The organism is Rhodoplanes sp. SY1, assembly GCF_046000175.1.
Taxonomy (GTDB): Bacteria; Pseudomonadota; Alphaproteobacteria; order Rhizobiales; family Xanthobacteraceae; genus Rhodoplanes.
On sequence record NZ_JBEOMB010000043.1, the window covers coordinates 1 to 46,768 of the forward strand.

The 46,768-nt window shown below is 70.5% G+C and carries 45 protein-coding genes; 28 read left to right on the top strand and 17 right to left on the bottom strand.

The window, feature by feature from the left end; genetic code table 11:
* Window positions 1-108: 108 nt before the first annotated feature.
* Window positions 109-882: an SDR family NAD(P)-dependent oxidoreductase gene (locus ABTU92_RS12155; RefSeq protein WP_408090917.1), complete on the top strand. Its 774-nt coding sequence runs from the start codon at window positions 109-111 to the stop codon at window positions 880-882.
* Between the two features lie 132 nt (window positions 883-1,014).
* Here the strand turns inward: ABTU92_RS12155 and ABTU92_RS12160 are convergent, their stop codons facing one another.
* From ABTU92_RS12160 to maiA, 3 genes are all read right to left on the bottom strand, one after another.
* Entirely contained in the window at window positions 1,015-1,974 is a 960-nt protein-coding gene (locus ABTU92_RS12160; protein ID WP_408090919.1) for a C-terminal binding protein, read from the bottom strand.
* 61 nt (window positions 1,975-2,035) lie between these two features.
* Entirely contained in the window at window positions 2,036-3,019 is a 984-nt protein-coding gene (locus tag ABTU92_RS12165) for a 2-hydroxyacid dehydrogenase (RefSeq protein WP_408090921.1), read from the bottom strand.
* Window positions 3,020-3,254: 235 nt separating this feature from the next.
* A complete protein-coding gene (gene maiA / locus ABTU92_RS12170) occupies window positions 3,255-3,911 on the bottom strand; it encodes a maleylacetoacetate isomerase (protein WP_408090923.1) in 657 nt (218 codons plus the stop codon).
* Between the two features lie 243 nt (window positions 3,912-4,154).
* Here maiA and ABTU92_RS12175 point away from each other — a divergent pair, with 243 nt between their 5' ends.
* The 4 genes from ABTU92_RS12175 (at window position 4,155) to ABTU92_RS12190 (ending at window position 9,390) form a co-directional block, all read left to right on the top strand.
* Complete coding sequence (locus tag ABTU92_RS12175; RefSeq protein WP_408090925.1) at window positions 4,155-5,147, top strand: NAD(P)-dependent oxidoreductase; 993 nt, start codon at window positions 4,155-4,157, stop codon at window positions 5,145-5,147.
* Window positions 5,148-5,461: 314 nt separating this feature from the next.
* Window positions 5,462-7,348, top strand: coding sequence for a CocE/NonD family hydrolase (locus ABTU92_RS12180; protein ID WP_408090927.1), 1,887 nt, complete (start codon window positions 5,462-5,464; stop codon window positions 7,346-7,348).
* Window positions 7,349-7,630: 282 nt separating this feature from the next.
* The gene (locus tag ABTU92_RS12185; RefSeq protein WP_408090929.1) at window positions 7,631-8,068 is read left to right on the top strand and encodes an FKBP-type peptidyl-prolyl cis-trans isomerase; all 438 of its coding nucleotides are present in this window, start codon (window positions 7,631-7,633) and stop codon (window positions 8,066-8,068) included.
* A 257-nt stretch (window positions 8,069-8,325) separates the two neighbouring features.
* Window positions 8,326-9,390: an amidohydrolase family protein gene (locus ABTU92_RS12190; RefSeq protein ID WP_408090931.1), complete on the top strand. Its 1,065-nt coding sequence runs from the start codon at window positions 8,326-8,328 to the stop codon at window positions 9,388-9,390.
* 296 nt (window positions 9,391-9,686) lie between these two features.
* On the opposite strand, the gene ABTU92_RS12195 is transcribed toward ABTU92_RS12190, so the two are convergent.
* Entirely contained in the window at window positions 9,687-10,919 is a 1,233-nt protein-coding gene (locus ABTU92_RS12195) for an FAD-dependent monooxygenase (protein WP_408090933.1), read from the bottom strand.
* Between the two features lie 53 nt (window positions 10,920-10,972).
* On the opposite strand from ABTU92_RS12195, the gene ABTU92_RS12200 reads away from it, so the two are divergent.
* From ABTU92_RS12200 to ABTU92_RS12220, 5 genes are all read left to right on the top strand, one after another.
* Complete coding sequence (locus ABTU92_RS12200; protein WP_408090935.1) at window positions 10,973-11,425, top strand: hypothetical protein; 453 nt, start codon at window positions 10,973-10,975, stop codon at window positions 11,423-11,425.
* 269 nt (window positions 11,426-11,694) lie between these two features.
* Window positions 11,695-12,567 (top strand): branched-chain amino acid ABC transporter permease, encoded by an 873-nt coding sequence (locus tag ABTU92_RS12205; RefSeq protein ID WP_408090937.1) that lies wholly within the window; start codon window positions 11,695-11,697, stop codon window positions 12,565-12,567.
* A 36-nt stretch (window positions 12,568-12,603) separates the two neighbouring features.
* Window positions 12,604-13,563, top strand: a complete 960-nt coding sequence (locus tag ABTU92_RS12210; RefSeq protein ID WP_408090939.1) for a branched-chain amino acid ABC transporter permease — start codon at window positions 12,604-12,606, stop codon at window positions 13,561-13,563.
* Window positions 13,560-14,297 carry an ABC transporter ATP-binding protein gene (locus ABTU92_RS12215; RefSeq protein ID WP_408090941.1) on the top strand — a complete coding sequence of 246 codons (738 nt, stop codon included), beginning with the start codon at window positions 13,560-13,562 and terminating at the stop codon, window positions 14,295-14,297. The genes ABTU92_RS12210 and ABTU92_RS12215 overlap by 4 nt, the downstream gene beginning before the upstream one ends.
* Complete coding sequence (locus ABTU92_RS12220; RefSeq protein WP_408090943.1) at window positions 14,287-15,018, top strand: ABC transporter ATP-binding protein; 732 nt, start codon at window positions 14,287-14,289, stop codon at window positions 15,016-15,018. The genes ABTU92_RS12215 and ABTU92_RS12220 overlap by 11 nt, the downstream gene beginning before the upstream one ends.
* 142 nt (window positions 15,019-15,160) lie before the next feature.
* On the opposite strand, the gene ABTU92_RS12225 is transcribed toward ABTU92_RS12220, so the two are convergent.
* A complete protein-coding gene (locus ABTU92_RS12225) occupies window positions 15,161-16,504 on the bottom strand; it encodes an Nramp family divalent metal transporter (RefSeq protein WP_408090945.1) in 1,344 nt (447 codons plus the stop codon).
* A gap of 322 nt (window positions 16,505-16,826) precedes the next feature.
* On the opposite strand from ABTU92_RS12225, the gene mntR reads away from it, so the two are divergent.
* The 8 genes from mntR to ABTU92_RS12265 all read left to right on the top strand — a co-directional run bounded on the left by mntR (window position 16,827) and on the right by ABTU92_RS12265 (window position 24,630).
* Window positions 16,827-17,282 (top strand): manganese-binding transcriptional regulator MntR, encoded by a 456-nt coding sequence (mntR, locus tag ABTU92_RS12230; protein ID WP_408091005.1) that lies wholly within the window; start codon window positions 16,827-16,829, stop codon window positions 17,280-17,282.
* A 379-nt stretch (window positions 17,283-17,661) separates the two neighbouring features.
* On the top strand, window positions 17,662-18,681 hold the full coding sequence (locus ABTU92_RS12235) for a Bug family tripartite tricarboxylate transporter substrate binding protein (RefSeq protein WP_408090947.1): 1,020 nt from the start codon (window positions 17,662-17,664) through the stop codon (window positions 18,679-18,681).
* Between the two features lie 253 nt (window positions 18,682-18,934).
* Entirely contained in the window at window positions 18,935-19,381 is a 447-nt protein-coding gene (locus ABTU92_RS12240) for a tripartite tricarboxylate transporter TctB family protein (protein ID WP_408090949.1), read from the top strand.
* A 61-nt stretch (window positions 19,382-19,442) separates the two neighbouring features.
* Window positions 19,443-20,972: a tripartite tricarboxylate transporter permease gene (locus ABTU92_RS12245; RefSeq protein ID WP_408090951.1), complete on the top strand. Its 1,530-nt coding sequence runs from the start codon at window positions 19,443-19,445 to the stop codon at window positions 20,970-20,972.
* Between the two features lie 112 nt (window positions 20,973-21,084).
* Complete coding sequence (locus ABTU92_RS12250) at window positions 21,085-21,468, top strand: hypothetical protein (RefSeq protein WP_408090953.1); 384 nt, start codon at window positions 21,085-21,087, stop codon at window positions 21,466-21,468.
* 187 nt (window positions 21,469-21,655) lie between these two features.
* Window positions 21,656-22,021 (top strand): phosphoribosyl-ATP diphosphatase, encoded by a 366-nt coding sequence (hisE, locus tag ABTU92_RS12255; protein ID WP_408090955.1) that lies wholly within the window; start codon window positions 21,656-21,658, stop codon window positions 22,019-22,021.
* A gap of 240 nt (window positions 22,022-22,261) precedes the next feature.
* On the top strand, window positions 22,262-23,422 hold the full coding sequence (gene lptF, locus ABTU92_RS12260; RefSeq protein ID WP_408090957.1) for an LPS export ABC transporter permease LptF: 1,161 nt from the start codon (window positions 22,262-22,264) through the stop codon (window positions 23,420-23,422).
* On the top strand, window positions 23,419-24,630 hold the full coding sequence (locus ABTU92_RS12265) for a glycosyltransferase family 4 protein (protein WP_408090959.1): 1,212 nt from the start codon (window positions 23,419-23,421) through the stop codon (window positions 24,628-24,630). Before lptF ends, ABTU92_RS12265 begins: the two co-directional genes overlap by 4 nt.
* Here the strand turns inward: ABTU92_RS12265 and ABTU92_RS12270 are convergent.
* On the bottom strand, window positions 24,614-25,663 hold the full coding sequence (locus ABTU92_RS12270; RefSeq protein ID WP_408090961.1) for a glycosyltransferase: 1,050 nt from the start codon (window positions 25,661-25,663) through the stop codon (window positions 24,614-24,616). The two genes, ABTU92_RS12265 and ABTU92_RS12270, sit on opposite strands and share 17 nt — an antisense overlap.
* Window positions 25,664-25,833: 170 nt before the next feature.
* Between ABTU92_RS12270 and ABTU92_RS12275 the strand changes: the two genes are divergently transcribed.
* The 4 genes from ABTU92_RS12275 (at window position 25,834) to ABTU92_RS12290 (ending at window position 30,704) form a co-directional block, all read left to right on the top strand.
* Window positions 25,834-26,739 carry a hypothetical protein gene (locus ABTU92_RS12275; RefSeq protein ID WP_408090963.1) on the top strand — a complete coding sequence of 302 codons (906 nt, stop codon included), beginning with the start codon at window positions 25,834-25,836 and terminating at the stop codon, window positions 26,737-26,739.
* A gap of 13 nt (window positions 26,740-26,752) precedes the next feature.
* Window positions 26,753-27,937, top strand: coding sequence for a glycosyltransferase (locus ABTU92_RS12280; protein ID WP_408090965.1), 1,185 nt, complete (start codon window positions 26,753-26,755; stop codon window positions 27,935-27,937).
* Between the two features lie 77 nt (window positions 27,938-28,014).
* The gene (locus ABTU92_RS12285; protein WP_408090967.1) at window positions 28,015-29,871 is read left to right on the top strand and encodes an ABC transporter ATP-binding protein; all 1,857 of its coding nucleotides are present in this window, start codon (window positions 28,015-28,017) and stop codon (window positions 29,869-29,871) included.
* Entirely contained in the window at window positions 29,868-30,704 is an 837-nt protein-coding gene (locus tag ABTU92_RS12290; protein ID WP_408090969.1) for an enoyl-CoA hydratase/isomerase family protein, read from the top strand. Before ABTU92_RS12285 ends, ABTU92_RS12290 begins: the two co-directional genes overlap by 4 nt.
* Here ABTU92_RS12290 and ABTU92_RS12295 read toward each other — a convergent pair whose 3' ends face one another.
* Both ABTU92_RS12295 and ABTU92_RS12300 read right to left on the bottom strand, forming a co-directional pair.
* Entirely contained in the window at window positions 30,705-31,376 is a 672-nt protein-coding gene (locus ABTU92_RS12295; RefSeq protein ID WP_408090971.1) for a TetR/AcrR family transcriptional regulator, read from the bottom strand. It abuts the gene before it with no gap.
* On the bottom strand, window positions 31,322-31,954 hold the full coding sequence (locus ABTU92_RS12300; protein ID WP_408090973.1) for a hypothetical protein: 633 nt from the start codon (window positions 31,952-31,954) through the stop codon (window positions 31,322-31,324). Before ABTU92_RS12300 ends, ABTU92_RS12295 begins: the two co-directional genes overlap by 55 nt.
* 187 nt (window positions 31,955-32,141) lie before the next feature.
* On the opposite strand from ABTU92_RS12300, the gene ABTU92_RS12305 reads away from it, so the two are divergent.
* The 3 genes from ABTU92_RS12305 to ABTU92_RS12315 are packed head-to-tail and all read left to right on the top strand — an operon-like array spanning window position 32,142 to window position 33,866.
* On the top strand, window positions 32,142-33,248 hold the full coding sequence (locus tag ABTU92_RS12305) for a RuBisCO large subunit C-terminal-like domain-containing protein (RefSeq protein ID WP_408090975.1): 1,107 nt from the start codon (window positions 32,142-32,144) through the stop codon (window positions 33,246-33,248).
* Complete coding sequence (locus ABTU92_RS12310; protein ID WP_408090977.1) at window positions 33,245-33,367, top strand: hypothetical protein; 123 nt, start codon at window positions 33,245-33,247, stop codon at window positions 33,365-33,367. The genes ABTU92_RS12305 and ABTU92_RS12310 overlap by 4 nt, the downstream gene beginning before the upstream one ends.
* A gap of 25 nt (window positions 33,368-33,392) precedes the next feature.
* Entirely contained in the window at window positions 33,393-33,866 is a 474-nt protein-coding gene (locus ABTU92_RS12315; protein WP_408090979.1) for a cupin domain-containing protein, read from the top strand.
* Window positions 33,867-34,190: 324 nt separating this feature from the next.
* Here the strand turns inward: ABTU92_RS12315 and ABTU92_RS12320 are convergent, their stop codons facing one another.
* From ABTU92_RS12320 to ABTU92_RS12340, 5 genes are all read right to left on the bottom strand, one after another.
* Window positions 34,191-35,168, bottom strand: a complete 978-nt coding sequence (locus tag ABTU92_RS12320; RefSeq protein ID WP_408090981.1) for a Bug family tripartite tricarboxylate transporter substrate binding protein — start codon at window positions 35,166-35,168, stop codon at window positions 34,191-34,193.
* Between the two features lie 207 nt (window positions 35,169-35,375).
* Window positions 35,376-35,867, bottom strand: coding sequence for a GlcG/HbpS family heme-binding protein (locus tag ABTU92_RS12325; RefSeq protein WP_408090983.1), 492 nt, complete (start codon window positions 35,865-35,867; stop codon window positions 35,376-35,378).
* A 65-nt stretch (window positions 35,868-35,932) separates the two neighbouring features.
* Window positions 35,933-37,282, bottom strand: a complete 1,350-nt coding sequence (locus ABTU92_RS12330) for an NAD(P)H-dependent oxidoreductase (RefSeq protein ID WP_408090985.1) — start codon at window positions 37,280-37,282, stop codon at window positions 35,933-35,935.
* 265 nt (window positions 37,283-37,547) lie between these two features.
* Entirely contained in the window at window positions 37,548-38,513 is a 966-nt protein-coding gene (locus ABTU92_RS12335; RefSeq protein WP_408090987.1) for an ABC transporter substrate-binding protein, read from the bottom strand.
* A gap of 317 nt (window positions 38,514-38,830) precedes the next feature.
* The gene (locus ABTU92_RS12340) at window positions 38,831-39,412 is read right to left on the bottom strand and encodes a YqaA family protein (protein WP_408090989.1); all 582 of its coding nucleotides are present in this window, start codon (window positions 39,410-39,412) and stop codon (window positions 38,831-38,833) included.
* 180 nt (window positions 39,413-39,592) lie between these two features.
* Between ABTU92_RS12340 and ABTU92_RS12345 the strand changes: the two genes are divergently transcribed.
* From ABTU92_RS12345 to ABTU92_RS12355, 3 genes are all read left to right on the top strand, one after another.
* Entirely contained in the window at window positions 39,593-40,294 is a 702-nt protein-coding gene (locus tag ABTU92_RS12345) for a DNA-3-methyladenine glycosylase family protein (RefSeq protein WP_408090991.1), read from the top strand.
* 2 nt (window positions 40,295-40,296) lie between these two features.
* Window positions 40,297-40,977 carry an alpha/beta hydrolase gene (locus ABTU92_RS12350; RefSeq protein ID WP_408090993.1) on the top strand — a complete coding sequence of 227 codons (681 nt, stop codon included), beginning with the start codon at window positions 40,297-40,299 and terminating at the stop codon, window positions 40,975-40,977.
* Window positions 40,978-41,187: 210 nt separating this feature from the next.
* A complete protein-coding gene (locus ABTU92_RS12355; RefSeq protein ID WP_408090995.1) occupies window positions 41,188-41,745 on the top strand; it encodes an HNH endonuclease in 558 nt (185 codons plus the stop codon).
* Window positions 41,746-41,829: 84 nt separating this feature from the next.
* Here ABTU92_RS12355 and ABTU92_RS12360 read toward each other — a convergent pair whose 3' ends face one another.
* The 4 genes from ABTU92_RS12360 to ABTU92_RS12375 all read right to left on the bottom strand — a co-directional run bounded on the left by ABTU92_RS12360 (window position 41,830) and on the right by ABTU92_RS12375 (window position 46,587).
* Window positions 41,830-43,341, bottom strand: a complete 1,512-nt coding sequence (locus tag ABTU92_RS12360) for a tripartite tricarboxylate transporter permease (RefSeq protein ID WP_408090997.1) — start codon at window positions 43,339-43,341, stop codon at window positions 41,830-41,832.
* Between the two features lie 7 nt (window positions 43,342-43,348).
* Window positions 43,349-43,792 (bottom strand): tripartite tricarboxylate transporter TctB family protein, encoded by a 444-nt coding sequence (locus ABTU92_RS12365; protein ID WP_408090999.1) that lies wholly within the window; start codon window positions 43,790-43,792, stop codon window positions 43,349-43,351.
* Between the two features lie 124 nt (window positions 43,793-43,916).
* The gene (locus ABTU92_RS12370) at window positions 43,917-44,888 is read right to left on the bottom strand and encodes a tripartite tricarboxylate transporter substrate binding protein (protein ID WP_408091001.1); all 972 of its coding nucleotides are present in this window, start codon (window positions 44,886-44,888) and stop codon (window positions 43,917-43,919) included.
* Window positions 44,889-45,420: 532 nt separating this feature from the next.
* Window positions 45,421-46,587 (bottom strand): alpha-hydroxy acid oxidase, encoded by a 1,167-nt coding sequence (locus ABTU92_RS12375; protein WP_408091003.1) that lies wholly within the window; start codon window positions 46,585-46,587, stop codon window positions 45,421-45,423.
* Between the last annotated feature and the right edge of the window lie 181 nt (window positions 46,588-46,768).

The following is a 46,768-nucleotide window of genomic DNA, read 5'->3' on the forward strand; positions in this document are numbered from 1 at the left end:
CCGTATCCACGAGACGCCCCCTCACCCGGCATTCGCGCCGGGGCCGCGAATGCCGACCTCTCCCCGCGCGGCGGGGAGAGGTGAGACAGGCTCCGGGCAGGACATTCCATGACTCAGATCGAACTCGCCTCCTCCCCCTCGTTCCGTGTCGACGGCAAGCGGGCGCTGGTCACAGGCGGCGGGCGCGGCATCGGGCTCGCCGCCGCCTCGGTGCTGGCCGAGGCCGGCGCGCAGGTGACGCTCGCGGCGCGCAGCGGAGCCGAGATCGAGGCCGCCGCCGCGGCGATCCGGGCGCGCGGCCATGCGGCCGAGGCGCTCGTGCTCGACGTGACGGATCTCGACGCCGTCGAAGCGACGCTTGCGGCGCGTCCGCCGTTCGAGATCCTGATCAACAATGCCGGCATGAACCGCCCGGCCCTGCTCCCGGACGTCACGATCGCCGACTTCGACGCGATCTTCGGCCTCAACGTGCGGGCCGCCTTCTTCATGGCGCGCGCCGTCGGCCTGCGGTTGATGGCGGAAAAGCGCCCCGGCTCCATCGTCAACATCTCGTCGCAGATGGGCCATGTCGGCGCGGCGCGCCGCACCGTCTACTGCGCCTCGAAGCACGCCATGGAGGGCTTCACCAAGGCGATGGCGATCGAGCTCGCGCCCCACAACGTGCGGGTCAACTCGATCGGCCCGACGTTCCTGGAGACGCCGATGACCAAGCCGTTCTTCGAGAACAAGGCGTTCCGCGACGAGGTGACCGCCAAAATCAAGCTCGGCCGCATCGGCCGGCTCGACGAGGTGACGGGCGCGATCCTCTATCTCGCCTCCGACGCCTCGTCGCTGATGACCGGCGCCGCCCTGGTGCTCGACGGCGGCTGGACGGCGGATTGAGCGGCATCCCGACGCCGTCATGCCCGCGCTCGTCGCGGGCATCCACGTCTTACACGGCGACAGGGTCGAAAGACGTGGATGGCCGGGACGAGCCCGGCCATGACGACGTGACAGGGTTTCGCCGCGCGGAGCCTACATCTTCACTGGATACACGGGCTTCTCGCCCGACAGCACGCGGGCGACGTCGCTCGCGCACTTCGTCTCCAGCTCGAGCAGCGCCTCGACCGAGTAGAAGCCGGTGTGCGGCGTCAGCACCACGTTGGGCCGGCCGATCAGGGCCGAGTCCTTCGGCAGCGGCTCGACCGTCACGACATCGAGGCCGGCGGCCGCGACCTTGCCGGAGTCGAGGGCGCGGACCAACGCCGCCTCGTCGATCAGCGGCCCGCGCGCCGTGTTCACGATCATCACGCCCGGCTTCATCTTGGCGAAGGCCTCGTCGTTCACGAGGCCACGGGTCGACGGCAGCAGCGGCGCATGCACCGAGATCAGATCCGAGCGGGCGTAGAGGTCGTCGAGCGACACGCTCTCGACGCCGGCCTTGTCGAACACGTCCTGCGGCAGATACGGGTCCGACGCGATCACCTTGAACCCGAACGCCTGCGCTTTCGGCGCGAGATTGCGCGGGATGCCGCCGAAACCGATCAGGCCGAGCGTCATCGTGTTGAAGCGGCGCAGCGGCACCACGACCGGCATCTTCCACTCGCCGCCGTGGACCGAGCGGTCGGCCAGCGGGATCTTTCGCGCGATGGCGAGCAGCAGGGCCATCGCGTGGTCGGAGACCTCGTGCAGGCAATAGTCCGGCACATAGGTGACGACGATGCCGAGCTCCTTGGCGGCCGGGATATCGATGTTGTCGACGCCGAGGCCGAAGCGGCCGATCACCTTGAGCTTCTTGCACTCGCGCAGGAGCTCGCCCGGCAGCTTGGCGTAGGTGACGAGAATGCCGTCGGCGTCGCGCGCCTCGGCGAGGATGTCCTCGGCCGACGGGCTCTTCGCCTGGACCACCAGGGGGTCGAGCCGGGCGAGCGCCTCCTTGGCGGGATCCAGCGAGGGGAACGGGCTGTCGGTGACGACGATCTTGAACTTGCTCATGGGTCGCTCCGGTGGAGGTCGCTCCGATGGATCGCTCGGGCGTGGCGGCGGGCGGACCCGATCAGGTCGTCGGCCCGGCGAAATCGAACAGGTTCGGCGGGGTCGCGCCGGTTGCGAGCGCGACGGCGTTCTCCGCGACGATGCGGGCCATGGCGGCGCGCAGGTCCGCGACCGCGCTGCCGAGATGCGGGGTCAGCACGACGTTGCCCATCGCGAGCAGTTCGGCCGGCACGTGCGGCTCGTGCTCGAACACGTCGAGCCCGGCGCCCGCGATGGTTCCGTTCTGCAGCGCCGCGACGAGGGCCGGCTCGTCGACGATCGGACCGCGCGACGTGTTGACGAAATAGGCGGTCGGCTTCATCAGCGCGAACTCGCGCGCGCCGATCGAGTGATAGGTGTCGTCGCGCAGCGGCGAATGCACCGAGACGATGTCGGACTCTTTCAGGAGATCGTCGATCGAGGCGTAGGTGAGGCCCCACTCGCGCTCCTCGGCCTCCGGCTTGCGGCGCGGCGTGGAATAGAGAACGCGCATGTCGAAGCCGTTGCAGCGCTTCGCCACCAGCCGGCCGATGCGGCCGCCGCCGCCGATCAGGCCGATGGTCTTGCCGGTGACGCCGAGGCCGGCCAGATAGTTCGACTGCCCGCCCGGATAGATCCCGGCGCGCACCAGCCGGTCGCCCTCCAGCACGCGCCGCGCGCAGGCGAGGATCAGCGCCATCGCCATGTCGGCCGTCGCCTCGCTCACCATCGGCGGGATGTTGGTGAGCGGGATGCCGCGGCGCTCCATCGCCTTGATGTCGATGAGCTGCGGATGGATGCCCATCCAGGCGATGCCCTTGAGGTTCGGGTTCGCCGCGATCACGTCGGCGTCGACCGTGTCGTGCATCAGGCAGACCAGCACGTCGGCGCGCTTGACGCCCTCGATCATCGTCGCCTTGGCGATGGGCGCCGTCGCGTCGGGGTGAACCTCGACGTCGGCGACCGTGCGCATCATGTCGACGGCATCTTGCGCGATCGGTTGGGTGACGAAAATCCTGGGGCGCATGCGGGCATCCGTGGCGGCAGGACGAGGATCGCGGCGCGATCCGGAGGGACGATCGTGAACGCGCGGCCGAGGAGCGGATCGGCCGCGATGTTCCGGGATCGGGCCACGAGTCTAGACAGCCGAGTCCGGCGGCAGAAGCCACGTTCCGGCATACGCTCCCCGTCGGAAACGCAACGCCGGCCGAACGTCCGGTCCGGGCGATCGGTCGGTTCGCATGAAAAGACGCATGTTGGACCTAGACCGTCGCCGGCGCGCCCGGCTGCTTCAGCGGGTGTGCAGATGCGAAGGCGTCGATCGCACTGCACGCTTCGGCGATCCGCCGCACCGTCGGATAGGGCGCGGTGTCGACGCCGAAGAAGCCGGCCCCGGCGACCTGGCTGACCAGGCAGATGTCGGCCAGCGACACCGTGTCGCCGTGGCAGAATCGGCCCGTCTCGGGCTCCGTCGAGAGACGCCGCTCCAGCGCGGCGAGCGCGGTGGCGATCCAGTGCCGGCACCAGGCGGCGCGCGCCGGCTCCGCCACGCCGAGCGTGTGCTCGAGATACTCGCGCACCCGCGGCACCATCAGCGGATGCGAATCCGCCGCGACCATCAGGGCGAGGCTGCGGACCCGGGCCCGCCCGCGCGGATCGGCGGGCAGCAACGGCGGCTCGGGCCGCGTCTCGTCGAGATACTCGATGATCGCGAGCGACTGGACGAGCGGCGGCCCTTCGCCGTCCACCAGGGTCGGCAGCGCATGCATGGGATTCACGGCATCATAGGCCTCGCCGTGCTGGTCGCCCGTCGTCAGGTCGACGATCACGATCTCGTCCGGCACCACGCCCTTGAGGGCCAGCGCGATCCGCACCCGATAGGTCGCGAGCGACCGCCAGAAGGAATAGAGTCTCGTCACGGGGGCTCTCCCTGAAGCAGGCGTCGCGGCGATGCCGGTCCGGGCGGCACGGATCGGGCGCCCCGGCTTTTTTATACAGAGTATCGACAGCTGCCCGGCGCCCTGTGCGCCGGGCAGGATAGGCGATCGTCGCACGCATGGACAGGTCCCTTGAAACGCGCCGTCCCGACCGGCTAGCGTCACGGGAAGACAAAACGAGATCCGGCGACGACGCTGTCGACGCCCGGCACGGGGGAGAGAACCATGGCGGCGCGGTCCAAGGCCACGCGATCGAAGGGCACGCGATCGAAGGGCGCACGATCCAAGGGCGCGGTCGGCATCATCGGGCTCGGCATCATGGGCGGGGCGTTCGCGAAGAATCTCGTCCAGGCGGGCTTTCGCGTGACCGGCTACGATATCGATCCGGCGCGCCGACGGGCGATGGCGCGAGCCGGCGTGACGATCGCCCCCGACATCGCCGCCGCCGCGGCCGCGGCGCCCTTCCTGATCACCAGCCTGCCGAGCGCCAAGGCGCTGCGCGCCGTGGTCGATCAGGTCGCCGCGGCGAAGCTCGAGCCGAAGATCATCGCGGAGGCGTCGACCTTCACGCTGGAGGACAAGATTGCCGCCGAGGCGGCGCTGAAGAAGGCCGGCCACACGCTGCTCGACACGCCGATGAGCGGCACCGGCGCACAGGCCGCGGTCAAGGATCTGGTCGTGCTCGCCTCCGGCGAGAGCAAGGCGATCAAGGCGATGCGGCCCGTGCTGGAGGGCTTTTCGCGCGTCGTCTACGACCTCGGCGTGTTCGGCAACGGCAGCCGCATGAAGTACATCGCCAACCTCTTGGTGGCGGTCCACAACGTCGCCAGCGCCGAGGCGATGGTGCTCGGCATGAAGGCCGGCCTCGACCCGAAGCAGGTGGTCGAGGTGATCAGCGCCGGCGCCGGCACGTCGCGCATGTTCGAGATGCGTGCGCCCTTGATGGTGGCCGACAGATACGAGCCGCCCACGATGAAGATCGAGGTGTGGCGCAAGGACATGGACGTGATCGGCGCGTTCGCCGAGGATCTCGGCGTGCCGACACCGACCTTCAGCGCCACCGGCCCCGTCTACGCCGCCGCCCGCTCGATGGGCCTCGGCCTGCAGGACACCGGCGCGGTGTGCACGGTCCTGGAGCGCATGGCCGGCGTGACGCGCCGCAAGGGCGCGGCGAAGGGACCGCGGAAGACGGGCGGAGGATCACGGCGCAAGCCGTGACGAGCGCGCCTGCCACTTGCGAAGGCGCTCGATCCGTCGCTCGTCCCCGCGCACACGGGGACCCAGGGGCGACACGGCGCGAGGCCCTGGATCCCCGCTTGCAACGGGATGAGCGGAGCGAACGGCGAGGGTCGACCCGAGCCGAGATCACGGCCTCATGGTTCGAGACGCGATCCTTCGGATCGCTCCTCACCATGAGGGGAGAAACGGAGAAGAGACACTCTCAAGATCGAGACGACCTCGCAATCGAGACGCCCGTCGACGGACCTCGTCTCAGAAAGCGTCCGCGACCAGACAAATCAGGGAGAGACGCCATGGACACGACGACCGGCACATCCGCGACCGGAACACCCGCGACGGGCGCGACGATCGTTCCGCGCTCCGAGACGCGCGACGGGATGCGGATCGACTGGAACGTGCCGATCACCATGGACGACGGCGTGGTGCTGCGCGCCGACATCTTCGGCCCGACGACGCCGGGCCGCTACCCGGTGATCATGAGCTACGGGCCGTATGCGAAGGGCCTCGCCTTCCAGGAGGGCTATCCGAGCGCCTGGAACCGGATGGCCGAGAAGCATCCGGACGTCACGGCCGGCTCGTCGAACCTCTATCAAAGCTGGGAGGTCGTCGACCCGGAGAAGTGGGTGCCGCACGACTATGTGTGCGTGCGCGTCGATTCGCGCGGCTGCGGCTGCTCGGAGGGCGTCGTCGATCCGTGGTCGCCGCGCGAGGCGAAGGACTTCCACGACTGCATCGAATGGGCCGCGGCGCAACCGTGGTCGAACGGCAAGATCGGCCTTTCCGGCATCTCCTACTACGCCACCAACCAGTGGCAGGTCGCCGGCCTGCAGCCGCCGCATCTCGCCGCCATCTGCACCTGGGAGGGCTTCGCCGACTTCTACCGCGACCTCTGCTATCACGGCGGCATCCTCTGCACCTTCGCCAAGAACTGGTACGACATGCAGGTGAAGACCGTGCAGTACGGGCTCGGTCCGCGCGGCGCGAGGAGCCGCGTCACCGGCGAGCCGGTGTGCGGCGTCGCGCAGCTGAGCGACGCCGAGCTCGCCCGCAACCGCCGCGACTTCGGCGGCGACATCGCCGACCATCCACTCGACGACGACTGGCACAAGGCCCGCTCCGCCGCCTGGGACAAGGTGACGGTGCCGCTGCTCTCGGCCGCCAACTGGGGCGGCCAGCCGCTGCATCCGCGCGGCAATTTCGAGGGCTTCATGCGCGCGGCGTCCGAGAACAAGTGGCTCGAGGTGCACGGCATCGAGCACTGGACGCATTTCTACACCGACTACGGCCGCGAGCTTCAACTGAAGTTCTTCGATCACTTCCTGCACGGCAAGAACAACGGCTGGCGCGAGCAGCCGCGCGTCTTCCTGCAGGTGCGGCACGTCGACAGGTTCGTGCCGCGCGGCGAATCCGAATGGCCGCTCGCCCGCACGCGGTGGACGAAGCTGCATCTCGATCCCGCCGCCCTGACGCTCGGCCGCGAGCCCGCCGGTCGTGAATCGAAGGTGAGCTTCGACGCGCTCGGCGACGGCGTCACGTTCCTGTCCGCGCCGTTCCCGCAGGAGGCCGAGATCACCGGGCCGATGGCGGCGCGGCTGTCCGTCTCCTCGTCCACGACGGACGCCGACCTGTTCCTGGTCGTGCGCGTGTTCTCGCCGGACATGAAGGAGGTCACGTTCCAGGGCGCCATCGATCCGCACGCGCCGGTGGCGCAGGGCTGGCTGCGCGCCTCGCACCGCAAGCTCGACCGAAAGCTCTCCACGCCGTGGCGCCCCTATCACACCCACGACGAGGAGCAGCCGCTGTCGCCCGGCGAGGCCGTGACCCTCGACATCGAGATCTGGCCGACCTCGATCGTGGTGCCGGCCGGTCATCGGCTCGCCCTCACGGTGCGCGGCAAGGACTACGTGTATCCGGGCGGCAGCGGCGGCAGGCTGTCCAACTTCAAGAACGAGCTCACCGGCTGCGGGCCGTTCCTGCACGACGACCCGGACGACCGCCCGGCCGACGTGTTCGGCGGCACGACGACGCTGCACATCGGCGGCGGCAAGGAGGCGTGGGTGCTGGTGCCGTTCATCCCGTCGGCGACCGGAGACACCACGACGGCCGAGCCCGCCGTGTCCGGCGTCGCGAGCCCGGTCGCGGGCGTCCGCCCCCGCGACGCCGGCGTGAAGCCGCGCTGACACATACAGCCGCGGCGACGCTGGCCCTCTCCCCGCCGTGCGGGGAGAGGGTGGCTCGCCGTCCTGCGGCGAGACGGGTGAGGGGGCCTCTCCCGGAAGACGAGACTCGCGGCGACGCCCCCTCACCCGGACGTCGCGCGCGAGCGCGCAACGTCCGACCTCTCCCCGCCAGCGGGGAGAGGTGTCAGGTGCTCGCTCCTCCCGCCGCCTCCATTCCCACTCACGCGCTTCCGGTGTAGCGTGCGCGCGCACGCCGCACCGTCGCGGCGGGGAGGTTTGGTCATGTCGCGTATCCGCATCGGTCTCGTCCTCGGGACCGGTCTTCTGCTCGCCGCCTGCGCCAGCGGCTTCGACAGCCCGTCGCCCGAGACCACCGCCGCACCGGCCGGCGCGCCCGCGGCCGGGCTCGAGATCCAGGACCTGAAAGTCGGCACCGGCGCCGAGGCGCGGGCCGGCCGGCGCGTGCGGGTGAACTACACCGGCAAGCTGACCAACGGGACGACCTTCGACACCTCGGTCGGACGTGCGCCCTTCACGTTCGCGCTCGGATCCGGCCAGGTGATCAAGGGCTGGGACCAGGGCGTCGCCGGCATGAAGGTCGGCGGCAAGCGCAAGCTCGTCATTCCGCCCGAGCTCGGCTACGGCCCGGAGGGGGCGCCGCCGAAGATCCCGCCGAACGCCACGCTCGTCTTCGAGGTCGATCTCTTGGGCGTCGAGTAGACGGCGACGCGCCCGCGGTCCCGCGCCGACCGCGATACGCCGATTGTGGCGCGTGACATTGCCTTCTATACAGAGTGCGGGCCGTCGCGCCGCCTGACCTGCCGCAACGGCGGGGGCGCGGCGCGAGACGGCTCCGGCAGGCGGTTCGGCGAGCCCGGTCCTCACGGGTCATCCTCCGCATCGGGCAGCTTCCGCCCCGCCCTGTCTGGTTTCGATCCCACCCGAGACGCAGCCAGCACGGAAGAAGGAAACGCCGCATGGCGAAAGACTGGAACCGCTACGGTCCCACCGCCGCGCGCCCGCAGGGCCGGCCCGGCCGCGAGGTTCGGCCGCAGAGCATCACGATCGACATCCACTCGCACGTGGCGGTGCCGCGCGCCATGGAGCTCGCCAGGCCGCATCTCGACTGGTCGACCATCCCGCTCGCGCATTTTTCGACGCCCGAGACCAAGGCGCTCAACCAGAAGCAGGACGCCGAGCGCGCCCCCCAGATGACCGGCGTGACCGAGCGGCTCGTCGATCTCGACGCGATGGGGCTCGACCTCCAGGTGATCATGTGCCCGCCGCCGCAATGCTACTACACAGTGCCGCTCGACATCGCCGTGCCGGCGTCCCGGATGGTCAACGAGGGGCTCTCCGAATACGCGGCCAGGAACCCGGATCGTTATCTGGTGTTCGGCACCGTACCGCTGTCCGACGGCGAGGAGGCCGCGAAGGAGCTCGAGCATTGCATGGGCAAGCTCGGGCACAAGGGCGTGCAGATCCTCACCAACGTCGCGGGCAAGGAACTGTCCGACCCCGCCTTCGCGCCGTTCTGGAAGAAGGCGGAGGAGCTCGGCGCCGTGGTGCTGCTGCATCCCAACGGCTTCACCGAGGGCGATCGCCTCACCCGCTTCTACTTCAACAACGTCATCGGCAACCCGCTCGAGACGACGATGGCGCTGCACTACCTGATCTTCGACGGCGTGCTCGAGCGGCACCCGAACCTGAAGATCGTCGCCGTGCACGGCGGCGGGTACCTCGCCGCCTATTCGGGCCGCATCGACCACGCCTGGGGCGCACGCGCCGACACCCACGGCACGCTGCCCAACCCGCCGACCAGCTATCTGAAGAAGATCTATGTCGACTCGGTCGTCTTCACACCGCATCAGCTGCGCGCGCTGGTCGAGGTGTTCGGGCCGGACCACGTGATCCTCGGCACCGACTACCCTTACGACATGGCCGAGTACGAGCCGGTCGAGCACATCGTCTCGGCCGGCCTCGACGAGGCGACGGTGGCGAAGATCTGCGGCGGCACGTCGAAGCGGCTGCTGGGGATCTGATCAGGTTGGCGTGGCGGATGCCACCTCACGGACACCGGTTCATCCACTCCCTGAGGGCTGGCTCGGGCCAGATCTCACGACGCAGGGGTCGGGCGCACCGGGCCGGAGGTGCTGGCATCCACTGACGATACGGCGATTGCGGCTGGGCTCCCTCTCCCCGGCGGGGAGAGGGCCGGGGTGAGGGGGTGCCGACGCTGATTGCTCTTATCGAGAGGGCGGCGCCCTCGCACCCGGACTTCGCACCTTCGGTGCGAACCCCGACCTCTCCCCACTGGGGAGAGGTGAAAGGCAACTCCTCACGCTTCGTGCAAGAAGTCCAGCACGGCGGTCTCTTCCATCACGGCGCGCGGAATTCCGTGGCGGCGCGAGCGAGCCTGCTCCTCGGCCGACTGGCTCGCCTGCAGATAGGCGCCGAGATGGCGGGCACGCTCGACGATGCGGCGGTTGACCGGCAGCCGCTCCGCCTCGAAGGCGCGGATCGCCGCCGGCACGTCGTCGGCCTCGGCCACCGCGTCGACCAGGGCGGCCGCGTCGTCGGCCGCCTTGGCGACGCCCGCCGCGACATGCGGCCGCGCCACGCAGGCCGCGTCGCCGACGATCGCGATCCGGCCGAAGGCGAGCCGCTTCGCCTCGAGATCGTAGATCGGCTGCAGGATCGGCTCCTCCATCAGCGCCGCGAGGTCGGCGAGCTGCGGCGCGAGCAGGCGGCGGGCGTCGGCCATCAGGTCGGCGATGGCGGCGCGGCGGATCAGCGGCGGCGGGATCGAGATCGCATGCGTCGTGCCGGTCTCGTCGGTGAGCAGATCGCGCAACCTCCCCGTCTCGTCGGCAGGGCGGTACCAGACGATGTTGTAGCGGCGGTGACCGACGCGCAGATCGTCGTCCGGTCCGGCCACTGGATACCCCAGAAACTGCTCGCCCGGCGGCAGGCAGAACGTCATCCTCTCGAACAGCGCGGCGTGGGCGGCCGGGGCGAAATCGCCCTCGGCGATCAGGCTGCGCCAGGCGACGTAGCCGGCATATTGCGGACCGACCGAAGCGTCGCAGGCGTGTCGCACCGTGGACCGAATGCCGTCGGCGCCGACCAGCAGATCGGCCTGCGCGCTGCCGCCATCGGCGAAGCGCGCCACGACGCCGCCGTCCGACTGCTCGATCCCGACGAGGCCGCGCCCGCCGTGGTAATGCGCGGCCGGGAAGGCGTCGCGCAGGAGCCGCCACAGCCGCTCCCAGGCGGTCAGCGTCTGCCGGCATTCCATGCGGTCGGAGACGGTGCCGTCGTGCTCCAGGATCTGGCGGGTCGTGATCTCGACCCCGAGCGACCTCGTGTCGAGCCCGAGCGCCCGCAAGCGCGCGATGAGATCGCCCTGCGCGACGATGCCGGCGCCGCGGCCCGACAGCGCGGTGGCGACCCGTTCGTAGACGTCGACGTCCCAGCCGCGCCGGCCCAGCAACAGGCCGACGAGCAGCCCGCTCATCGAGCCGCCGATCACGATCGCGCGTCGCGCCCGTCCGTTCGCTGGTCCGCCCACTTTCTCCTCCCGGCATCGTTGTTATATCGTGTGCATCATCCGGAGGACCCCCGATGAATGCAATGACCATGCTGGACAAGACCGCCGCCGCCGTCGACACCTCCGCCTGGCCGGCGGCGATCCGCCAGGAGTTCGAGCGCGAGGCGAAGGCGCCGAACGGCTGCGTCGGCCACACGCTCGTGTCGGAGACCGACAAGGTGCGGGTGTGGATGATCCGCCTCGCGCCCGGCGAGCGCATCGGCTTCCATCGCCACGTTCTCGACTATTTCTGGACCGCCGTGACGGCGAGCCGCGGCCGCCAGCATCTGATGGACGGCACCACGGTGGAGTACACCTACCAGCCGGGCGAGACGCGGCACGAGACCTACGGGCCGGGCGAGTTCAAGGTGCACGACCTCGAGAACATCGGCGACGGCGAGATGGTGTTCCTGACCGTCGAGACGCTGCAGAGCAGCAATCCGCCGCTGCCCATCCCGGCGAGCGCACGGCAGCAGGCGGCAGCATAGCCACGCGAGGTCGGCTGCCCACCTCTGCCCACTCTGCATGAAAAGTCTCTAGCCAAGCGGCACGCCGTCCTGCACACTGACGGCCAACTGAACGAGCTCCGGCGCACGAACGCCGGAGCCGGAGAGGAACCGTCGGGGAGAGAAGCGCCCGGTGCCGTCGCGGCGCCGCGTGATTCGTTTCGTCTCGACATCGCATCGTCGCCACGGTCACGGCGCCCGCGCGCCGTGCGCCGTTTCACGTCGCCGCGCCGGAGCCGTCGGACCCCGCAATGCTCGAGCTCGACCTGGTGCTCAACGCCCTGATCGCCGGCCTGCTGCTCGGTGGCTTCTATGCCGCCGTGACGGTCGGCATCTCGATCTCGTTCGGCATTCTCGACATCGTCAACATCGCCCATCCGGCCTTCATCATTCTCGGCTCCTATGTCGCCTACATGGCCAACACGGCCTTCGGCCTCGATCCGATCGTCGTCGGGGTGCTGGCGCTGCCGCTGTTCTATGCGCTCGGCGCCGCGATCTATCAGGTCTATTTCCTCTCCTTCGAGAAGCGCGGCCAGGACTCGCTGCGCGGCCTCGCGTTCTTCTTCGGGCTCCTGTTCATCACCGAGGTGGCGCTCATCCTCGGCTTCGGGGTCGACTACCGCTACGTCAACGCCGCCTATGTCGACCGCTCGCTCGACCTCGGCCTCGTCCAGATCCCGTTGCGCATGCTGGTCCCCTGCCTCGTCTCGCTGTTGATGCTCGCCGTGCTGCAGCTCCTGTTGACCCGCACCTTCATCGGCCGCGCCGTGATGGCGGTGGCACAGGATCAGCTCGCCCTGCAGCTGATGGGCGCCGATCCGACCCGGATCCGCCGCGTCGCCTTCGCGGTGTCGATCGCCACCTGCGCGCTCGCGGGCGCCTTTCTGATCGTCATCCAGCCGATCGAGCCGTCGATCGGGCGCGAGTATATCGGGCGGGTGTTCGCCATCTGCGTGCTCGGCGGGCTCGGCAGCCTGCCCGGCACGCTGATCGGCGCCATGCTGCTCGGCGTCGTCGAGAGCCTGACCGCGACCTTCTACGGGCCGTCCTGGGCCCCGGCGGTCGCCTTCGGGCTCCTCCTGATCACCCTCGCCGTGCGTCCCGCCGGCCTGTTCGGACGGTGAGCATGGCGTTCCACGTTTCACGCTGCGGTTCCTGCCTTGCGTAACTCCGTCTTCGTCCTGATCAGCATCGCGGTCGCGGCGGCGCTCTACGGCGTCGCCCTCGCCTTGCGCAGCGACTATCTGATGTTCGCCGGCTACACGGTGCTGCAGTTCGTCGTGCTCGCCACCGCCTGGAACATTCTCGGCGGCTACACGGGCTACGTGAACTTCGGCTCGGCCGCGTTCTTCGCGGTCGGCGCCTACACGTCGGTGTTCTTCCACAAGGCGTTGCCGCTGCCGGTGCCGGTACTGATCGTCGTCGCCGCGGTGCTGTGCGGGCTGCTCGGCCTCGCCATGGGCTGGCTGACGCTGCGGCTGCGCGGCGCCTTCTTCTCGATCGCGACGCTCGCGCTCGCGGTCGTGCTGCAGACCGTCGTGGTCAACTGGCATTATGTGGGCGGCTCGCGCGGCGCCTACATCATCAAGCCGGCGGCCGGGCCGATCCCGGGGCTGAGCTACATCGACTATCTGGTGCTGGTGATGCTGGCGCTCGCCGTGCTGGCGATCGCCACGGCACGGGCGATCGAGCGGTCACGCCTCGGCCTCGGCTTCGCCGCGATCCGCGACGACGAGCTGGCCGCGGAGGCGAACGGCGTGCCGACGCTGCGCCTCAAGCTGATCGCCACCACCATCTCGGGCGCCTTCATGGGCATGGCCGGCGCGCCGTTTCCTTATTACATCGGCTATGTCGAGCCCGCCTCGGCCTTCGGATTGCCCTACGCCGTCAACGCCATCGCCATGCCGATGATCGGCGGCACGACGACCTGGGTGGGACCGCTGATCGGCGCCGTGCTGCTCGGCTCGCTGCAGCAGATCGCCACCGTGACGATCTCCTCGGCCGTCAACCTGCTGATCGTCGGCCTTCTGCTGGTCGGCTTCGTGATCGTCGCGCCGAACGGCATCGTCGGGCTGTGGCGGCGCGTCTTCGGCCGCGACCGCAAGGGGGCCGCGCCATGACGACGCCGCTGCTCCAGGTCGACGGCGTCGGCAAGCGGTTCGGCGGCTTCATCGCGCTCGACGGTGTCGATCTGACGATCCCGGCAGGCGAGCGGGTCGGCCTGATCGGCCCGAACGGCTCCGGCAAGAGCACGCTGGTGAACTGCCTGTCCGGCACGCTGGTGCACGAGACCGGCACGGTCTGCTTCGAGGGCCGCGATCTCGCCGGCCTCGGCCCGCATCAGCGCACGCGACGCGGGATCGCCCGCTCGTTCCAGCTCCCGCGCCCGTTCGCGAGCCTCACCATCGCCGAGAACATCAGGGTGCCGCTGGTCTGGGCCGCCGAGAGCCGCCGCGGGCGGCGACTCTCCGAGCCCGAGATCGCCGACCGTATCGCCGAGGTGCTGGGTCAGATGGGACTCGCCGATCGTGCCCGCCACATGCCGCGCGATCTCACCCAGGTCGACATGCGCAAGCTCGAGCTCGCCCGTGCGCTCGCCGCCGAGCCGCGCCTGCTGATCGCCGACGAGGCGATGGCGGGTCTGTCGAACTCCGAGGTGGACGAGATCGTCGCGCTGCTGATCCGGCTGAACGAGGCCGGCATCACGGTGGTGCTGATCGAGCACATCATGCGCGCCGTGATGCAGTTCTCGCAGCGCCTGGTCGTGCTGGTGTCGGGCAGGAAGATCGCCGACGGCGCGCCCGCCGAGGTGGTGCGCCATCCCGAGGTCGAGAGGGCGTATCTTGGCCAGTAGCATCAGGATCGAGGGGATCGACGCCGGCTACGGCGCCGTGCGGGTGCTGGAGGACGTCTCGCTCGACGTGAACCCCGGCGAGACCGTGGTGCTGCTCGGCACCAACGGCAACGGCAAGAGCACCGTGATCAAGTGCATCATGGGCCTGCTGCGGCCGACCAAGGGGCGGATCAGCGTGACGATCGACGGCGTCACGCACGATCTCGGCGGGATGTCGACGGTCGAGATCGTCGATCTCGGCATCGCGCTGGTGCCGGAGGGGCGGCGGCTGTTCCCTCGCCTTTCGGTCGAGGAGAACCTGCTGCTCGGCGCCTTCCGGCCTACGGCGCGCAGCGCCATGAAGGACAATCTCGCCTTCTGCTACGAGGCGTTTCCGCGGCTCGCCGAGCGCCGCCGCCAGCTCGCCGGCTCGATGTCGGGCGGCGAGCAGCAGATGCTGGCGCTCGGCCGCGCCCTCATGCTGGCGCCGAAGCTCCTGCTGGTCGACGAGCCCTCGGTGGGGCTCGCGCCCGTGCTGGTCGCCCGCACCATCGACAAGATCCAGGAGCTGAAGGAGCGCTGGGGCCTCACCGTGCTGATGGCCGAGCAGAACTTCACCCAGGCGCTGCGCATCGCCGACCGCGGCTACGTCATCGTCCACGGCCACATCGCCTTCGAGGGCCGCTCGGCCGCCGAGCTCGCCGACAACGAGCTGATCAGGAAGTTCTATCTGGGGATGTAATCCGCTCTCCTCGTCATGGCCGGGCTCGTCCCGGCCATCCACGGGGTCCGACAGTCACCAAGACGTGGATGCCCGCGACGAGCGCGGGCATGACGAAGTCCGGGAGAGCCTTTGCCTGCCGCTGACGCGGCCGAGCGCGACCTCACCCCGCCGACCAGCCGTCCAGGAGCCCGAAGGTCTGGGCGAGCAGCACCACGTTGAGGATCGACACCACGACGGCGCCCAGTACGGCGACGGCCTGGAGGAGCGGGCCGTTGGCGTAGCCGCCCATGATCGACTTGCGGCCCGTGAACCAGACGAGCGCGATCATCGGCACCGGCAGCGCGAGGCTGAGCACCACCTGGCTCATCACCAGCGCATTGGTGGCGTCGACGCCGAGCCACACCACCACGAAGGCCGGGATCATGGTGACGAGGCGGCGCACCAGGAGCGGGATGTTGAAGCCGACGAAGCCCTGCATGATGAGCTGGCCCGCCATGGTGCCGACCACCGACGACGAGACGCCCGAGGCGATCAGCGAGACCAGGAACACGGCGGCGGCGCCGGCCCCCAGCAGCGGGGTGAGCGTCTTGTAAGCCGTCTCGATCTCGCCGACGTCGCTGTAACCGAGATGGAAGGCGGCCGAGGCCATCATCACCATGGCCATGTTGACGAGCCCGGCGATGGCGAGCGCGATCACCACCTCGCGGTTCGACCAGCGCAACAAGGCGCGGCGCTCGCGCTCGTCGCGGGCCGGAGCGCGGGCCTGGGTCAGGCCGGAATGCAGGTAGATGGCGTGCGGCATCACGGTGGCGCCGATGATGCCGACCGCGATGGTCAGCGCCTCGGCGGACGGGATGCTCGGCGTCACCAGGCCGGCGAGCGCGCCCGTCCACGAGATCGGCGCGATGAAGACCTCGACCAGATAACAGAGCCCGATGATCGCCACCATGGCGCCGATGATCAGCTCCATGGCGCGGAAGCCGCCGCGCTCGAACAGCAGGATCCCGTAGGTGATCACCGCCGTGATCGCCATGCCGGCGAGGAGCGGGATGCCGAAGAGGAGCGAGAAGCCGATGGCGCCGCCGAGGAACTCGGCCAGGTCGGTCGCCATGGCGGCGATCTCCCCCGTCACCCACATGCCCCACACCACCGGTTTCGGCAGGTGGTCGCGGGAGATCTCGGCGAGGTTCCGGTTGGTGACGATGCCGAGCTTGGCCGAGAGGCCCTGGAACACCATCGCGACCAGGTTGGCGAGCAGCACCACCCACAGCAGCGTGTAGCCGTACTTGGCGCCGGCCTGGATGTTGGTGGCGAAGTTGCCCGGGTCCATGTACGCGATCGACGAGATCACGGCCGGCCCGGCGAACAAAAGGAACGTGAAGCGACCGTGCCGCCGCCCGGCCAGCGCGTCGCGGATCGCCTCGGTGGTGCGGTCCGAGCCCTGCTCGACCGTCCTGCCCCCCGCCTTCCGCTGGGTGTCGATTGCGTGACTATCGGTCGCCATGCCGGGCCGCGTCTTCATCGCGGTACTATAGCTGTTGCTATAAATCGGGTGTGTTGCTATTTCGTCAAGGGTCCCATCCCGTCGACGAGGGCGCGGATGGTTGGAATCGCCGCGCGTCCGGGCGGCCGGCCCCGGATGGCCCGGCCGGACGACATCGAGACGACATCGAGACGACGGCGCGATGACCACGAGACGACGCCCCTCCCCGGAACGGCCGACCGGCCCGACGACGGCGCCACGGCCGGCGGGCCGGGGAACGGCGTCCGGCGCACGGACGACGGAGAAAAAGCCGACGGAGAAACGACCGACGGGGACGCGCCCCATCGGCACGCGCCCGGCGGCGTCCGCACCACCGGACGCCGCCGCCGAGGGTTTTCGCCAGGCCCGCGACGCCCGCCGCGCCGAGCTGGCCGAGGACTATGTCGAGCTGATCGCCGAGCTGATCGGCACCGGCGGCGAGGCCCGCCAGGTCGACATCGCGGCGCGTCTCGGTGTCGCCCAGCCGACCGTCGCCAAGATGCTGAAGCGGCTCGCCGAGGAGGGCCTCGTCCAGCAGCGCCCCTATCGCGGCGTGTTCCTCACCGCGGCCGGTGAGGCGATGGCGGCGCGCGCCCGCACCCGCCACCACGTCGTCGAGACCTTCCTGTGCGCGCTCGGCGTCAGCCCCGCGGCGGCGCGGCGCGACAGCGAGGGCATCGAGCACCACGTCTCCGACGAGACGCTCGCCGCCATGGCCCGCTTCACCGCACGGGCCGCCAAGGTGCGCGGCAAGGGGTGAGCCCCTCTCGCGGTTTCTGCGCGCAAGTGCAATGACGCGCCTCGAGCTCGGCTCGTCCCCGCGAAGGCGGGACCCACGGCCGCAGGCGGTGCGGCTCTGGATGCCCGCCTGCGCGGGCATGAGCGGAGCATGCCGCGTCGCCGGTGAAAGTCGTCGGGTGAATTCCGCCAAGTCGTCCACGGGCCATGCACTTCGCATGCAAACCATGCGATGTCGCCGCTGCGCGTGTTGACCGCGCGGCCGTGGCCGCTACCATGACGGGACGATCGCCGCGACGCCGCCTCGATGCTGCACCGCGACGACCGGACGGCACCAAGCCGGGCTCGACACCGAGCCGGAGATGAAAACGGCGATCAACGCCGGTTCAGGGAGGAACGTCATGAGCGACACCGGTCACATCGACCGGCGGGGCGTGATGCTCGGCGCCGCCGCTTCTGCCACTGCAATGGGCCTCGGCGCGGGGCTGGGCTCGGGTCTCGGCCCGGCGCTGGCCGACACCTATCCCACCCGCGCCGTCACGGTGATCAACCCGTTCCCACCCGGCGGCGCCGCCGACGTGGTGGCACGGCCGTTCGCCGCCGTGGTCGAGACCGTCACCAAGCAGCCGATGGTGATCGAGACCAAGGCGGGCGCGGCCGGCGCGGTCGGCGCCCAGTTCGCCGCCGCCGCGAAGCCGGACGGCTACACGCTCTTGATGCACATCGTCTCGATCTCCGGCTTCGCCGAGGTCGACCGGCTGTTCGGCCGCAAGCCGAAATTCACCCGCGACGACTTCGTGCCCGTCGCCAGGCTGATCGCCGACCCTTGCGTGCTCGTCGTCAACGATCAGCAGCCCTACAAGACCCTGCAGGAGTTCATGGCCGACGCGAAGGCGCGGCCGAACGCGCTGATCTTCTCGTCGTCGGGGCTCTACGGCGCGCTGCATCTGCCGATGGCGCTGTTCCTCAAGGCCGCCGGCCTGCAGGTGCGCCATCTGCCGACCGCCGGGGGCGGTCCCGCCGTCACGGCGCTGATCGGCAACAATGCGCAGGCGCTGGTGTCGTCGATCGCCGCGGCGAGCGGCCAGATGAAGGCCGGCAAGGTGCGCCCGCTCGCGTGCTTCGGCGCGACGCGCGCGGCCTCGCTGCCCGACGTGCCGACCATGAAGGAGCTCGGCTTCGACATCGAGTATTACCTCTGGGTCGGGCTGTTCGCGCCGAAGGGCACGCCCGAGCCGGTGGTGACGCGGTTGCGCGAGATCACCCGCGAGGCGGTCGCCACCGACGCCTTCAAGCAGGCGATGAAGAACATCGGCCAGGACGTCGCCTATCAGGACCAGCCGGAGTTCAAGGCGTTCTGGGACGCCGACGCGCGCCGCATCGAGGACGCGGTGCGCACCATCGGCAAGGTGGAGGGATGAGCGCACCTGGACTGATGACCGCCCGGTCGCCATGGCCGATCGACCGGCACGACGCCGGCGCTCCTTCTCCCCGCGTGCGGGGAGAAGGGTGGGATGAGGGGGCGCTTCTCCGATGCAGAGGGTCTCGGACTCGCGGCGACGCCCCCTCACCCGACAGTCGCGCCGTCGGCGCGACCGTCGACCTCTCCCCGCGCGCGGGGAGAGGTGAAGCAAGCGTCGCGCCCAGGCGCATCTTCATCCACGGAGCACCGCGATGAAACTCCGCCGCGACACCGTCGCCGGCGCCGCGTTCGTCGCGCTCGCCCTGCTCCTGTGGTGGCTCAGCGACGACCTGCCGGTCGGCTCGCTCGCCATGCCGGGCGCCGGCATGATGCCGATGATCGCCATCGGCCTCGTGGCGCTGTTCGGTGCCGTGCTGCTGGTCCGCGGCGCGAGCACGCCTCCGATCACGGCGGCGCACTGGAGCGACGCCGACCACGCGGTGCGCGTGATCGTCTTCGCCGCACTCGCCACCGCGCTCTACACCCGGCTCGGCGTCCTGATCACGATGTCGCTCCTGCTGTTCGGTCTCGTGGCGCTGGTCGAGCGGCGCGGCATCCTTCGGGCGGCCGTGTTCGCGGTCGGAGTCACGGTGACGCTGTGGGCGGTGTTCGGCATGCTCCTGAAGTCTCCGCTCCCCACTGGCTCGATCTGGAGCTGAGACCCGACGCGACACGAGACACACAGCAAGACGCCACTCCGGCGCCGGCACGGGACTTCACGTGGACGCAACCTTCGACAGCCTGCTGATCGGCTTCTCGGTCGCCCTGCAGCCGGACGTGCTGCTCTACGCCTTTCTCGGCTGCCTGGTCGGCACGCTGGTCGGCATGCTGCCCGGCATCGGGCCGCTCGCCGGCATCTCGATCCTGCTGCCGGTGACGTTCGGGCTCGACGCCACCAAGGCGATCGTGATGCTGGCCGGCATCTATTACGGCTCGCAATACGGCGGCTCGACCACCTCGATCCTGATGCGCATCCCGGGCGAGGCCGCCTCGGTGATGACCTGCATCGACGGCTACGCGATGACGCAGCGCGGACGCGGCGGCGCGGCGCTGTGCATCGCCGCGGTCGGCTCGTTCGTGGCCGGCACGTTCGGCGTGATCATGCTGACGCTGGTCGCGCCGCCGCTCGGCGCCTTCGCGCTGCGCTTCGGCCCGCCCGAGTACACGGTGCTCCTCGTGCTCGGCCTCGTCTTCCTCGCCTACATGTCGGCGACCTCGCTGGTGCGCACGCTCTTGATGGCGAGCGTCGGGCTGATGCTCGGCATGGTCGGCATCGACGTGATGACCGGGCATTTCCGCTGGGCCTTCGACATCCCGGAGCTCGGCGACGGCATCGGCATCGTGCCCGTGGCGGTCGGCCTGTTCGGGCTCGGCGAGATTCTCTCGACCCCGAGCCGCAACGTCACCACGGCCGTGGTGGCACCGAAGCTCGCCGAGCTGATGCCGACCCGCGCCGAATGGCGCGAGGCGGCGGCGCCGATCGGCCGGGGCAGCGTGCTCGGCTTCCTGGTCGGGATCATTCCGGGCTCCGCCCACATCATCTCGAGCTTCCTCTCCTACGCGCTGGAGCGGCGGCTCTCGAAGACCCCGGAGCAGTTCGGCAAAGGCGCCGTCGCCGGCGTCGCCGGGCCGGAGTCGGCCAACAACGCCGCCTCGACGGGCGCCTTCGTGCCGATGCTGGCGCTCGGCCTGCCGACCGGCCCGGTGACGGCCGTGCTGATGGCGGCGCTGCTGATCCACGGCGTGCCGCCGGGGCCGCAGCTCGTCAGCGAGCACCCGAACGTGTTCTGGGGCTTCGTCGCCTCGATGTATGTCGGCAACCTGATGCTGCTCGCCCTCAACCTGCCGCTGGTCGGCCTGTTCGTCAGCGTTCTGCGCATCCCCTACGCCTATCTCTATCCGCTGATCGTGATGTTCTGCATCGTCGGCGTCTACGAGGTGAACCACTCGGTCGTCGACGTGTGGATCATGCTGGCGATGGGCGTGCTCGGCTACGTGCTGCGCAAGTTCGACTTCGACCCGGCGCCGCTGGTGCTCGGCCTCGTCATCGCGCCGATCCTGGAGATGAGCCTGCGCCAGTCGCTGGTCATGTCGAACGGGCACTGGAGCATCTTCGTCGAGCGGCCGATCGCCGCCGTGCTCCTGGCGCTCGTCGCCGGCCTGCTCGTTCTGTCGGCGGCCTCGCTGTTGCGCCGACGGCGCGACTGGCGTGCCCGCCTCGCCGCCGAGGAGGCCGGCGACACCGCCTGACGCGGCGTCCGGCCTTGCCGCCGCAGCATGACGGGCGCGGAACGAAGCACCGGCTCGCGCGTTGATTCATCCCGCCGGAGCGCGGCGGAGCGGAGCAGTGCAGAGGTTCCCCATGCGCAAGTCATCCACCATGGCCGTCGCCGTGGTCGCGGCCGCCGCGATCGTGATCGGCGGCTTCGGCCCGACGCCGGCCGTCGCGGCCTCCGCCGGCAAGGCCGGCCCCGATCTCACCAATGGCACGGTCGAGGCCGGCGCCCAGCGTCGCTATCACCGGGGCGGCCGCTCGTATCGCGGCGTTCCGCCCGGGGTTCCCTATGCGGTCGGCGCCGCCGCTGCGACCATCATCGGCATCGCGGCCGCCAACGCCGCGGCCCGGCGCAGCTATTACTACGCGCCCTACGGCTATTACGGCGGACCGCCGCCGGCTTACGGCTATTACGGCCCCGGTTACGCGCCCTACGGCTACGCGCCCTACGGTTACTACGACCGCTGGTGAGGCGCCGCCGGGCCGGTGGCGGGACGGCGGGCACGGCCGACCCGAGATCGGCCGGCACCGCCGGTCAGAGCCGAGACGGCCGGCACGCCCGGCCAGACGCGAAACGGCGTCGCCCGGCGACGCCGTTTTTTGTGTGCGATGCGATGGAGACGGTTTCCGGACGGCTGCAGTCCGCTATCGTTTTCGCATGGCTGATTCGATCGATCGGTTATTTCGCGCCGTCCTGGCCGCCAAGGATGCCAAGCCGTCGAGCTCGCGGACGGCGCGGCTCGTCCATTCCGGGCGCGCCAAGATCGCCAAGAAGGTGGCCGAGGAGGCCGCCGAGGTGATCATCGAGGCGATGGACAACCACCACGACAACGTCGTGCGGGAAAGCGCCGACCTCGTCTACAACCTCGCCGTGCTGTGGGCGGCCGTCGGCGTCAAGCCGGCCGAGGTGTGGAAGGAGATGCAGCGGCGCGAGCAGCTCTACGGCATCGCCGAGAAGCTGTCCAAGCGGCCTGCGAAAGTGCGCCGCAAGCGTCCGGCCGCGGCGCTGCGCAAGCGCGGCTGAGCGGCGCCCGGCGCGTCACGGGGCATCGCCCGGCGGTTCTGCACCGCCGGCCGGCCGGACGGTCCGGCGCACGCCTGGGGACGGCCCCCACCCGCCGCGAAGCGCCGCCCCCTGGCGGCGCAGCCACCGGGCGCCGGGGCGCGACCTCGGTCCGGCGTGCCAAGCGCCACGACATCGCCTATAACGCAGGGTCTATGACGGAGCCGGCCGCCGCACGCCGGGCCCCCGGGACGAGCGCCGATGGATTCGCTGGACAAATACGTCTTCAAGACCGGCTTCAGCATGTTCCTGCTGGTCCTGTTCAGCCTGACCGGGGTGATCTGGGTGACCCAGATCCTGCGCCAGATCGACCTGATCACGGGCCAGGGCCAGACGGTGCTGACCTTCATCGGCATCACCAGCATGATCATCCCGACCCTGATGCTCATCCTGGCGCCGATCGCCATGCTGATCTCGGTCGTCTACACGCTGACGAAGCTGAACGGCGATTCCGAGCTCGTCGTGATGAGCGCCGCCGGAGTGTCGCCGCGGCGGTTGTTCCGGCCCTTCGCCATGCTGGCCGCCGTGGTCTCGATCCTGGTGATGATCATCGCGGTCTTCCTGTCGCCGTTCCTGCAACGCGAGATGAACGACCGGCTCGCCAAGGTGCGGGCCGACGTGGTCGCCAACATCGTGCGGCCCGGCACCTTCACGTCGATCGAGCGCGGCCTGACCTTCCACATCCGCGAGAAGAAGACCGACAGCCAGTTCGGCGGCATCCTGATCGACGACTTCCGCGATCCGAAGGAGCGCGCGACCATCCTGGCCGATCAGGGCAACATCGTTCAGACCGGACGCGGCACCTATCTGGTGATGACCGACGGCTGGGTGCAGCGTCGCCGCGCGTCCGACCGCGACCCCACCATGGTCAAGTTCGAGCGCTACGCCTTCGACCTGTCGCCCTACACGGTGGCGAACCGGGTCTCCTACGGCCTGCGCGAGCGCTATCTGTGGGAGCTCCTGTTCCCCGATCCCGACGACAAGCTGCTCAAGACCTCGCCCAACCAGTTCCGGGTCGAGCTCAACGACCGCCTCGTCGCGCCCCTCTATCCGATCGCCTTCGTGGTGCTCGCCTACATGCTGATGTGCACGCCGCGCTCGACCCGCCAGGGCCGCGTCGGCTCGACCGCCATGGTGATCGTCGGCGTGTTCGCGCTGCGCATCCTCGGCTTCGCCTGCATGGCGATCGGCCAGAGCTCGCCGATCGCCCTCTATCTGCTCTATCCGGTGCTGCTGGGCGCCATCGGGCTCGGCCTGTTCGCCATCTACACGGGCCGCGGGCTCGAGCGCGACGTCACGCTCGATCTCGCCATGCTGCGCAGTCGCCTGCTCGCCCGGCTGCCGCGTCCGGCCTGGCGGTGAGCCTCGACCTCGCCCACCGCGCCGGCGGCGGCCAGGCGCTCGTCGCGGCGGAGCGCACGCGGCTGCGCATCGCGCTCGCCGTGGTCAAGCTCTTTCCCGGCGGCGGCCTGCAGCGCGACTGCCTCGCCATCGCCCGCGCCCTGCGGGAGCGTGGCGCCGGCGTCACCATCCTGACGGCGGAGCGGGCGGCCGGAACTTTCGCCGACGATCTCCCGGTCGAGATCCTGAAGGCGCCGGGGCGGACCAATCACGGCATCCAGGCGGCCTTCGCGACCGCGGTCGCCGCGGCGGCGCCGCGCTTCGAGGCGGTGGTCGGCTTCAACAAGATGCCGGGGCTCGACCTCCTCTACTGCGCCGACCCGTCGATCGCGGCCCGGATCCGCCGCCTGTCCTGGCGCGCGCTGCTGCCGCGCTACCGCACGTTCCGGCGCCTGGAGGCCGGCGCCTTCGCGCCGGGCGCGGCGACCCGCCTGCTGCTGCTCGCCCGCCCGCAGGCGGCGGCCTATCGGGCCGCCTGGGGCACCGAGCCGGAGCGCATCACGGTGCTGCCGCCGACCGGCGCACCGGCGCGCCGGCAGCCGGGGCTGCGCCGGGACGGCACCCGCGAGCGGATGCGCGCGGCGCTCGGCCTCGGGCAAGGGAGCGACGACGAGATGGTCTGGCTCGCCGTCGCCGTGCAGCCGGCGATCAAGGGGCTCGACCGCACCGTCGCGGCGCTCGCGGCCCGGCCGGAGGCGCGCCTCCTGGTCGCCGGCCTCGCCGCCCGCGACAAGGCGGCGCGCGGCACCGTCCGGCTCGCCGCCAAGCTCGGGGTCGCGGACCGCATCCGCTGGCTCGGCCATCGCGAGGACGTGCCGGCCGTCATGGCGGCGGCCGACGTCCTGGTGCATCCGGCCCGGCTCGACACCACCGGCACCGTGATCCTGGAGGCGGTCATCAACGGCCTGCCCGCGGTCGCCTCCGGGGTCTGCGGTTATGCCGAGCACGTCGCGCTCGCCGAAGCGGGCCTCGTCCTGCCCGAGCCGTTCGCCGAGGCCGACCTCGCGGCCGCGCTGGCGACGGCGGCGGATCCGGGCCGGCGCGCCGTCTGGTCGGCGAACGGCGCCGCCTATGGCGAGACACCCGAGCTCTATGCGGGGCTGCAGTCGGCGACCGACGCGATCCTCGCGGTCGCCACCGAGCGGGCGGCGCTCAGACGCGGCCGGTGAGCGCGCCGACCGCGAGCGCGATCCCGCGGGCGGGGTGCAGCCGCAGCATCCGCCACACCAGCCCGAGCCGGCCCGGGATGCCGAAGCCGGGTCGTTTCGCCAGCGCCAGCAAGGCCTTCTGGGCGAGCTTGCGCTCCCGATGCGACAGCGGCGTCGGCGGCGCGAGCAGCGGGCCGAGATCGACCGGCCCGAGCGCCGGGGCGGCGGCGGGATCGGCCAGCGCCAGCACCCGGTAGAGCCGGACATCCTCGGCGAAGGCCCCTGCCGCGGCGGCCGGGTCGGCGAGATCGGGCGGGCCGGCGAGCGCATCGGCCGGATCCGGCAAGCCGGCCCGCCGGGCAGCGGCGGCGCGCTGCGCCAGCCGCACCGAGAAGCACTGCCGGACCTCCTTGCGGCTGGTGACGTTGCCGCCGTGCCAGCGGTAGCGGATCAGCGGTTCCGGCAGGTTACCGACCTCCGCCACCTCGGCGACGCGCAACCACAGGTCGTAGTCCTCGGCCGCCTCGAAGGCGGCCCGATAGCCGCCGAGCCGGCGCACCAGGTCGGTGCGCAGGATCAGCGAGGAGTGGATGAACGGGTTGGTCCGCTGGAGCAGCGCGACCAGCGCCGCCGGATCGGTCTCCGGCGTCAGCCGGCCGATCGGGCGGCCGTCGGCGTCGATCGTCTCGGCCCAGCTTCCGAGCAGTCCCAGGGCCGGCCGCGCCGTCATCGCGGAGAGTTGACGGGACAACCGGCTCGGCATCGCGACGTCGTCAGCGTCGAGCCGGGCCAGATACGCGCCCCGCGCCGCCTCGACACCCGTGTTCAGCGCCGCGACCAGCCCCCGTCCGCCGGTCGCGAACAGCCGCACCCGCGGGTCGCGCGCCGCCGCGGCGGCCAGAACCGCCGGCGTGTCGTCGATCGAGCCGTCGTCGATGGCGACGAGCTCGAGGTCGTTCATGTCCTGCTGGAGAACACTGTCGACCGCCTCGCGCAGGAACGGCCCGCCGTCGCGCACCGGCAGAACCACCGAAACCGTCACCCCAGCCGTCATCGACACCGTCGCCCGAAACCGTCGCCCGAAACCGTCGCCCTCTTGGCGGGTTACCATAGTCGCCCCGGGTCGCGGCGGCGACCCTGCCGCCGCCCGGCCGGCGCGCCTGCGGACCGCCTCGGGGCAAACCCGAGACTGGCGCAAACGGACCCGATTCCGTATGAGGAAGCATGCCGCGGGCGATGTCCGACTATAGCTGGCACGAGTGGCTCCGGTTGCGGCCCCTCGTGCAGTCCCTCAAGACGGCGCGTTACCGCGCCGTCGACACCGCCTATCGCCGCAAGCCTCCCGCGGCCGGCGACCTCGCCGCGGTCGGGCACGCGATCGCCGGCCGCAACGCCCTGGTGACGATCGCCTTCGCCGACGTCAACGCCGCCCGCTGGCAGATCGCCCTGATCCGCCACTACGTGCCGGACGTCGTCCACGTCATCGTCGACAACTCGCCCGACGACGCGACGGCGGAGCGCATCCGGCACGTCGCCCGGGCCGAGGGCGCGCACTACCTGCAGCTGCCGCGCAACCCGTGGACCGGCAAGGCGCCGAGCCGCTCGCATGGCCTCGCCCTCAACTGGACCTGGCACAACCTGATTCGCCCGGCCGTCCCGGCCGCCTTCGGCTTCATCGACGACGACCTGTTCCCGACCGGGCGGGACGATCCGTTCGCGCCGCTCGCCCGCCAGGACTGCTACGGCCAGGTGCGCCGCATCGGCAGCCGCTGGTTCCTGTGGGCCGGCTTCTGCATGTTCCGGTTCGACAAGGTCGCCGACCTGCCGCTCGACTTCGGCCAGGACTGGTTCGTCGGCCTCGACACCGGCGGGGGCAACTGGGAGCCGCTGTACAGCCGCCTCGACCTCTCCACCCTGGAGGAGGCCGAGACCCGCTTCGTGCCGTTCCGCCCCGGGCTCGCCGTGGAGGACGGCCCGCTGCAATGGGTCGGCCCGTGGCTGCACGAGGTCGGCCTGATGGGCCGGCCCGAGCTCGCCGAGGAGAAGCGCAACACGGTCGAGAGCCTCATCGCGCCGCATCTCGCGGCCGCCATGCGGCCCTTCGTCGAGAAGGAGCCGGCGTCGTCCTGACGCCCGCCGCCGCATGTCCGACATCACCCTGTCGAGCCCGATGGCGCCGGCCACGACCGCGCCGCGCGATCCGGAGCACGGTCCGCAGCACGGTCCCGAGATCACGGCCCGGCCGCCCCGTGTCGACGCGCCGCGCATCGTCGAGATCGGCCCGACCGGCTACATGCACGCGGCGTTTCCGCAGACCACCACGTTCTTCTCCACCTGGCCGGACGAGACCCGGACCGATCCGGCGCAGGGCCGCCACGTTCCGACCTTCGGCACGCTGCCCGACCTCGCGGCCCGCCTCGCCGACCCCGACCTCGACCTCGTCGTCGTGCACGCGCCGGCCAGCGCGCCGTGGAGCCTGCGGGCGCTCGGGCGCACCCTGTTCCGCCGCAGCGTGCTGCACGGCGCGCTGCCGCTCGCCCGCGCGCTCGCGCCGCAGCTCGTCCGCCGGCGTGTCGCGGCGCCGCTCGCCGTGCTCGACTTCGACGATCCCGCCGTGATCGATCGTGGCAACGCCTTCCTGCTCGACCGCGCCGTCGCCTATTTCAAGCGCGAGCTGCCGGCCGATCACTGGCAGGCCTTCACCGGCACGCTGCACTGGCGGGTTCCGACGCCGCGCTTCCGCCGCGTGGCGAAGAACCGCCGCCGCATGGAGACGCTCGTGCCGCTGTCCCTCGGCGTGCCGCTCGAGGTCTTCGCGCGCCCCCTGCCCGAGGTCGTGCCGGAGGCGGAGAAGACCGCCGACATCTTCTGGGCCGGCCGGGTGAAGGACTCCTCCACGGTGCGCGAGACCGGGCTCGGCGAGCTGCTCGCGCTCCGTGATCACGGCATCGTCGTCGACGTGCCGGACGCACCGCTGCCGCTCGACGCCTATCTGGCCCGGATGGCCCGCGCCCGCCTGGTGTGGACGCCGGAGGGCTACGGCTGGCAGTGCTTCCGCCTCTACGAATCGGCGCTGTGCGGCTCGGTGCCGCTCGCCAACCAGCCGTCGATCGCGCGTCACGCCCCGCTCCTCCAAGGCGAGCACGCGCTCTACTACGACGTCGAGCCGGGCGGCCTCGCCCGCGCCGTGCGGGCGGCGCTCGCCGATCGCGCCGGGCTCGCCCGCATCGCCGCGGCGGGTCGCGCCCACGTCCTCGCCCACCACACTCCGCCGGCGATCGCCCGCCACGTCGTCGCCACCGCGCTGCGCCTCGCCGCGGCGCGGTGAGGGCGCCGGTTGGACGCCCGGACAGCGATCGACTACAGTCCCGCCGGCCGCCGCTCCGGCCCTTCAGCGAGTTCTCGATGAGCAAGTTTATCAATGTCTTAGCGGGCCTGTTCCGGGTCCGGGGCAACGCCGATCCGGCCGGCACCGTGGCGGTCGTGAGGCGGCTCCTGTCCGAGTATGGGCGCGGCCATGCGAAGAGCTACGCGCTCGCCTTCGCCTTCATGGGCGTCGGGGCGGCGGCGACCGCGGCGACCGCCTATCTGATCGGCTCGGCCGTCAACCAGGTCTACGTCGACAAGAGCTTCAGCGGCGTCGCGGCGGTGTCGATCGCCGCGATCGTGATCTTCGTCTGCAAGGGTTTCGCGACCTACGGCCAGGCCGTGACGCTGGCGCGCATCTCCAACCGCATCATCGCCGTCAACCAGAAGCGGATGTTCGACCGCCTGGTGCAGCAGAGCCTCGGCTTCTTCTCCGACAAGCACTCCTCGGAGTTCGTCGCCCGCATCAATTTCGGGGCCGCCTCGGCCTCGGCCGTGCTCAACAGCCTGATCACGGCGGCCGGCCGCGACCTCCTCACGCTGATCGGCCTGATCTTCGTGATGGTCTACCAGCAGCCGCTGCTGTCGATCGTCGGCCTGCTGATCATGCCGCCGGCCGTCCTGGTGCTGCGCAAGCTGATCAAGCGGGTGCGGCAGATCACGCTCGCCCAGTTCGGCGGCACCGTGATGATCCTCCAGGCCCTGCAGGAGACCGTGCAGGGCTTCAAGATCGTCAAGGCGTTCAACCTCGAAAGCGTCATGCAGGAGCGGGTTCACCGCCACGTCGACACGATCGAGCAGGCCTCCAACAAGCTCGCGCGCGTGCAGAACCGCTCGACGCCGCTGATGGAGTCGCTGGGCGGCATGGCGATCGCGTCGGTGCTGCTGATCGGCGGCTACAGCGTGCTCGTGCTCGACGCGACGCCGGGCGGCTTCATCTCGTTCATCACCGCGTTCCTGCTCGCCTACGAGCCGGCCAAGCGGATCGCGCGGCTCAACATCGAGCTGCAGTCGAACCTGGTCGGCGTGCGCATCCTGTTCGAGCTGCTCGACCTGCCGGTGCCGCCGGCCGACACCCGCACGACCGCCCTGAACGTCACCGAGGGCGCGGTGCGCTTCGAGAATGTCGACTTCGCCTACCGGCCGGGCGAGCCGGTGCTGAAAAACGTGTCGTTCGAGGCGGCGCCGCATCGCATCTCCGCCTTCGTCGGCGCCTCGGGCAGCGGCAAGTCGACGATCTTCAACCTGCTGCTCGGGCTCTACACACCGCAGTCGGGCCGCATCCTGATCGATGGGCAGGACATCGCCACGGTGTCGTCGACGTCGCTGCGCCGGGCTTTTGCCTATGTGGGCCAGGACGTCTATCTGTTCCACGGCACGATCCGCGAGAACATCGCGCTCGGGCGCATCGGCGCGTCCGAGGACGAGATCGTGGCGGCCGCCAAGGCGGCCTACGCGCACGACTTCATCACGGCGTTTCCGGACGGCTACGACACCAAGGTCGGCGAGCAGGGCGCGCAGCTCTCCGGCGGACAGCGCGCCCGCATCGCGATCGCCCGCGCCCTCCTGCGCGACGCCCCGATCGTGCTGCTCGACGAGCCGACGGCGGCGCTCGACTCGGAGGCCGAGGCCTTCGTGCAGGCCGCGATGGGCGAGCTGATCAAGGGCCGCACCACGCTGGTGATCGCGCACCGGCTCTACACCATCGCGCATGCCGACCGCATCCACGTGGTCGAGCAGGGCGAGATCGCCGAGACCGGCCGCCACGAGGAGCTCCTGAGGAAGGGCCAGCGCTACGCCACCTTCTATCAGCTCCGCCTGTCCGAGCCCGGCGCCGACACGCCCATCGACGCCGATGCGCCCGTCGCGGACGAATCGGTGCGGGCGGCCGTATGAGGCTGCCGTCCGACGACGCCGTCGCCAGGCACGACAGCGGCCATGTCCTGGCGACCCGCGACGCGCGCGGCGTCGCGACCCTGACGCTCGACCGACCCGACAAGGGCAACGCCTATGACGGCGACATGCTCGAGCGGCTGTTCGCACTGATCGGCGCCGTCTCCGAGAATCCGGCGGTGCGCTGCGTGGTGCTGCGCGGCAATGGGAAGCACTTCGGCGTCGGCGGCGACGTCGTCGGCGATCCCGACGCGCATTCCGGCCGCCCGGACGGGACGGGCGTGCCGATGCCGTCCGTCTGCCTCGCCCTCGACGCCTGCCCGAAACCGACCATCGCGCTGGTGCATGGCGCCTGCATGGGTGGCGCCTTCGCCCTCGCCGCCTGCTGCGACGTGCTGATCGCCGCGGAGGACGCGCGCTTCGCCGTGCCGGAGCTGCGGCTCGGGTTTCCGGTCGCGCCCTATGTGCCGCTGTTCGAGCGGGCGCTCGGCCCGCGGGCGCTGCGGCGTCTGCTGATCACGGGCGAGGCGATCGGCGCCGAGGAGGCGCTGCGGCTCGGCGTCGCCCACCGGCTGTGCACGACGGCGGACATGGAGGCCACGCTCGACGAGACGATCGCGGCGGTGCTGCTGTCGGCGCCACGGGCGACCGCCGAGGCGAAGGAGGATCTCCGCGCCCTGCGTGGACTCGCGCCGACCCCGGAGCTGATGGCGTCGCTCGCCGAAAAGTTTCGCCGCGGCTTTCTCGCCCCCGAAGGTGTCGAGGGCCGCGCCGCCTTCGCGGCGCGCCGGCGTCCATCCTGGGCGCCGCCGGAGCCGCCGACGCGGCGGAGCTGATCAGTCCAGCCGGCGCGGCCGGCCGGCGAGGCCGGTGAGCGCCAGGTGGGTCAGCCGGTCCGCGAGCCGCTCGACCATGGCGTTGTCGTAGCGCAGCCCGAACGGCGCGGAGCGGAACACGTCGCGATTGCGCACGAACGGCATCGCCTGGTTCATCAGCCAGGCGGTGGCGACCGCCACCTCCTCGTTGGAGGCGTCCGGCGGCAACAGCTTTCGCGCGATGCTCGCCGCGCTGGCGACGGCCGGGGCCCGGCCGGAGGCGAGGAACTGCTTGTAGGGCCGCGACGGCTGCATGTCCTCCCAGGCGAAGACCTTGAGATAGCGGCCGATGGTGTTGCGCCGCAGCACCGGGCGAAGCTGGTCGCGGATCAGGTCGCGCAGCATCGCCTCGGGTGGCCGCTCGTCCGGCTCGGCGAAGCCGGCGGTCGAATCGGCGCCCGCGAAGGCCGAGGCGGCGACGTGCAGGACCTCCTGATAGAGGCCGTCCTTGTTGCCGAAATAGTGCTTCACGGCGGCCGGATTGGCGCGCGCCCGCTGACAGATGCGCCGCACCGACGCGCCCGCATAACCGTGATCGGCGAACACTGCGAGGGCGGCGCGCAGGAGCCTCTCGCGGGTCAGGGCAGGACGTCGAGCAGGGATCCGATCGAACTCGTGACGCGGTGTTTCCATTCGAGCACCTTGCTGGTCGCGGACTCGGCGGCGGACCGCGCGAGCCGGAGCGATGAACCGAAGGTCCAGTGACCGTCGCGGCCGGTGCCCTCGACGCGGTCCTCGGAGGTTCGAGCGAGGGCCACGAGGTCGAGCGGCGGCGATACGGTCGGGGGCTCGATGGAGGCCGCGACGCCCGGCGTCGCGGCAGGTGGAGCGAGCGCCGCGGCAGGCGGCACCGCTCGCGGCGGCGTCGCGCTTTGCGACGACGTCGCAGCACGGCTGCGGTCGGGCCTCTCGGGCCGGGCCGCGGGCCGCTCCGGTTCCGGCTCGGGCCGGGCCACGGGCGCAGGCGCCCGGTCCGCCACCGCAACGGTGACGGGCACCGGCACGCCGGCGGGCGGCTCGATCCGAGTGGTCGCATGGAGTATCGGCACGGGCGGCCGTGGCGGCCCGTCCGGTGGCGACGTGTCCTGGATGGCCGAGAGCAAGAGCGTCGCCGCGGTCGTCGCCGATCCCGCGATCGCCGTTCCCTTCGCAAAACGCAAGACGAGCGCACGCGCCGTCGCGCTCCGAAGGAGCCTCGACCAGCCCACCATTCACTAACTCCCCCAGTCCCCCGAGACGAATTTGGCCACGGTTTCGTGGCGGAGATGGGGCTTTGGCGTGACAGTCCCGGTGCGGGAATTTGGCGCGTACACCCGCCGGGCGATGTGCTAGGACCGTGCGGATCAGCCGCAGCTGGTTCATTTTCCAGACGTTTTTGGTTTCTTGGAGTGAGGTGTCGTGAACCGCCGTGTCGAGGTCACGTATGTGGTGCGCTGTCCCGCGGCGGAGATCGATTCGCGCGCGACGGCACTCGCGATCGAGCAGAGCGTGGAGATGCCGTTGTCGGCCATCGCCGATTCGGCCGTGCTGGAGGAGATCGTCGGACGAGTCGAGCGAATCGCGCCGGCCGGCGACGGCTGCTTCGGCGTCACGATCGGGCTCGCCGACGCGACCATCGGGACCGACGCCGGCCAGCTCCTCTCGATGCTGTTCGGCAACTCGTCGCTGCACGACGACGTGGTGCTGTCCGACGTGGATGTTCCGGCCGCGACCGCGGCGGCGTTCGGCGGCCCGCATCACGGCATCGCGGGTTTTCGCGAGCGGCTCTCCGCACACGGCCGCGCCCTCACGGCGACGGCGCTGAAGCCGCAAGGGCTCACGAGCACGGCGCTCGCCGCGCTCGCTGAAAAGTTCGCCGCGGGCGGCATCGACCTGATCAAAGACGACCACGGTATCGCCGACCAGTCGGCCGCACCGTTCGCCGAGCGGGTGCCACGCATCGCGGACGCGGTTCAGGCGGCCGGCGCGCGCAGCGGGCACACGACCCTCTACGTGCCGAATCTCTCCGGCGATCTCGACCGCATGCGCACCCAGGTCGCCTGCGCCCGCGCCGCCGGCGTCCGCGCCGTGATGGTGGCGCCCATGGTGGCGGGCTTCGCCACCATCCACACGCTGGTCGCCGAGTGCCCCGACATTCTGTTCGTCGCCCATCCGGCGCTCGGCGGGGCGAGCCGCATCGCGCCGCCGCTGCTGTTCGGCAAGCTGTTCCGCCTGATCGGCGCCGACGCGGTGGTCTATCCGAGCTACGGCGGCCGCTTCGGCTACACGATCGAGACCTGCCGGGCGCTCGCCGCGGCGGCCCGCACGCCCTGGCACGACCTCGCGCCCAGCCTGCCGGTGCCGGCCGGCGGCATGACGCGCGAGCGCGTGCCGGAGCTGCTCGACGTCTACGGCGCCGACACGATGCTGCTGATCGGCGGCGCGCTGCTCGACGCCAAGGAGAACCTCGTCGCCGCCACGGCCGATCTCGTGGCCGCCGTGCACCGGCACGACTATATGAGATGATCAGTCATGTGCAGTTGGTCATTCCGGGGCGCACCGCAGGTGCGAACCCGGAATCCAGCGACATGGATCGAGCGAGCGACTGGATTCCGGGTTCGCCGCTGCGCGGCGCCCCGGAATGACCGAGACCGAGACGACGGCGACATCATGGCCACCGACCCGACGACCCCGAAAAGCTTCCGCAAGGCCGAGACGGACTTCCGCTGGGAGGGCGTCGAGGCGCGGCCCTACAAGGAGGACGAGCGGGCGTTGTTCAAGGCGGTGTCGCGCCAGATCCTGTTCTCGGATCCGAATCTCGCCGGCGAGCTGCGTTATTTCGAGGTCGACGCCGGCGGGTTCTCGACGCTGGAGCGCCACGAACACGTCCACGGCGTGATGATTTTTCGCGGACGCGGGCATTGCCTCGTGGGTGACGAGGTGCGCGAGGTGGGCGAGCGCGACCTCGTCCATATCCCGCCGATGACCTGGCATCAGTTCCGCGCCACCCGGGGCGAGCCGCTCGGCTTCCTGTGCATGGTCGACGCGGTGCGCGACAAGCCGCAGCTCCCCACGCCCGACGATCTCGCCGCCCTGGAGGCGAACCCCAAGATCGCCGCGTTCCTGCGCGGCACGCCGTGGTAGCGCGTTTCTGGTTCGGAAGCGGCTTTCTTCCGCTCGTTTCCGCGAAGGCGGGGACCCAGGAGCCGCAGGGCGTGCCGCCGCTGGATGCCCGCCTGCGCGGGCATGAGCGGAGGATGGGGTGATTTGGTATCAAATCCACCCGATCGGTTCGTTATCATTCCGGGGCGCGGCGAAGCCGCGAACCCGGAATCCAGCGGCAAGCTCCAAACTCTCGGCTGGATTCCGGGTTCGGCGCGGAGCCTGTGCTCGGGCGGCGCGAAGCGCCGACCCGAGTGCGTCGCCCCGGAATGACCACCGAGGTGATCAGCCGTCCGTCCCGCCGCCTCAGTCGAGGCTCACGCCGGCGGCCTGGACCACCGGGCCGAAGCGGGCGCGCTCGCGCTCGATGAAGGCGACGGCCTTCGTGGGCGAGGAGTCGGCCACCGGATCGATGCCGATCCGGCGGAGCTGGGCCTGGACCTCCGGCTCCGCCATCACGCGCCGCGTCGCCTCGGCCAGCACCGCGAGCTCGGGCGCCGGCGTCCCCTTGGGCGCCGCCACGACGTTCCACAGGCCGGCCTCGAAGCCCTGGGTGCCGAGCGCCTCGTCGACGGTCGGGATGTCGGGCGCGAGATCCGAGCGCTTCGCCGCCGCGACCGCCAGGATGCGGGCCTTGCCGCCGCGATGCTGCGCGATCGAGGTGCCGAGCGTGTCGATCACCATGCCGACCTGGTTGCCGATCAGATCGTTCATGGCGGGCGCAGAGCCCTTGTAGGGAATGTGCGGAATGTCGAGCCGGCCGGCCTCGGTCTTGAACAACTCGCCGGCGAGATGGAGGAACGTGCCGGTGCCGGGCGAGCCGTATTGCAGCTTTCCGGGATTGGCCCTCACGGTCGCGACCAGGGCGGCGAGGTCGGCCGGGCCGGACGGATGCACGACCACCACGGCGGGCGCCGAGCCGACGATGGCGACCGGCGCGAAGTCCTTCAGCGAGTCGTATTTCGGGCTCTTCGACAGCAGATTGTAGAGGCCGTGCGTCGAGGCGGTGCCGAACAGCAGCGTGTAGCCGTCCGGGGTCGCACGGGCGACCTCGGTCGAGCCGATGGCGCCGGCGGCGCCGGGCTTGTTCTCGACCACCATGGGCTGGCCGAGCACCGCCGACATGCGGGCCGCGTACTGCCGGGCGAACACGTCGGTCGGGCCGCCCGCCGGGAACGGCACGACCAGCCGGATCGGATGGCGCGGATAGGTTTCCTGCGCGGCGAGCGGTGACAGCGACAAGCCGAGGCAGAGCGCCACGGTCGCGACGAGCTTGCTGATCATGGTCGTCTCTCCTCGGTCGGTTCGGGGGTCGGCGACGCTGCCGGATATCACAGCGGGACACCGTGCTGATCACAGGTGATCAGTCTTCCGTCATTCCGGGGCGCGGCGAAGCCGCGAACCCGGGATCCAACGTCGAGTGCAGTGTTCTCGGTTGGATTCCGGGTTTGGCGCTGCGCGCCGCCCCGGAATGACCGCGCGGATGCGTTCTCACAGGCCCGCATCGCGCCAGTTGTCGGCCGGCTGCTCGGGGTGTGGCGTCAGCCCGGCCCGCTGCACGGCCGTGACGGCCGCGTACTCGTCCTTGTCGGAGGCGTCGCCGCTGATGCCGACCGCGCCGATCACCTCGCCGGCCGCGTTCCTGATCAGGACGCCGCCCGGGACCGGGATGAAGCGGCCGTCCGAGGCGGCGGCGAGCGCGCTCTGGAAAGCGATCCGCTCGCGCAGCCGATCCCTGATGGTGCGGCTCGCGATGCCCATGCCGAGCGCCCCCCAGGCCTTTCCGGTGGCGATGTCGGCGCGCAGGATGCCCGACCCGTCCTCGCGCTTGAGCACCACGGTGTGGCCGCCGGCGTCGAGCACCGCGACGGTCAGCGGCAGCAGGCCGGCCTCGCGGCCGGCCGCGATCGCCTCGTCGGCGATCTTGTCGGCGGTCGCCAGCGGCAGCGCGACCTGCAGGCGATGGACGTAATAGTCGCTCATGAACGTGCTCCCATGTTGGCGCCGCCGTCGATGTGTCTCGTGCGGCGCATCTCGTGCGGCACGGCTCAGCCGGACGTCCGGCCGAACACCGCCTCCATGTCGCGCCGTGCTTTCACGGCGATGTCGGTCGGGTCGATCGTGACGTCGTCCCAGCGCAGCGCGGCGCCCTGCGGCACGTCGCGCGTCAGCGTCACGCCGTGGGCGAGACCGAGCGGCAGCAGGCCGTCGGCGAGCGACCGCGCGGCCGGCGTCTGCTTGCCCCAGACGCAGAAGCCGCCCTCGCCGTCCAGCACCTCGCCCGTCTTCAGTGCGCGCTTGGCGGTGGCGACGACGTCGGAGCGAAAGCCGGTCGGGGCACCCGTCGGCTCGCCGCGCAGCGCCGCGCTCGCAACCGAAATCCCGAGCTCGAGCCCGATCATGTGGATCGGCCGGTAGAGTGCGGCGTAGCGCCCGCTGGTGTCGGGCAGCATCGCGTATTCCTTGAAGCAGCGCCGCGCGTATTCGGTCTCGCCCTCGATCACCACATAGGTGCCGAGCGCGAGGTGATGCGGCACGTCGCTGCCCTGGCGGTCGACCGAGGAGACCACCTCGGTGACGCCGACCTTCTCCAGCGTGCCGCCGTCGCGCTCCGGCTTGCACACCTCGGCCAGCGCGAAGCGCGTCGCCGGCGGAAAGCGCAGACCGTCCGACTGCGGCACCAGGCCGGTCGCGTTGCACACCGCCGTCATCTCGATCGCCGACTTGGTGCCGTCGACGAAGGAGTTGAACATCTTCGGATTGATCGAGCCGCGATCCGTGATCGACAGGTACTTGTCGAGGATGTCCCACACCGTGTCGGGCGTCGAGGCGTGGTAGTGCGGTTCGTATCGCGTGCCCTTGCCGGCGGCGATCACCCGAAAGCCGCAAGCCCGCGCCCAATCGACATGCTCGCAGATCAGCGCCGGCTGGTCGCCCCAGGCGAGGCTGTAGACGACGCCGGCTTTTCGCGCGCGTTCCGCGAGCAGCGGGCCGGCGAGCGCGTCGGCTTCGACATTGACCATCACGACATGCTTGCCGTGATCGATCGCGGCGAGCGCATGCGTGATGCCGGCGACCGGCACGCCGGTCGCCTCGACGATCACCTCGACCCCGGCATGGGCGATCAGCGCGGCGGCGTCCGGTCCGACATGGGTCTTTCGCGATGTCAGCGCGTCGTCGAGTGAGGTCGCGGTGGAGCGCTCCGGCTCCCAGCCGACGGTGGCGAGCTGGCGCTGCGCGCGGGCGGGGTCGAGATCCACGATGCCGACGACGTGCAGGCCACGGGTCAGCCGCGCCTGCGCCAGGAACATCGCGCCGAACTTGCCCGCCCCGATCAGCCCGACCGTGACGGGCTTGTCCGCGGCCTCGCGAGCGAGGAGCTTTTGGGAGAGGTTCATGGAGCAGACCTCGGCAACTCGTGAAACAGGGCATACAAGGCCGAGCGTCCAACCGCCCTCACCCTGAGGAGCCCGCCCGATCTCGGGCTCGCCCGAGATCGGTTCTGACGATGTCCGATCGAGAGCCCGTGTGGATGCGGGCGTCTCGAAGGGCGAGGGCGGCCCGGCGGCGGTGTGCCGGAGTCCGGCCCGGTCTTCGGCCACATGGTTCGAGACGCGGCCTCCGGCCGCTCCTCACCATGAGGACCGAGAGCGCGCGCTCGGCTCACATGCCGGCGATCGCCTTCTGATAATAGGACAGGTCGACGTAGTCGGCGGCCGGCTTGGTCGGCTTGCCGGTGTGCTTGGTGCGCAGCGCCAGCACGTTCTCGAAGCCCTTCATGTCGAGCGCCGCGTCCTTCGGCATGCCGGCGAGCAGCAGGCCGTAGCCGGCGGTCGCGACCTCCTCGGGCAGCCTGAGATTGTCGGAGACGAGCTTGATCGCCGCCGCCTTGTTCTTCGGGTCGGTCGACCAGCGCACGCCCTCGACATAGGCCGAGAGATACTTCACCAGCGTGTCGGAATTCTCGCGACCCCACTTGGCGAGCACGAAGCCGGCCGAGGCCTGGTACGGGCCGATCACCTTGGTGGCCTCGCCCATGTCCTTGAGGCCGGCCTTCTGGGCGCGCAGCGAGAAGGGCGGGTTGAGCATGGTGGCGGCGAGCGTCTTGTCGGCGAGGAGCGCGTCGACCCGCTTCATCGTCGCGCCGACCACCTGCACCTTGTAGTCCTTCTCGCGCTCGAGCCCGGCGGAGCGCAGGATCTCGTAGAGCTGGAACGCATAGGCCGTGTTGGGCGCGTCGACCGCGACGGTCTTGCCGCGCAGATCCTTGATGTCGGAAATGTCGGGCTGCACGAACAACCGGTTCATGCCGTTGTCGCCGCCGACCACGATCTTGGCGTCGGCACCGGCCATCTCGACCATGGCGACCGAGTTGTCGGAGGCGGCGTGAACGACCTGGAAGCGCCCGTCGGCGAGGCCGTTGCGCAGCTCGTCCGAGTTGGGGGCGACCTTGATGTCGACCTCGAGCCCGCGCTTGGCGAACAGGCCCTGCGACTGCGCCGCGAACAGTGGCAGGTTCTGCATGCCGGCGAACACCATGATAGTGAGCTTGGTCTGCGCCGCGGCGGGCCCCGATCCGGCGATCAGGGCGGCGGTCGCGGCCGCGAGGGCGAGGGTTCTTGCGCGCATGGGGTTGCTCCTTGGCGGTCTTCTTGCTCGGCTCGGCGGAATCGTCGCGGGACCGGGAGGCGGACGCGGGCCGGCACCACCGCAGGGCGGTGCCGCGGCAGCAGACTCAGGGCTGTGGGTGGACGATCACGCGAAAACCTCCCGGCGGGCGGATCTTGGTCGTCCGCCTCGCCGGCACTCTAGAGCGAAACCGGTGCGGCTGTGAATGCTCCGCGCGCGCATGCGCGCCCGTCCGGCGCCGCGACCGGCGCATGACGCCATCCGAAACGGCACCGTCAGAGACACGGGATCGGCCGGGTCAGGGCCCGGCCGGAGCGTCACATGATATACAGAGCTGCGACGATGCCGCCGATCAGCACGACCAGGAAGATCGTGAACCAGAAGCCGAGGCGCTTCTCGATGTGCTCGCGGGCGACCGGCCCGTAGCGCTGCAGCAGAAAGGCCGACAGGAAGAAGCGCGCACCCCGGGTGATCACCGAGAACAGCACGAAGAGGAAGAAGTTGTAGCCGGCGAAGCCCGACGTGATGGTGACGATCTTGTAGGGGATCGGGGTGACGCCCTTGATCAGGATGATCAGTGAGCCCCACTTGGCGTAGGCCTCGCGGAACGCCTCGACCTTGTCGCCGTAGCCGTAGAGCGAGATCAGCCACAGGCCGACCGAGTCGTACAGGAAGGCGCCGATCGCATAGCCGAGAACGCCGCCCAGCACCGACGTGATGGTGCAGACGAGAGCGTAGTAATAGGCCTTGTCCGGGCGCGCGAGCGCCATCGGAATCAGCATGGTGTCGGGCGGGATCGGAAAGAACGAGCTTTCCGCGAACGACACCGTGCCGAGCGCCCAGGTGGCGTGCGGCTTGCCCGCGGCGCCGATGCACCAGTCGTAGAGCTTCCTCAACATGGCCGCCTGCTTAGCGGGGGCGGCCCGGAAAGTCCATGCGGTCCGGTCCGTCGCGGTCGCCGACGCGGTGAGGCCCGACGCCGCGGGCGGCGCCGATCGTATGCAGGACCCGTCACCTTCGCCGCGGCCGATCGCGGAAAACGGGTTCAAGACGCCGCGCCGGGGGATTATCTCTCGCCCATGCCCAGCGCCCCGCCCGTCTCCCCCGCCCGCCTGCGCATCGACACCGAGGCCGACATCGACGCCGGGCTCGCGCATCTCGTCGCCGCCGATCCGCGGCTCGCCGCCGTGCTGGCGGTGGGCGGCCGGCCGCCGCTGCGCCGCCGCCCCGGCGGCTTTCCCGGCCTCGCCGCGACCGTCCTGGGCCAGCAGCTGTCCACCGCCAGCGCCGCGGCCATCGGGGCGCGACTGTTCGCCGCCATCGACCCGTTCGCGCCCGAGCGGGTGCTGCGGACCCGCGACACGACGCTGGCGCGGATCGGCCTGTCGGCGCCGAAGATCAAGGCCCTCAAGGAGATCGCCCGGGCGCTCCGGGACGGCGCCCTCGACCTCGACGCGGTCGCCGGCCTGCCGGCCGACGAGGCCCACGCCGCGCTGGTCGCCGTGCACGGCATCGGGCCGTGGACGGCCGACAGCTATCTGCTGTTCTGCCTCGGCCACGCCGACGCCTGGCCGGCCGGCGATCTCGCCCTGCAGGAGGCGCTTCGCATCGCCTTCGTCCTCGACGCCCGCCCGACGACCAAGCAGATGGGGCCGCTCGCCGAGCCGTGGCGGCCGTGGCGCGGAGTGGCGGCTTTCTTGCTATGGACGTATTATCGCACCATCAAGCAGCGCGACCCCGTGCTGCCGGCCCCGCCCGTCCCGGCGGAACGAGGAGCATGACCGTGGCAACGATCGACGGCCCGCGTCTCGCGCCGCGCTCGCAGAGGCAGGCGCGCCAGCTCGTCGTCTTCCTCCACGGCTACGGGGCGGACGGCAACGACCTCATCGACATCGGCCGGATGTGGCAGCCCCTCCTGCCCGATGCCGCCTTCGTGTCACCGCACGCGCCGCGTCCCTGCGGCCAGGCCCCGGTCGGCCGCGAGTGGTTCCCGCTGACCTTCCGGTCGCCGGGCGAGCGCTGGCGGGGCGTCCAGGCTGCCGCTCCGGCGCTCCACCAGTTCCTCGACCAGGAGCTCGCCCGCCACGGCCTGCCCGGCACGGCGCTGGCGCTGGTCGGCTTCAGCCAGGGCACCATGATGGCCCTGCATGTCGGCCTGCGGCGCGCCGTCGCGCCCGCCGCCATCGTCGGCTTCTCCGGCATTTTTGTCCTTCCGAACGACGCCGGGCCCGAAGCGGCCGAGGCGGTGGCGGGCGAGATCAAGGCCCGGCCGCCGGTGCTGCTGGCGCACGGCGCCGACGACGACCTGATCCCGGTCCAGGCCCTGCTCCAGGCGGCGAACGGCTTGGCGGCGCTCGGTATTCCGGCCGAGTGGCACATCTCCTACGGGATCGGCCACGGCATCGACGAGGACGGGCTGGCGCTCGCCGGCGGCTTCCTCGCGCAACGCTTCGCCGGCCGCTGAGCGGCCAGGCCGAGGTTTCGGGCGCCGCGATCCGAATCGATCCGCCCCGCCGGGGCGGCGGTGCGCGACGACCGCTCTCCGGCGCAGATTTCACAGGCGCTTCCGCACGGCTTCACAAGCCTGTCACGGCTGCCTATAAGATACGACGTGCTGGTTTGCTGCGCTGCAGCGGTACCGCGCTGCGGCGCCCCGAAACGAGGTGGAGGGGCGTTGAACGCTCACACGTCGCCGAGCGGATGGCCGGTCCTTGTGCTCAACGCCGACTTCCGTCCGCTGAGCTACTATCCCCTGTCGCTGTGGTCGTGGCAGGACGCGATCAAGGCGGTGTTCCTGGACCGGGTGAACATCGTCGCGCACTACGACAAGGCCGTGCACAGCCCCACCCTGGAGCTGCGCCTCCCCAGTGTCGTCTCGCTCAAGACCTTCGTGAAGCCGACGACCAACCCGGCCTTCACGCGGTTCAACGTCTTCCTGCGCGACCGATTCTCCTGCCAGTACTGCGGCAGCCACGACGATCTCACCTTCGACCACGTGATCCCGCGCTCGCGCGGCGGCCAGACCACCTGGGACAACGTCGTCACGGCCTGCGCGGCCTGCAACCTGCGCAAGGGCAGCAAGACCCCGCACGAGGCCGGCATGAAGCCGGGCCAGATCCCGTTCCAGCCGAGCGTCAACCACCTGCACCGCAACGGCCGCCTGTTCCCGCCCAACTACCTGCACGACAGCTGGCTCGACTATCTCTACTGGGACACCGAGCTCGATCCGTGAGGCTGCGCGTGGCGCGCGGCCGGCCCCGCGGGACCGGGACCGACCGCGACGCATGCCACCCGGGACGATCGACCTCTCCGCGGGCTACTTCTCCGCCATGACGCCGGTGAGCTTGGAGCGGGTCAGCTCCAGATAGGCGGCGCTGCCGATCGACAGGACGATCAGCGACACCAGCACCCAGGAGATCGGGTTCGCCAGCATGTGCAGCAGCACCGGGCCGTCGGCGAGCTGCACGGCCTGGCGGAAGCCCTGCTCGGCGAGCGGCCCCAGGATCATGCCGAGCACCATGGGGGCGGCCGAGAAGCCGGTCTTGCGCATCAGGTAGCCGAGGATCCCGAACGCCATCATGGTGTAGACGTCGTAGATGTTGTTGCCGAGCGAGTACGACCCGACGATCGACAGCACGATCACCGAGATGATCAGGATCGTGTTGGGGAGCCGCGCCACCACGCCCATGTAACGGCACATCGCCATGCCGACGAAGCCCATCACGATGTTGGCGATCAGGAAGCCGACGCACACCGTGTAGGTGAAGTGGGCGTGCTCGGTGAACAGGGTACGGCCGGGCTGCATGCCGTGCAGCACCAGGGCGCCGAGCAGGATGGCGGCCGACGGGCTGCCCGGGATGCCGAGCGTGAGCAGCGGGATGATGGCGCCGCCCGTCGTCGCGTTGTTGGCGCTCTCCGACGCCGCGACGCCGCGGATCGAGCCCTTGCCGAAGTCCGGATCGTTCTTGGCGAAGCGCTTGGCCTCGTTGTAGGCGGTCCACGAGCCGATGTCGCCGCCGGCGCCCGGCAGGATCCCGATGATGATGCCGATGATCGAGGAGCGCCACAGCGTCGGCTGGATGAACCTGAACTCGGCCCAGGTCGGCAGCAACCGCCACTTGCCACCGGTCGTCTGCTCGGCCTCCTGGATGGTGTTGTGCGGCCGCTCGCACATCAGCAGCGCCTGCGACAGCGAGAACAGCCCGATGACGGCCGGCACGAAGCCGATCCCGCCCTGCAGGTCGTAGATGCCGAAGGCGAACCGCGGATAGCCCGAATCGAGATCGAGGCCGACCGTGCTGATGGCGACGCCGACCGCGCCGGACAGGAGCCCCTTGATCATGTTGCCGCTGGCGAGCGTCCCGATCACCGAGATGCCGAACACGGCGAGCCAGAAGTACTCGGCGGGACCGAACTTGAGCGACAGGAGCGACAGCGGCGGCGCGATGGCGATCAGGGCGACCGCGCTCAGCAGGCCGCCGAACACGGAGGCGAAGGTGGAGATGCGGATCGCCTTGTTGAATTCGCCCTTGCGGGTCAGCGCGAAGCCGTCGATCGCCGTCGCCGCCGAGGCCGAGGTGCCGGGCGTGTGCAGCAGGATCGCCGAGAACGAGCCGCCGTAGATCGCCGCCGTGTAGAGGCTCACCAGCATGATCAGGGCCGAGATCGGGTCCATGCCGAAGGTGAGCGGCAGCACCAGCGCGATGCCGAGATTCGAGCTCAGCCCCGGCATGGCGCCGATGATCAGGCCGATCACCACGCCGGCCAGCATCACGCCGAGATGGACGGGCGTGAAGGCGTCGGCGACGACGGTCAGGAGCATGTCCATGGCGTTCTCACAAGACCGGCGGCCGCAGCGTGAGCGGCACGTTGAGCACGACGACGAAGATCCCGTAGACGACCACCAGCAGCACGACCGTGGCGAAGGCGTACCAGCCGAGCGCACGGACGCCGAGGATCGGGACCAGCACGGCGGCGAGCAGCATCATGCCCAGGAAGAAGCCCACATAGGTCGCCGCGGCGAGCGCGAGCGCCGTCGCCACGAAGGCCAGGATCGGACGGATCATCACGGAGGGGCTCGTCCCGCCCTCGCCGGAGCCGCCGGCCGCCGCGGCCGGAAGCAGGCTGCGGCCGACCATCAGGGCCGAGAAGGCGCAGATGATCACGAGCATGACGCGCGGAAACAGGCGGGCCATCTCGGGATAGGCGTCCGAGACGTGCCAGAGGACGGCGCAGAACGCGATCAGCGCGACGCCGACGATGCGGTTGACCCAGAGCACGGCAGGCTCCGATCGGATGCGAGGGGGTGCGTGACGGGACGCGAAGCGAGCGAAAGCGAGGCGAGCGAAAGCCGAGCCGGACGGTCGGCGGCGGAAGGACTCGTCTTCCGCCGCCGCCGGCGGGCTACCAGCCCATCAGATCCTTCACGGTCTGCTCGTTGTCCTTGAGGAACTTCCGGTAGGCGTCGCCCTTGATCGAGCGGAGCTCGAGGAACAGGCTGTCGGCCTTCTCCTGGTGCTCCTTCGAGGTCACGACCTTGTCGAGCCAGGCGACGAGCTTCTCCTCGACGTCCTTGGGCAGCCCGGCCGGCCCGGCGACGCCGCGCGACACCGAGGCCTCGATGTCGTAGCCCTGCTCCTTGAAGGTGGGGCTGGTCGGCAGGAAGCGCGACTTCGTCGGCGACATCACGCCGAGCACCCGGAGCTGATTGTCCTTCACCTCGGTGACGATTTCGCTCAGATTGCAGGCCAGCACCTGGACGTGATTGCCCAGCACCTGCGACTTCGACTCGGGCGTCGCCTTGTTGTGGATGACCTTGAACTTCGCCCCGGTCATGCGCTCGAGCTGCATGATGGCGAGATGCTCGTCGCCGCCGACGCCGTGCGCCGTGATGCTGATGGTGCCGGGCTTGGCCTTGGCCGCCTCCACCAGCTCCTTGACGGTCTTGTAGGGGCTGCCGGGGACGACCGTGATCACGACGTAGTCGATGACGTGGTTGATCAGCGGCGTGAAGCTCTCCAGCCGCTCCTTGCGGCCGAGCTTGGGATCGAGATAGCCCATGTAGAAGCTCGGGGCGTTGAGCAGGCCGAGCGTGTAGCCGTCGGGCTTCGCCGCGGCGAGCGTGCCCCAGCCGGTCCAGCCGCCGCCGCCCGTGATGTTCTGCACGATCACGGGCTGCTTGACCAGCGGCTCCAGGTCCTTGGCGAGCAGGCGGGCACCGATGTCGGTGCCGCCGCCGGCCCCGTAGGGCACGATCAGGGTCAGGTTCTTATCGGGGAACTCGGCGCGGGCCGCGTCGGGCGCGGCCGCGAGGGCCAGGACCGACAGCGCGGTCGCGGTGGCGAGGGCGACGTGGAGACGTTTCGTGAAGGTCATTGCGGTCCTCCCTGGGTCGGGACCGGACGGGCGTCCGGCACGGGCCGACAGGCGTCATGGACGTGATGCGGCCGACGACCGGACGGTCCGCCGCGCGCAGGCCAGGCAAGCTGCACTTCGAAGAAACGCTTCATCATATGCGCATTCGGCAAAGGTTCCAGCGGCGTGCCGTGGCTTCCACTTTGCATGCAAGCTCGCGCTCGCAGTGCAGCGAGATCGAAGAATCGGATCGGGCGGGCAGTAGAGCGAAGATGACGCCTCCGCGGCGGATCGCACAGGATCGGAGCCGGGATCAGCTGATCACAAGACGAACCGTGCTCCCGGCGACGCCGTCAGCTCTCGAACAACGTTCGAGCGCGTCGGGAACATCTCCGATCGCGGCCCGTCGCGCGTCGGTCCGGGCCGGTCGACGGTTCGGCCACCCCGCCAGAGCTGTGCGTATCCGATCCGTCGGAGTCATGATCGTTTCGCCGAGCTGATCCCCGGAAAGCGAAACGCCCGCGCAGGCGGCGATGCGGCAGACTGGACGGGCTCAAGTCCGGTCTGCGCGGGAGTCCACCCGCCGCAGGACGGTGGATCTTGCCGCCTTCAGCTCGTCGATCGCGCCGAGGCCCATCAAAGCGAGCGTGATGGACAGCTCGGTCGCGAGGATCTCGACGGCGCGCGCCACACCGGCCTCGCCGCCCGCGGCGAGCGCGAAGGCGTAGGCACGGCCGAGCAGCACGCCGGAGGCGCCGAGCGCCAGCGCCTTGACGATGTCGGCGCCGCGCCGGATGCCGCCGTCGAGCAGCACCTCGAAGTCCGGCCCGACTGTTTCGACGACCTCGGGCAGCACCGAGATGGTGGACGCCACGCCGTCGAGCTGACGGCCGCCGTGGTTGGAGACGACGACAGCGTCGGCGCCCGCGTCGCGCGCCGCGAGCGCGTCGGCCGCCGACAGCACGCCCTTGATCACGAGCTTCCCGGGCCAGCGCGCCCGCAGCCAGTCGACCTCGGCCCAGCTCACGGTGCGGTCGATGCGACGCGACAGGTTCACGGCCTGCTCCAGCGCGCCCTTGCCGAACTCGGGGTGCTTTTCCAAGGCCTCGACGGCCGGCATGCCGTGCCGCAGGAGATCGAGAAGCCACGCCGGCTTCGACAGCATCGAGAGCAGCATCGCCGGCGTCGGGCGGCGCGCCGAGCGGAACCTGTTGCGCACGTCGCGCTCGCGGATCGCCGTGACGGTGCAGTCGACGGTGAGATGCAGGGTCGACACGCCGGCCGCCGTGGCCGCGGCCAAGAGCTCGTCGGTGAGGCCGCGGTCGTCCAGCATGTAGAGCTGGAACTGGAGATCGCCGCCGGCCTCGCGCGCGAGCGTCTCGATCGAGGCGACCGAGAAGGTCGACAGACAGAACGGGATTTTTGCGGCCCGCGCGGCGCGGGCCGCGAGGATCTCACCGCCGCCGCGATAGAGGCCGAGGAAGCCGACCGGCGCCAGCATGAAGGGCAGCGCCTGGCGCTTGCCCAGGACCTGCGTCGACAAGTCCGGCACGCGGGCGCTGGCGAGGACGCGCTGCTCGATCGCCCACGCATCATAGCCGCGCCGGTTCTCACGCAGCGTCGTCTCCGAGAAGCTGCCGCCGTCGATATAGTCGAAGAAGATTTTCGGGAGCCGCCGCTGCGCGGCCTCGCGCATGTCGTCGATGTTGACGATGGTCATCGCTAGTCGTCCAGCCGGCGCGGGTCGCGCGCTGCGGTGCCCGTCGCGGCAAATTCCTGTCTCGTCATGGCCGGGCTTGTCCCGGCCATCCACGCCTTCCCTTGCCGCAGCACCGCCAGTTCGTGGATGGCCGGGACGAGCCCGGCCATGACGGAGGCAGTCAATGCTCCGTCGCGGCGAG

Excerpts from the sequence above, each read along its gene's own strand:
- ABTU92_RS12155 (WP_408090917.1), top strand. The coding sequence starts at position 109 with ATGACTCAGATCGAACTCGCCTCCTCCCCCTCGTTCCGTGTCGACGGC.
- ABTU92_RS12160 (WP_408090919.1), bottom strand. The coding sequence starts at position 1,974 with ATGAGCAAGTTCAAGATCGTCGTCACCGACAGCCCGTTCCCCTCGCTG.
- ABTU92_RS12165 (WP_408090921.1), bottom strand. The coding sequence starts at position 3,019 with ATGCGCCCCAGGATTTTCGTCACCCAACCGATCGCGCAAGATGCCGTC.
- ABTU92_RS12175 (WP_408090925.1), top strand. The coding sequence starts at position 4,155 with ATGGCGGCGCGGTCCAAGGCCACGCGATCGAAGGGCACGCGATCGAAG.
- ABTU92_RS12180 (WP_408090927.1), top strand. The coding sequence starts at position 5,462 with ATGGACACGACGACCGGCACATCCGCGACCGGAACACCCGCGACGGGC.
- ABTU92_RS12185 (WP_408090929.1), top strand. The coding sequence starts at position 7,631 with ATGTCGCGTATCCGCATCGGTCTCGTCCTCGGGACCGGTCTTCTGCTC.
- ABTU92_RS12190 (WP_408090931.1), top strand. The coding sequence starts at position 8,326 with ATGGCGAAAGACTGGAACCGCTACGGTCCCACCGCCGCGCGCCCGCAG.
- ABTU92_RS12200 (WP_408090935.1), top strand. The coding sequence starts at position 10,973 with ATGAATGCAATGACCATGCTGGACAAGACCGCCGCCGCCGTCGACACC.
- ABTU92_RS12205 (WP_408090937.1), top strand. The coding sequence starts at position 11,695 with ATGCTCGAGCTCGACCTGGTGCTCAACGCCCTGATCGCCGGCCTGCTG.
- ABTU92_RS12215 (WP_408090941.1), top strand. The coding sequence starts at position 13,560 with ATGACGACGCCGCTGCTCCAGGTCGACGGCGTCGGCAAGCGGTTCGGC.
- ABTU92_RS12225 (WP_408090945.1), bottom strand. The coding sequence starts at position 16,504 with ATGGCGACCGATAGTCACGCAATCGACACCCAGCGGAAGGCGGGGGGC.
- ABTU92_RS12235 (WP_408090947.1), top strand. The coding sequence starts at position 17,662 with ATGAGCGACACCGGTCACATCGACCGGCGGGGCGTGATGCTCGGCGCC.
- ABTU92_RS12240 (WP_408090949.1), top strand. The coding sequence starts at position 18,935 with ATGAAACTCCGCCGCGACACCGTCGCCGGCGCCGCGTTCGTCGCGCTC.
- ABTU92_RS12250 (WP_408090953.1), top strand. The coding sequence starts at position 21,085 with ATGCGCAAGTCATCCACCATGGCCGTCGCCGTGGTCGCGGCCGCCGCG.
- hisE (WP_408090955.1), top strand. The coding sequence starts at position 21,656 with ATGGCTGATTCGATCGATCGGTTATTTCGCGCCGTCCTGGCCGCCAAG.
- lptF (WP_408090957.1), top strand. The coding sequence starts at position 22,262 with ATGGATTCGCTGGACAAATACGTCTTCAAGACCGGCTTCAGCATGTTC.
- ABTU92_RS12270 (WP_408090961.1), bottom strand. The coding sequence starts at position 25,663 with ATGACGGCTGGGGTGACGGTTTCGGTGGTTCTGCCGGTGCGCGACGGC.
- ABTU92_RS12275 (WP_408090963.1), top strand. The coding sequence starts at position 25,834 with ATGCCGCGGGCGATGTCCGACTATAGCTGGCACGAGTGGCTCCGGTTG.
- ABTU92_RS12280 (WP_408090965.1), top strand. The coding sequence starts at position 26,753 with ATGTCCGACATCACCCTGTCGAGCCCGATGGCGCCGGCCACGACCGCG.
- ABTU92_RS12285 (WP_408090967.1), top strand. The coding sequence starts at position 28,015 with ATGAGCAAGTTTATCAATGTCTTAGCGGGCCTGTTCCGGGTCCGGGGC.
- ABTU92_RS12290 (WP_408090969.1), top strand. The coding sequence starts at position 29,868 with ATGAGGCTGCCGTCCGACGACGCCGTCGCCAGGCACGACAGCGGCCAT.
- ABTU92_RS12295 (WP_408090971.1), bottom strand. The coding sequence starts at position 31,376 with ATGGAAACACCGCGTCACGAGTTCGATCGGATCCCTGCTCGACGTCCT.
- ABTU92_RS12300 (WP_408090973.1), bottom strand. The coding sequence starts at position 31,954 with ATGGTGGGCTGGTCGAGGCTCCTTCGGAGCGCGACGGCGCGTGCGCTC.
- ABTU92_RS12310 (WP_408090977.1), top strand. The coding sequence starts at position 33,245 with ATGATCAGTCATGTGCAGTTGGTCATTCCGGGGCGCACCGCAGGTGCG.
- ABTU92_RS12315 (WP_408090979.1), top strand. The coding sequence starts at position 33,393 with ATGGCCACCGACCCGACGACCCCGAAAAGCTTCCGCAAGGCCGAGACG.
- ABTU92_RS12320 (WP_408090981.1), bottom strand. The coding sequence starts at position 35,168 with ATGATCAGCAAGCTCGTCGCGACCGTGGCGCTCTGCCTCGGCTTGTCG.
- ABTU92_RS12325 (WP_408090983.1), bottom strand. The coding sequence starts at position 35,867 with ATGAGCGACTATTACGTCCATCGCCTGCAGGTCGCGCTGCCGCTGGCG.
- ABTU92_RS12330 (WP_408090985.1), bottom strand. The coding sequence starts at position 37,282 with ATGAACCTCTCCCAAAAGCTCCTCGCTCGCGAGGCCGCGGACAAGCCC.
- ABTU92_RS12335 (WP_408090987.1), bottom strand. The coding sequence starts at position 38,513 with ATGCGCGCAAGAACCCTCGCCCTCGCGGCCGCGACCGCCGCCCTGATC.
- ABTU92_RS12340 (WP_408090989.1), bottom strand. The coding sequence starts at position 39,412 with ATGTTGAGGAAGCTCTACGACTGGTGCATCGGCGCCGCGGGCAAGCCG.
- ABTU92_RS12345 (WP_408090991.1), top strand. The coding sequence starts at position 39,593 with ATGCCCAGCGCCCCGCCCGTCTCCCCCGCCCGCCTGCGCATCGACACC.
- ABTU92_RS12360 (WP_408090997.1), bottom strand. The coding sequence starts at position 43,341 with ATGGACATGCTCCTGACCGTCGTCGCCGACGCCTTCACGCCCGTCCAT.
- ABTU92_RS12370 (WP_408091001.1), bottom strand. The coding sequence starts at position 44,888 with ATGACCTTCACGAAACGTCTCCACGTCGCCCTCGCCACCGCGACCGCG.
- ABTU92_RS12375 (WP_408091003.1), bottom strand. The coding sequence starts at position 46,587 with ATGACCATCGTCAACATCGACGACATGCGCGAGGCCGCGCAGCGGCGG.